The 56589-nt window shown below is 68.0% G+C and carries 48 protein-coding genes; 15 read left to right on the top strand and 33 right to left on the bottom strand.

What is annotated here, in order from left to right; all coding sequences use genetic code 11:
- Positions 1–66: 66 nt before the first annotated feature.
- The gene (locus tag JHD82_RS11215; RefSeq protein ID WP_012207743.1) at positions 67–867 is read right to left on the bottom strand and encodes an IclR family transcriptional regulator; all 801 of its coding nucleotides are present in this window, start codon (positions 865–867) and stop codon (positions 67–69) included.
- Between the two features lie 165 nt (positions 868–1032).
- On the opposite strand from JHD82_RS11215, the gene JHD82_RS11210 reads away from it, so the two are divergent.
- The 3 genes from JHD82_RS11210 to JHD82_RS11200 all read left to right on the top strand — a co-directional run bounded on the left by JHD82_RS11210 (position 1033) and on the right by JHD82_RS11200 (position 5105).
- Positions 1033–2685 (top strand): GMC family oxidoreductase, encoded by a 1653-nt coding sequence (locus JHD82_RS11210; RefSeq protein WP_199136505.1) that lies wholly within the window; start codon positions 1033–1035, stop codon positions 2683–2685.
- Positions 2686–2733: 48 nt separating this feature from the next.
- Positions 2734–4062 carry an MFS transporter gene (locus JHD82_RS11205; RefSeq protein ID WP_199136503.1) on the top strand — a complete coding sequence of 443 codons (1329 nt, stop codon included), beginning with the start codon at positions 2734–2736 and terminating at the stop codon, positions 4060–4062.
- Between the two features lie 182 nt (positions 4063–4244).
- The gene (locus tag JHD82_RS11200) at positions 4245–5105 is read left to right on the top strand and encodes a hypothetical protein (RefSeq protein WP_199136501.1); all 861 of its coding nucleotides are present in this window, start codon (positions 4245–4247) and stop codon (positions 5103–5105) included.
- Positions 5106–5127: 22 nt separating this feature from the next.
- Here JHD82_RS11200 and JHD82_RS11195 read toward each other — a convergent pair whose 3' ends face one another.
- Positions 5128–6093, bottom strand: coding sequence for a LysR family transcriptional regulator (locus JHD82_RS11195; RefSeq protein ID WP_199136499.1), 966 nt, complete (start codon positions 6091–6093; stop codon positions 5128–5130).
- Between the two features lie 129 nt (positions 6094–6222).
- On the opposite strand from JHD82_RS11195, the gene JHD82_RS11190 reads away from it, so the two are divergent.
- Positions 6223–7401 (top strand): MFS transporter, encoded by a 1179-nt coding sequence (locus JHD82_RS11190; RefSeq protein WP_012207748.1) that lies wholly within the window; start codon positions 6223–6225, stop codon positions 7399–7401.
- Between the two features lie 3 nt (positions 7402–7404).
- Here the strand turns inward: JHD82_RS11190 and uvrA are convergent, their stop codons facing one another.
- The 3 genes from uvrA to JHD82_RS11175 form a co-directional block, all read right to left on the bottom strand.
- The gene (gene uvrA / locus JHD82_RS11185; RefSeq protein ID WP_199136497.1) at positions 7405–13362 is read right to left on the bottom strand and encodes an excinuclease ABC subunit UvrA; all 5958 of its coding nucleotides are present in this window, start codon (positions 13360–13362) and stop codon (positions 7405–7407) included.
- A gap of 435 nt (positions 13363–13797) precedes the next feature.
- Positions 13798–14781, bottom strand: coding sequence for a porin (locus JHD82_RS11180; protein WP_012207751.1), 984 nt, complete (start codon positions 14779–14781; stop codon positions 13798–13800).
- A 405-nt stretch (positions 14782–15186) separates the two neighbouring features.
- Positions 15187–16869 (bottom strand): MFS transporter, encoded by a 1683-nt coding sequence (locus JHD82_RS11175; RefSeq protein WP_012207752.1) that lies wholly within the window; start codon positions 16867–16869, stop codon positions 15187–15189.
- Positions 16870–17172: 303 nt separating this feature from the next.
- On the opposite strand from JHD82_RS11175, the gene JHD82_RS11170 reads away from it, so the two are divergent.
- The 3 genes from JHD82_RS11170 (at position 17173) to JHD82_RS11160 (ending at position 20064) form a co-directional block, all read left to right on the top strand.
- Entirely contained in the window at positions 17173–17481 is a 309-nt protein-coding gene (locus JHD82_RS11170; RefSeq protein WP_012207753.1) for a DUF485 domain-containing protein, read from the top strand.
- On the top strand, positions 17478–19211 hold the full coding sequence (locus JHD82_RS11165; protein WP_012207754.1) for a cation acetate symporter: 1734 nt from the start codon (positions 17478–17480) through the stop codon (positions 19209–19211). Before JHD82_RS11170 ends, JHD82_RS11165 begins: the two co-directional genes overlap by 4 nt.
- A gap of 217 nt (positions 19212–19428) precedes the next feature.
- A complete protein-coding gene (locus JHD82_RS11160) occupies positions 19429–20064 on the top strand; it encodes a YbhB/YbcL family Raf kinase inhibitor-like protein (protein ID WP_012207755.1) in 636 nt (211 codons plus the stop codon).
- Positions 20065–20085: 21 nt separating this feature from the next.
- Here the strand turns inward: JHD82_RS11160 and JHD82_RS11155 are convergent, their stop codons facing one another.
- From JHD82_RS11155 to JHD82_RS11125, 7 genes are all read right to left on the bottom strand, one after another.
- Positions 20086–20739, bottom strand: a complete 654-nt coding sequence (locus JHD82_RS11155; RefSeq protein WP_192368230.1) for a 3'-5' exonuclease — start codon at positions 20737–20739, stop codon at positions 20086–20088.
- Positions 20736–22589 (bottom strand): DUF294 nucleotidyltransferase-like domain-containing protein, encoded by a 1854-nt coding sequence (locus tag JHD82_RS11150; RefSeq protein ID WP_199136495.1) that lies wholly within the window; start codon positions 22587–22589, stop codon positions 20736–20738. The genes JHD82_RS11155 and JHD82_RS11150 overlap by 4 nt, the downstream gene beginning before the upstream one ends.
- The gene (locus tag JHD82_RS11145; protein ID WP_199136493.1) at positions 22590–23225 is read right to left on the bottom strand and encodes a DsbA family protein; all 636 of its coding nucleotides are present in this window, start codon (positions 23223–23225) and stop codon (positions 22590–22592) included.
- A gap of 23 nt (positions 23226–23248) precedes the next feature.
- Positions 23249–23491, bottom strand: coding sequence for a DUF1289 domain-containing protein (locus tag JHD82_RS11140; RefSeq protein ID WP_049801477.1), 243 nt, complete (start codon positions 23489–23491; stop codon positions 23249–23251).
- A complete protein-coding gene (locus tag JHD82_RS11135) occupies positions 23491–23994 on the bottom strand; it encodes a YbaK/EbsC family protein (RefSeq protein ID WP_013800403.1) in 504 nt (167 codons plus the stop codon). Before JHD82_RS11135 ends, JHD82_RS11140 begins: the two co-directional genes overlap by 1 nt.
- A gap of 2 nt (positions 23995–23996) precedes the next feature.
- Complete coding sequence (locus tag JHD82_RS11130; protein WP_043820259.1) at positions 23997–24938, bottom strand: hydroxymethylglutaryl-CoA lyase; 942 nt, start codon at positions 24936–24938, stop codon at positions 23997–23999.
- Between the two features lie 109 nt (positions 24939–25047).
- Positions 25048–25956 (bottom strand): LysR family transcriptional regulator, encoded by a 909-nt coding sequence (locus JHD82_RS11125; RefSeq protein ID WP_012207762.1) that lies wholly within the window; start codon positions 25954–25956, stop codon positions 25048–25050.
- 91 nt (positions 25957–26047) lie between these two features.
- Here JHD82_RS11125 and JHD82_RS11120 point away from each other — a divergent pair, with 91 nt between their 5' ends.
- The 3 genes from JHD82_RS11120 (at position 26048) to JHD82_RS11110 (ending at position 29031) form a co-directional block, all read left to right on the top strand.
- Positions 26048–27010, top strand: coding sequence for a 3-hydroxyacyl-CoA dehydrogenase family protein (locus JHD82_RS11120; RefSeq protein ID WP_199136491.1), 963 nt, complete (start codon positions 26048–26050; stop codon positions 27008–27010).
- Positions 27007–27888 carry a 3-keto-5-aminohexanoate cleavage protein gene (locus tag JHD82_RS11115; RefSeq protein ID WP_199136489.1) on the top strand — a complete coding sequence of 294 codons (882 nt, stop codon included), beginning with the start codon at positions 27007–27009 and terminating at the stop codon, positions 27886–27888. Before JHD82_RS11120 ends, JHD82_RS11115 begins: the two co-directional genes overlap by 4 nt.
- Positions 27889–27996: 108 nt before the next feature.
- Positions 27997–29031: a tripartite tricarboxylate transporter substrate binding protein gene (locus JHD82_RS11110; protein WP_199136487.1), complete on the top strand. Its 1035-nt coding sequence runs from the start codon at positions 27997–27999 to the stop codon at positions 29029–29031.
- Between the two features lie 9 nt (positions 29032–29040).
- On the opposite strand, the gene JHD82_RS11105 is transcribed toward JHD82_RS11110, so the two are convergent.
- The 5 genes from JHD82_RS11105 to JHD82_RS11085 form a co-directional block, all read right to left on the bottom strand.
- Complete coding sequence (locus tag JHD82_RS11105) at positions 29041–29961, bottom strand: glyoxylate/hydroxypyruvate reductase A (RefSeq protein WP_199136486.1); 921 nt, start codon at positions 29959–29961, stop codon at positions 29041–29043.
- Positions 29962–30031: 70 nt separating this feature from the next.
- Positions 30032–32050 carry an acetyl/propionyl/methylcrotonyl-CoA carboxylase subunit alpha gene (locus JHD82_RS11100; protein ID WP_065346949.1) on the bottom strand — a complete coding sequence of 673 codons (2019 nt, stop codon included), beginning with the start codon at positions 32048–32050 and terminating at the stop codon, positions 30032–30034.
- Positions 32051–32101: 51 nt separating this feature from the next.
- A complete protein-coding gene (locus JHD82_RS11095) occupies positions 32102–32851 on the bottom strand; it encodes a DUF4126 domain-containing protein (RefSeq protein ID WP_043820273.1) in 750 nt (249 codons plus the stop codon).
- Between the two features lie 66 nt (positions 32852–32917).
- On the bottom strand, positions 32918–33703 hold the full coding sequence (locus tag JHD82_RS11090; protein ID WP_012207769.1) for an enoyl-CoA hydratase/isomerase family protein: 786 nt from the start codon (positions 33701–33703) through the stop codon (positions 32918–32920).
- A 34-nt stretch (positions 33704–33737) separates the two neighbouring features.
- Entirely contained in the window at positions 33738–35345 is a 1608-nt protein-coding gene (locus tag JHD82_RS11085; RefSeq protein ID WP_047327945.1) for a carboxyl transferase domain-containing protein, read from the bottom strand.
- 92 nt (positions 35346–35437) lie between these two features.
- Here JHD82_RS11085 and JHD82_RS11080 point away from each other — a divergent pair, with 92 nt between their 5' ends.
- The gene (locus tag JHD82_RS11080) at positions 35438–37171 is read left to right on the top strand and encodes a Na+/H+ antiporter (RefSeq protein WP_199136485.1); all 1734 of its coding nucleotides are present in this window, start codon (positions 35438–35440) and stop codon (positions 37169–37171) included.
- A 44-nt stretch (positions 37172–37215) separates the two neighbouring features.
- Here JHD82_RS11080 and JHD82_RS11075 read toward each other — a convergent pair whose 3' ends face one another.
- Positions 37216–38934 (bottom strand): AMP-binding protein, encoded by a 1719-nt coding sequence (locus tag JHD82_RS11075; protein WP_199136484.1) that lies wholly within the window; start codon positions 38932–38934, stop codon positions 37216–37218.
- A 136-nt stretch (positions 38935–39070) separates the two neighbouring features.
- Between JHD82_RS11075 and JHD82_RS11070 the strand changes: the two genes are divergently transcribed.
- Positions 39071–40147 carry an AraC family transcriptional regulator gene (locus tag JHD82_RS11070; protein WP_016450029.1) on the top strand — a complete coding sequence of 359 codons (1077 nt, stop codon included), beginning with the start codon at positions 39071–39073 and terminating at the stop codon, positions 40145–40147.
- Between the two features lie 75 nt (positions 40148–40222).
- The gene (locus JHD82_RS11065; RefSeq protein ID WP_199136483.1) at positions 40223–40888 is read left to right on the top strand and encodes a glutathione S-transferase family protein; all 666 of its coding nucleotides are present in this window, start codon (positions 40223–40225) and stop codon (positions 40886–40888) included.
- A 19-nt stretch (positions 40889–40907) separates the two neighbouring features.
- On the opposite strand, the gene JHD82_RS11060 is transcribed toward JHD82_RS11065, so the two are convergent.
- Both JHD82_RS11060 and JHD82_RS11055 read right to left on the bottom strand, forming a co-directional pair.
- Positions 40908–41600: an HAD family phosphatase gene (locus JHD82_RS11060; RefSeq protein WP_012207775.1), complete on the bottom strand. Its 693-nt coding sequence runs from the start codon at positions 41598–41600 to the stop codon at positions 40908–40910.
- A 99-nt stretch (positions 41601–41699) separates the two neighbouring features.
- Positions 41700–42752: a hypothetical protein gene (locus JHD82_RS11055; RefSeq protein ID WP_012207776.1), complete on the bottom strand. Its 1053-nt coding sequence runs from the start codon at positions 42750–42752 to the stop codon at positions 41700–41702.
- A 187-nt stretch (positions 42753–42939) separates the two neighbouring features.
- Between JHD82_RS11055 and JHD82_RS11050 the strand changes: the two genes are divergently transcribed.
- The gene (locus tag JHD82_RS11050; protein ID WP_199136482.1) at positions 42940–43671 is read left to right on the top strand and encodes a response regulator transcription factor; all 732 of its coding nucleotides are present in this window, start codon (positions 42940–42942) and stop codon (positions 43669–43671) included.
- On the opposite strand, the gene JHD82_RS11045 is transcribed toward JHD82_RS11050, so the two are convergent.
- Together JHD82_RS11045 and JHD82_RS11040 are read right to left on the bottom strand one after the other, a co-directional pair.
- Positions 43647–45506, bottom strand: coding sequence for a hybrid sensor histidine kinase/response regulator (locus JHD82_RS11045; RefSeq protein WP_199136481.1), 1860 nt, complete (start codon positions 45504–45506; stop codon positions 43647–43649). The two genes, JHD82_RS11050 and JHD82_RS11045, sit on opposite strands and share 25 nt — an antisense overlap.
- Entirely contained in the window at positions 45490–45903 is a 414-nt protein-coding gene (locus JHD82_RS11040; protein ID WP_199136480.1) for a YchJ family protein, read from the bottom strand. The genes JHD82_RS11045 and JHD82_RS11040 overlap by 17 nt, the downstream gene beginning before the upstream one ends.
- Before the next feature lie 184 nt (positions 45904–46087).
- Here JHD82_RS11040 and JHD82_RS11035 point away from each other — a divergent pair, with 184 nt between their 5' ends.
- Complete coding sequence (locus JHD82_RS11035) at positions 46088–46585, top strand: DUF421 domain-containing protein (RefSeq protein WP_012207780.1); 498 nt, start codon at positions 46088–46090, stop codon at positions 46583–46585.
- Between the two features lie 21 nt (positions 46586–46606).
- Here JHD82_RS11035 and JHD82_RS11030 read toward each other — a convergent pair whose 3' ends face one another.
- The 11 genes from JHD82_RS11030 to JHD82_RS10980 form a co-directional block, all read right to left on the bottom strand.
- A complete protein-coding gene (locus JHD82_RS11030; RefSeq protein ID WP_199136479.1) occupies positions 46607–47398 on the bottom strand; it encodes an alpha/beta fold hydrolase in 792 nt (263 codons plus the stop codon).
- A gap of 142 nt (positions 47399–47540) precedes the next feature.
- Positions 47541–48671 (bottom strand): acyl-CoA dehydrogenase family protein, encoded by a 1131-nt coding sequence (locus JHD82_RS11025; RefSeq protein ID WP_012207782.1) that lies wholly within the window; start codon positions 48669–48671, stop codon positions 47541–47543.
- Between the two features lie 66 nt (positions 48672–48737).
- The gene (locus JHD82_RS11020) at positions 48738–49400 is read right to left on the bottom strand and encodes an SDR family oxidoreductase (protein ID WP_199136477.1); all 663 of its coding nucleotides are present in this window, start codon (positions 49398–49400) and stop codon (positions 48738–48740) included.
- A gap of 28 nt (positions 49401–49428) precedes the next feature.
- On the bottom strand, positions 49429–50052 hold the full coding sequence (locus JHD82_RS11015) for a pyridoxamine 5'-phosphate oxidase family protein (protein ID WP_199136475.1): 624 nt from the start codon (positions 50050–50052) through the stop codon (positions 49429–49431).
- 180 nt (positions 50053–50232) lie between these two features.
- Positions 50233–51420 (bottom strand): acetyl-CoA C-acyltransferase, encoded by a 1188-nt coding sequence (locus JHD82_RS11010; protein ID WP_016450017.1) that lies wholly within the window; start codon positions 51418–51420, stop codon positions 50233–50235.
- Positions 51421–51466: 46 nt separating this feature from the next.
- On the bottom strand, positions 51467–53254 hold the full coding sequence (gene aceK / locus JHD82_RS11005) for a bifunctional isocitrate dehydrogenase kinase/phosphatase (RefSeq protein ID WP_013800382.1): 1788 nt from the start codon (positions 53252–53254) through the stop codon (positions 51467–51469).
- 33 nt (positions 53255–53287) lie between these two features.
- Positions 53288–53950 (bottom strand): carbonate dehydratase, encoded by a 663-nt coding sequence (can, locus tag JHD82_RS11000; protein WP_012207787.1) that lies wholly within the window; start codon positions 53948–53950, stop codon positions 53288–53290.
- A gap of 56 nt (positions 53951–54006) precedes the next feature.
- The gene (locus tag JHD82_RS10995) at positions 54007–55194 is read right to left on the bottom strand and encodes an isovaleryl-CoA dehydrogenase (protein WP_012207788.1); all 1188 of its coding nucleotides are present in this window, start codon (positions 55192–55194) and stop codon (positions 54007–54009) included.
- Between the two features lie 43 nt (positions 55195–55237).
- Positions 55238–55696, bottom strand: a complete 459-nt coding sequence (locus JHD82_RS10990; protein WP_013800380.1) for a PaaI family thioesterase — start codon at positions 55694–55696, stop codon at positions 55238–55240.
- Positions 55697–55732: 36 nt separating this feature from the next.
- Positions 55733–56134: a MerR family DNA-binding transcriptional regulator gene (locus JHD82_RS10985; protein WP_013800379.1), complete on the bottom strand. Its 402-nt coding sequence runs from the start codon at positions 56132–56134 to the stop codon at positions 55733–55735.
- A 199-nt stretch (positions 56135–56333) separates the two neighbouring features.
- Positions 56334–56589: hypothetical protein (locus JHD82_RS10980; RefSeq protein WP_199136474.1), on the bottom strand; the 256-nt coding region annotated here is incomplete at its 5' end.

Raw genomic sequence — 56589 nt, 5'->3', positions numbered from 1 at the left:
TGGGGGGCAGCGGACCTTGCGCAGCAAGGGTAGCGTGGGGGCCTTTTTTCCGGGGTGCCCAACGCCTCAGAAGAGCAGGCCGGCCATGCGCTGGGCCGTTTCCTTCAGGTGCGGCAGGCCCTCCAGCGCCTGCGCCAGCGGCATGCGCGCCTCGGGCGCATGCACGGCCAGCGTGGCGCGGCACTGGCCCTTGGCATCGCGCACGGGCACGGCCACGGCGATCATGCCGCGCATGAATTCCTCGCGGTCGCAGGAGTGGCCTTCACGCACGATGCGCGCGCACTCCTGCGCCAGCGCCTCGGGCGTGGTCAGCGTGTTGGCCGTGCAGGCGGTGAGTTCCACGCTGTCCAGGATGGCGGCGCGCCGGGCCGCAGGCATATGGGCCAGGAACAGCTTGCCGCTGGCCGTGGCGTGGATGGGCACCATCGATCCGGCCTCCAGCTGGATGCGCAGCGGCCAGTGGGTCTCGACACGGTCCAGGTAGCGCACGCGCGTGCCGTCCAGCACGGTGAGGTTGCAGGTCTCGCCCAGACGGGCCACCAGTTGGGACAGCAGCTCATGGCGCAGGGCCTGGCGCGGGTCGGCTTGCAGGGCGCGCACCGCCAGGCTCAGCAGCTTGGGGCCCGGGGAGAAGCTGCGGTCACCCTCATGGCGCAGCAGCCATTGCCGCGCCTCCAGGTGGGAGCACAGGCGCGAGGCCGTGGCCTTGGGCAGGTTGAGCGCGGCTGCGATGTCCATGAGGCCCGGCGGGGCCTCGGCCTGGGTCACGAAATCGAGCACGGCCAGGGAGCGATCGGAGACCGAGTTCGCTTCGTCCTGCCGTGCAGGGGTGGGGTCCGGGGCAGCGCTGGCAAGGGATGGCGGCATGGGGCGGTGTCGTGTCGTGTGGAAGGCCGGAAACGCTTTCGATCATGCCTGATCGCCAGGGGACGACAAGGGTTTGCGCGGGGTTGCAGTCCACGGCGGCAACGAATAAGTTTCACTCAAAGGAACAAAAAGTTCCTTCAAAAGAAACTCAAAAGGAGCCACCGCATGCCGGACCCCATCGACAGCTATGACTACGTGATCGTGGGAGCAGGCTCTGCCGGCTGCGTACTGGCCGCGCGCCTGTCCGAGGACCCGGCCACGCGGGTGCTGCTGCTGGAGGCCGGCCCGCCGGACCGCTCGCCCTGGATCCACCTGCCCATCGGCTACGGCAAGACCATGTGGAGCCCCGTCTACAACTGGAAGTTCGAGACCGACCCGGACCCCAACATGAACGGCAGGCGCATCTACTGGCCGCGCGGCCGCACGCTGGGCGGCAGCAGTTCGATCAACGGCCTGATCTACGTGCGCGGCCAGCGCGAGGACTACGACCACTGGGCGGCGCTGGGCAATGCGGGCTGGTCGTATGAGGAGGTGCTGCCCTACTTTGTGAAGTCCGAAGGCAATGCGCGCGGCGCCTTCCCGGGCCATGGCGCGGACGGGCCGCTCAAGGTCTCGGACATCGGCGCACAGCATCCGCTGATCGAGGCCTTCATTGCCGGGGCAGGCCAGGTCGGCGTGCCCCGCACCGAGGACTTCAACGGCCGCGACCAGGAGGGCGCAGGCTACTACCAGCTCACCACCCACAAGGGCCTGCGCTGCAGCACGGCCAAGGCCTATCTGGGCGAGGCCCGGCGCCGCCCCAATCTGCGCATTGAAACCGACGCCATGGCCACGCAGCTGGTGCTGTGCGGCCGGCGCGCCACCGGCATCCGCTACCGGCAAGGCGGGCAGGAGCGCCAGGCCCAGGCGCGGGCCGAGGTGATTCTGTCGGCAGGCGCCATCCAGTCGCCGCAGCTGCTGCAACTGTCGGGCATAGGCCCGGCCGCGCTGTCGCAGTCCCTGGGAATTCCCGTGGTGCACGATCTGCCGGGCGTGGGCGAGAACCTGCAGGACCATCTTCAGATCCGCCTGGGCTACGAATGCAGCCAGCCCATCACCACCAATGACCAGCTCAATTCCTGGGTGGGCAGGACAAAGCTGGGGCTGGAATGGCTGCTGTTCCGCTCGGGCGCGCTGGCCGTGGGCATCAACCAGGGCGGCTGCTTCATGCGTGCGCTCAGGGAAGAGCAGGGCCGGCCCGTGGCCGCCACACCCGACATCCAGTTCCACGTCTCCACGCTGTCGGCCGACATGGCGGGCGGCCAGGTCCATCCGTACTCGGGCTTCACCATGTCGGTCTGCCAGCTGCGACCCGAGTCACGCGGGCAGTTGCGCATCCGCTCGCGCGATGCCTTCGAGCCGCCCTCCATCCAGCCCAACTACCTGGCCACCGACCTGGACCGCCGCACCAATGTGGCGGCCGTGCGCGCGGCACGGGCCATTGCCGACACGCCGGCCATGCGCCCCTTCGTGAAGCGGGAGGTGAAGCCCGGCCCCGATGCACACAGCGATGCGGAGCTGCTGGAGTTCTGCCGCAACCACGGCGCCACCATCTTCCACCCCAGCGGCACCTGCCGCATGGGCGCCGATGCACTGGCCGTGGTCGATGCGCGGCTGCGCGTGCACGGCATGGCCGGCCTGCGCGTGGTCGATTGCTCGGTCATGCCCACCCTGGTCTCGGGCAACACCAACGCGCCCGTGGTGATGATGGCCGAGAAGGCCGCCGACATGGTTCGCGAAGACAGGCACGGAGAGACAGGGCAGCTCAAGGTCGCATGACTGCCCGTTCCTGCATCCCGGCAATGCGACAGACAACCAGGAGACAGCATGACGACGGCAACCGATCCCAGGGTCATCCGCAAGGTGGTGACCTCCGCGCTCATCGGCGCAACCATCGAGTGGTATGACTTCTTCCTGTACGGCGTGGTCGCCGGCATCGTGTTCAGCAAGCTGTACTTTCCCAGCGACGATCCGCTGATCTCCACCCTGCTGGCCTACACCACCTTTGCCGTGGGCTTCGTCACGCGGCCGCTGGGCGGGGTGATCTTCGGGCACTTCGGCGACCGCGTGGGGCGCAAGAGCATCCTGGTGGTCACGCTGATGATCATGGGCGTGTCCACCTTCCTGATCGGCCTGCTGCCCACGCATGCCCAGATCGGTGTGGCCGCCCCCGTGCTGCTGCTGCTGTTGCGCGTGGCCCAGGGCATAGGCCTGGGCGGCGAATGGGGCGGCGCCGTGCTCATGGCCTACGAATACGCGCCCAAGGAAAAGCGGGGCTTCTATGCCTCCCTGCCCCAGGTGGGCCTGGCCATCGGCCTGTTCATGGCCTCGGGCGTGGTGGCCCTGCTGTCCTGGCTGTGTACCGAAGAGCAATTCATGGCCTGGGGCTGGCGCGTCGCGTTCCTGATCTCGGGCCTGATGGTGGCGGTGGGCATGTACATCCGCCTGCATGTGAAGGAGACGCCCGAATTCGCGGCCGTCAAGGCACGCAATGCCGAGACCGCGATTCCCTTCATGGACATGATGCGGCGCTATCCGGGCAATGTGCTCAAGGGCATGGGCGCACGCTATATCGACGGCGTTTTCTTCAACGTCTTCGGCGTGTTCTCGATCAGCTACCTGACCTCCACCCTGCAGATCAGCCGCACCGATGCATTGATCGGCGTGATGGTCGCCGCCGTGGTGATGTGCTTCACGATTCCGCTGTTCGGCCGCCTGTCCGACCGCCTGGGCCGCAGCCGCGTGTATCTGTGGGGATCACTGATCACCGCAGTCTCTGCCTTCCCGGCCTTTTGGCTCATGGCCCACAGCGGCGGCAATGTGCTGCTGATATGGATCGCCATCGTCGTGCCCTTCGGCATTCTCTACGCGGCGGTCTACGGTCCCGAAGCCGCCCTCTTCTGCGACCTGTTCGACGCCAAGGTACGCTACACCGGCATTTCCTTCGTCTACCAGTTCTCGGGGATCTTCGCGTCCGGCATCACGCCCATCATTGCGACGGCGCTGGTCAAGACGGCCGGTGGCAGTCCATGGCTGGTGTGCCTGTATGTGGTGTTTGCGGGCGCGGTATCGGCCTGGTGTGCCTGGGCGATTGGTCGGGATGGACAGGGAGCCCGCGCCTTTCGGCCCGTGGGCAATGCCAGGGCAGGTCTGTGAATGGATGGAATCCGGGCGCTTTCAAGAAAGTTGAATACGCACGCCGGAAAACACACATTGCCGGCGTACGAACCCATTTCAGGGACTCCAGCAAAAACCACTCAAAACCATCGCACTGTTTCTCTTTGTAAAGACGATGGCTAGAATGCCCATGCATTTTCTTAATCAGACAGAGAGGGACCATGTTCAAGAAAACATTGGCAGCAGCCATCTTGCTGGGCTGCGGCCTGGCGCATGCATTCATGCCCAGCAATGGCACCTGGGTTGTGACTTCTGAACTCAACGGCAAGCCGGGTCGCGGGCTGGCCCTTGATGCGCAGAACGGTACCCTGGTCATGCAGATGTATGCCTACGAGCCCAGCGGGCAGCCGAGCTTCTACATGACGTCGGGCGCCTTGACCAACAACCGTTTTTCAGCGCCACTGATGCGCTATACGGGTGGCCGCTATCTGGGCAGCGGCCCTCTGTCGGGCACAGAAGACCGGAATATGGGCCAGGTCAGCATGCGATTCACAAGTGGCGTTTCGGGATTCATCACGCTGCCCGGAGAGCGTGAAGTGGCGATTTCGCGTTTCAACTTCGGTTACCCCGCCGTGGCATCCAGTCTGCGGGGCATCTGGACCATGACTTCAATCGGTTCCGAGGGGCTTCAGACCCTGGGCGTGGAATTGACACGCCAGACCAGCGCCACTTCCAACGGCAACGGCCTCATGACCAGCGGAGATAGCCTGTTCGGCTGCGAGCACCAGGTCCGCGGCGCACTGGCAGGTGAAACGCTGTGTGTGTGGATCAACAGCTCTGGCCAGATCCTGCGCAGCTACCGCTTCATTTACAGCGTCAACGATGGTGAGGGCACGTCCAGCACCAATGGCAACCGCCCCAACCAGCGCTTGGTCATCAAGCGGCTGACCACGCCCCAAGATGTGGGCACGGGCATCGTCTACGAGAATTCGGCGCCTGCGGAGCCTGTGTATACCGCGCTGCACGAGCACATCGAGAACCTGTCCTTCAACGCCGCACCTCTGCCAGCCGAGCAGGAGTGACGCCCCCGCTGCCGGCTCCCCCTCAGCGCAGTGCCGGCAGCTGCTCCGCATGCCGCAGGTCCACATGCTGCTGCAGGAAGTCGAGCACGGCACGCGTGCGCGGGGGCAGGCGGTCGGGCTTGCCCAGGTAGACGGCGTGGATGGGTTCCAGGTCGCCCGTGTTGAATTCCTCCAGCACGGGCACCAGCCGGCCGGCGAGCACGTCGGCCCAGGCGTGGTACAGCGACAGGCGGGCCAGGCCCGTGCCGTGCAGCGCCAGCTCGCGCATCACGTCGCCGTCGTTGACGCGCACCACCTCCCCGATATCGACGGCCACGCGCTGGCCGTCCACCAGAAATGGCCAGTGCGGTATGGCGCGCTGGTAGCTCCAGCCCAGGCGCACATGGTGGCCCAGCTCGTCTGGATGCAGGGGTCTGCCCATGCGGGCCAGGTACTGCGGCGAGGCCAGGATGACCTGCCGCGTGTGGCCCAGCAGCCGCGCGACCATGTCCGAGGGCGGAAGCTGACCCCAGCGCACGGCGATGTCCGTACCGGCCTCGACCAGGTCCACGATCTGGTCCGTGAAGCTCAGTTCCAGGCTCAGCCCGGGATGGCGCTGCAGCAATTGCGGCACCAGGGGCACGAGCAGCATTTTTCCGGTCGATGAGCTGGTGTTGATGCGCACCAGACCGCGTGGTTCGCTGCGCACGGCCACGCAGGCCTCCAGTTCCTCCAGGTCGGCGAGCACGCGCTTGCCGCGCTCGAACAGCTGGCAGCCTTCGGGCGTGAGATGCAGGCGCCGCGTGCTGCGCTGGAGCAGCTGCACGCCCAGGCGCGCCTCCAGCCGCGACATGCTCTTGCTGACGGCCGAGGGCGAGATGCCCAGGTGGCGCGCAGCGGCCGAGAGGCTGCCGCGCTCGGCCACCAGGATCAGCATTTCCAGCTCGGCAAAGCGGTTGGCATCGGCGTTGCCTGTGTCGGTGGCCGTGGGTGGGGCAAGTGCGGGCATGGCGTCTCCTGAAAAGAGGTCATCTATTCCACACAGGAACAGATCCGTTTCCATTATTCCATCTACACAAAGATATGTTGCAGTGCGACATTAATGGACATCACACCAAGGATCACAAGGAATCCGTCCATGCCTCTTTCCCTACTCGCCCTGGCGGCCGGTGCCTTTGGCATCGGCACCACGGAATTCATCATCATGGGCCTGCTGACACAGGTCAGCCAGGATCTTCACATCAGCATTCCCACGGCGGGCTCGCTGATTTCGGGCTACGCCATCGGCGTGGCCGTGGGCGCGCCCGTGCTCACGCTGCTGACGCGCCAATGGCCGCGCAAGCGCCTGCTGCTGGCGCTGATGCTGATCTTCATCGCCGGCAACCTGGCCGCCGCGTTCGCGCCCAGCTATGAATGGCTGATGTCGGCGCGCGTGCTGACCTCGCTGACCCACGGCACCTTCTTCGGCGTGGGCGCCGTGGTGGCCACGGGACTGGTGCCGGTGGACAAGAAGGCGTCGGCGATTGCGCTGATGTTCTCGGGCCTGACCCTGGCCACCCTGCTCGGCGTGCCTGCCGGCGCCTGGATCGGCCAGATGTTCGGCTGGCGCAGCGCCTTCCTGGCCGTGGCCGCGATCGGCGTGCTGGCCTTTGCCATCCTGGCCGCCTTCGTCCCGCGCGACCAGGGCCGCCCCGAGGTCACGCCGCTGGCGCAGGAGCTGGCCGTGCTGGCCAACGGCCAGGTCTGGCTGGGCCTGGGCATCACGGCCTTCGGCTTTGCGGGTGTGTTTGCGCTCTACACCTATGTGGAGCCGCTGCTGACCCAGGTGACCCGCATGGGCGACAGCCTGGTGGCGCTGACCCTGCTGCTGTTCGGCGCGGGCCTGGCCGCAGGCAATCTGCTGGGCGGCAAGCTGGCCGACCGGGGCGTGATGCGCGCCCTGGTGTGGAGCATTGCGGCGCTGATGGTGGTGCTGGCGGCAGGCCGCTGGGCCTTCGGGAACCAAGCCGTGGCCATGGCCTATGTGATCGTGCTGGGCGTCGTGGCCTTCGCCACGGTGGCCCCCATGCAGATGCGCGTGCTGGACCAGGCCGGCCCCCAGGGCGCCAACCTGGTCTCCAGCTTGAACATTGCGGCCTTCAACCTGGGCAACGCCCTGGGTGCCTGGGTTGGCGGCCTGGCCCTGGCCGGTGGCCTGGGCCTGGTCAACCTGGGCTGGGCCGCCGCCGCGCTGACGGCCGTGGGCCTGGTGCTGGTCTTCTGGAGCAGCCGCCTGCCCGCAGGCTCCGCACGCAGCGCAGGCGTGGCCTGCGCCTGAGGCTCAACGGGCCAGCACGGGCTTGAGCGCCTTGCCCGTGTGCGTGCCCGCAGCCACCAGATCCTCGGGCGTGCCGGCCGCGATGATGCGGCCGCCGTCCTTGCCACCTTCGGGGCCGAGGTCGATGATCCAGTCGGCCTCGGCGATCACGTCCAGGTCATGCTCGATGACGACCACGCTGTGGCCCGCATCCACCAGGCGGTGCAGCACACGGATGAGCTTGTCCACATCGGCCATGTGCAGGCCCACCGTGGGTTCGTCCAGCACATAGAGCGTGTGCGGCGCCTTGTTGCCGCGCCGGGTCACGTCGTCGCGCACCTTGGTCAGCTCGGTGACGAGCTTGATGCGCTGGGCCTCGCCGCCCGACAGCGTGGGCGAGGGCTGGCCCAGCGTGAGATAGCCCAGGCCCACGTCCTTGAGCAGTTGCAGCGGGTGGGCGATGCTGGGCATGCTGGCGAAGAACTCGACGGCCTCGTCCACCTCCATCTGCAGCACGTCGCCAATGCTCTTGCCGCGCCAGGAGACGGCCAGGGTCTCGGGGTTGAAGCGCGCGCCGTGGCAGACCTCGCACGGCACCTTCACGTCGGGCAGGAAGCTCATCTCGATGGTGCGCATGCCCTGGCCCTCGCAGGCCGGGCAGCGGCCTTCGCCGGTGTTGAACGAGAAGCGGCCGGCCGCGTAGCCGCGCGCCTTGGCCTCCAGCGTTTCGGCGTAGAGCTTGCGGATGGTGTCCCAGAAGCCGATGTAGGTGGCCGGGCAGCTGCGCGGAGTCTTGCCGATGGGGGTCTGGTCCACTTCCAGCACGCGGTCTATGCCCTCGAAGCCCTGCAAGCCCTTGCAGCCGGACAGCGGCGGCGCCTTGCCGGCGTCCATGGCATCGCGCCCGGCCTTGGTGGCACGCTGGCCCACCCAGGCGGCCACATTGGCCAGCATCACGTCGCGCGCCAGCGTGGACTTGCCCGAGCCGCTGACGCCGGTGACGGCCACCAGGCGCTTGAGCGGCACGCGCGCATCCACGTTCTGCAGGTTGTGCAAATGGGCGCCGCGCACGGTGAGCCAGCCCAGTGCGTCGGAGACGGGTTCGGCGTCGACAACGATAGGCGCGGCCTTCTTTTTGGATTTGGATACCTTGACAGGCGCGGGTTCCGGCACCGGTTCGGCCACGGCGGCAAGCTCGGCGGCCGCCTGCGGCGGCTGGCCTTCGCCCACCCAGCGGCGCGGCTGGAACGGGTGGCGCATGGCGTGCAGCAGGTAGCGGCCCGTGATGGAGTCCTCGGCCGCCATGATGTCGGCCGCCGTGCCCTGGGCCACGAGGCGGCCGCCGCGTATGCCGGCGCTGGGGCCGATGTCGATGATGTGGTCGGCGCGGCGGATGGTGTCTTCGTCATGCTCGACCACGACCAGGGTGTTGCCCTTGTCGCCCAGCTTGTGCAGGGCGTTGAGCAGGATCTGGTTGTCGCGCGCATGCAGGCCGATGGTGGGTTCGTCCAGCACATAGCACACGCCCTGCAGGTTGCTGCCCAGTTGCGCGGCCAGGCGGATGCGCTGGGCCTCGCCGCCCGAAAGCGTGGGCGCGCCACGGTCCAGCGTCAGGTAGCCCAGGCCCACTTCCTCGAGGAATTCGAGCCGGCTCTGGATCTCGGGGATGAGGTCGCGGGCAATATCGGCCTCGCGGCCCGACATCGCCAGCGCCTGCACCCATTTGCGCACGTCGTTGACCGACAGCTGGGCGATCTCGGCAATGCCCACGCCATGGAAGCGCACGGCGCGCGCCGTGGCGTTCAGGCGTGTGCCCTGGCAGGTGGGGCAGGTCACTTCGGCCAGGTCTTCGATTTCCTGGCCTTCGAACTTGACCTCGCGGCCCCGGTTGTCCTCGACCAGCAGGGTGTCGTCATAGACCTTGCGCTGGTCCTTGGTGAGCTTGACGCCCGTGCCCACGCAGTCGGGGCACCAGCCGTGCTTGCTGTTGTAGGAAAACAGGCGCGGGTCCAGCTCGGCATAGCTGGTGGCGCAGACCGGGCAGGCGCGCTGGGTGGAGAACACCTGCAGGCTGCCGATGCCGGCCGTGCTCCGGCCGCCGGCCATGGCATCGGCCAGGTTGTCCAGGCCGGACAGCACATGCAGCACGCCCTTGCCTGTTTCCAGCGCCTGCGCCAGGTGGCCGCGCAGTTCGCGCTCGTTGGCCGCCGTGACGGTGACGCTGGCCACGGGCAGTTCGATGGTGTGCTCCTTGAAGCGGTCGATGCGCGGGAATCCCGTGGTGGGCAGGAATTCGCCGTCCACGCGCAGATGGGTGTAGCCGCGCGGGCGCGCCCAGTCGGCCAGCTCGGTGTAGACGCCCTTGCGGTTGACCACCAGCGGCGCCAGCAGGCCGATGGTCTGGCCCCGGAACTGCGTGAGCAATTGGGCCGCGATGCTTTCCGCCGTCTGCGGCTGCACGGCGGCGCCGTCGTGGATGCAGTGCTGCGTGCCCAGCTTGACGTAGAGCAGGCGCAGGAAGTGCCAGACCTCGGTGGTCGTGCCCACGGTGGACTTGCGCCCGCCGCGCGACAGGCGCTGCTCGATGGCCACGGTGGGAGGAATGCCGTAGACCGCATCCACCTCGGGCCGGCCCGCAGGCTGGACGATGGAGCGCGCATAGGCGTTGAGCGACTCCAGGTAGCGGCGCTGGCCTTCGTTGAACAGGATGTCGAAGGCCAGCGTGGACTTGCCCGAGCCCGAGACGCCCGTCACCACGTTGAACTTGCCGCGCGGGATCTCCACCGACAGCTGCTTGAGGTTGTGCTCCTTGGCGTTGACGATCTCGATGGCATTCCTGGCCGCGGCGCCCGACATGGCATGCGCCTTGCGCTGGCTCTTGTAGAGCATGGGAGCGACCTCGCGCACGGCCTCGCCGCCCACGCCCATGGCCAGGTCGTACTCGCGCAGCGCCTGGGCCGTGTGCGAGCCGGGAATCTGGCGCACTTCCTCGGGCGTGCCCTGGGCCACGATGGCGCCGCCGCCGTCGCCGCCTTCGGGGCCGAGGTCGATCAGCCAGTCGCTGGCGCGGATCACGTCGAGGTTGTGCTCGATGACGATCAGCGAATGCCCGGCCTCCAGCAGCTTGCGCAGCGCGCGCATGAGCTTGGCGATGTCGTCGAAGTGCAGGCCCGTGGTGGGCTCGTCGAACAGGAACAATGTGCCCTTCTTGGCCAGCGCCTGCTTCGACTTGGCCTGGGACTTGGCAGCCTCGGCCAGGAAGCCCGCGAGCTTGAGGCGCTGGGCCTCGCCGCCCGACAGCGTGGGCACGGGCTGGCCCAGCTTCACGTATTCAAGGCCCACATCGACGATGGGCTGCAGGGCGCGGATGACCTCGCGGTCCTGGGCGAACAGCAGGGCCGCCTCGGCCACGGTGAGCTCCAGCACATCGGCCACGTTGAGCTTGCGCGGCTGCAGCTCGCCGGCCGCGTGGCGCTCGATCGTGACTTCCAGGATCTCGGGGCGGTAGCGCGTGCCGTTGCAGTCGGGGCAGCGCAGGTAGACGTCGGAGAGGAACTGCATCTCCACATGCTCGAAGCCCGAGCCGCCGCAGGTGGGGCAACGGCCGTCGCCGCTGTTGAAGCTGAACTTGGCGGCCGTGTAGCCGCGCTGGCGCGACAGCGGCGCAATGGCGAACAGCTCGCGGATGGAGTCCCAGGCGCCCACGTAGCTGGCCGGATTGGAGCGCGCCGTCTTGCCGATGGGCGACTGGTCCACGAACATCACGTCGCTCAGGTGGTCGGCGCCCAGCAGGCGCTCGAAGGCGCCGGCCGCATCCGTGGGCTTGCCGAAGTGGCGCATCAGCGCGGGCACCAGCACATCCTGGATCAGCGTGGACTTGCCCGAGCCGCTGACGCCGGTGATGGTGACCAGGCGCTGCAGCGGAAAGTCCACGTCGATGCCGCGCAGGTTGTGCTCGCGCGCGCCTTCGAGGATGAGGCGTGGCGTGGACTCGGTCACCATGCGCTTGAGGCCGAAGCCCACCTGCTTGCGGCCACCCAGGTAGGCGCCGGTCAGCGTGTCGGCATGGCGCAGGTCCTCGGGCGTGCCGTCGAACACGATCTGGCCGCCGCGCGCGCCGGGGCCGGGGCCCATGTCGATCATGCGGTCGGCGGCGAACATCACGGCCGGGTCGTGCTCGACCACGACCAGGGTGTTGCCCGCATCGCGCAGGCGCTGCATGGCCTCGGTGATGCGTTCCATGTCGCGCGGGTGCAGGCCGATGCTGGGCTCGTCGAGCACGAACAGGGTGTTGACCAGCGAGGTCCCCAGGGCCGTGGTCAGGTTGATGCGCTGCACCTCGCCGCCCGACAGCGTGCGGCTCTGGCGGTCCAGCGTGAGGTAGCCGATGCCCACGTCGCACAGGTACTGCACGCGCGCCATGATTTCGGCGTGCAGCATCTTGAGGGCCTGGGCCTCGCCGTCATGCAATGGGGCGTCGACTGCCGGCGCCAGCTGCTGGAAGAAGTCACGCAGCCGCACCAGGGGCAGCTGCATCAGGTCGTGCAGGCACAGGCCCGGCAGCGCGTCCAGCTGCTCGCGGCTCCATGCCACGCCCTTCGGCATGAAGCGGCGGTAGCGGCCTTCGTCGCCGGGCGGCAGCACGGCATCGGCGGCCTGCTTGCCGCCCAGGCGCCACAGCAGGCTTTCGGTCTTCAGGCGCGCGCCGCCGCAGGTGGGGCATTCGGTATAGCTGCGGTACTTGGACAGCAGCACCCGAATGTGCATCTTGTAGGCCTTGCTCTCCAGGTATTCGAAGAAGCGCTTGATGCCGTACCAGGTCTGGGTCCACTTGCCGTTCCAGTTGGGCGAGCCGTCCAGCACCCAGCTTTTCTGCGCATCGGTGAGCTTGGCCCAGGCCGTGTCGCGCGGAATGCCTTCGGCCTCGGCATGGCGCATCAGGTCGTCCTGGATCTCCTTCCAGGCCGGTGTCTGCACGGGCTTGATGGCGCCCGTGCGCAGGGTGAGCTTGTCGTTGGGGATGACCAGCCCCCAGTCCACGCCGATCACGCGGCCAAAGCCACGGCAGGCCTCGCAGGCGCCCACGGCGGAGTTGAAGGAGAACAGCGAGGGAATCGGCTCCTGGTAGCTCAGGCCGCTTTCGGGGCAGTGCAGGCCCAGCGAGAACTTCCACAGCTGGGGTTCGGTGGGCTGAGCACCTGCGGCTTCCACGGCGGATTCAGGCAGCACATAGACCGTCATGTGGCCGCTGCCGCGCTTGAGTGCCACCTCGATGGCCTCGTAGACACGGGCACGCTCCACATTGCCCAGGCGGAAGCGGTCGGCCACCACGTCCAGCATCTTGACCTTGAGCGGCGGCGCCGCCTTGGCCTTCTTGCCCTTGGCGTCGGCGGCAGGCTCCACCGCGCCGGCCTTCTCGGCCTCGCGCTCGGCCTGGACCTTGGTGAAGCCGCTGGCCGACAGCCATTGCTCCACCTCGGCAGCCGTGGTGTTGGCGGGCAGCTCGACGGGGAAGGTGATGGCGATGCGCGGATCACCGGCCTGCCGGCAACGCTCGGCCAGCTCCTCCAGCACGCTGTCGGGCGTGTCGTGGCGCACGGGCACGGCGGTGTCGCGGTCGAACAGCTGGGCTGCGCGCGCGAACAGCAGCTTCAGGTGATCGTTGAGCTCGGTCATCGTGCCCACGGTGGAGCGCGAGTTGCGGACGGGGTTGGTCTGGTCGATGGCGATGGCCGGCGGCACCCCTTCCACACGGTCCACGGCCGGCTTGTCCATGCGGTCCAGGAACTGGCGCGCGTAGGCCGAGAAGGTCTCGACATAGCGGCGCTGGCCTTCGGCATACAGGGTATCGAACACCAGGCTGGACTTGCCCGAGCCGCTGGGCCCCGTGACCACGGTCAGCTCGCCGGTACGGATGTCGAGATCCAGGTTCTGGAGATTGTGCTGGCGTGCGCCGCGAATTCGAATCAGACCGTGCGTCATGGGTGTTCTGTGGTCAGTGGGAGCCAAACATTCTAGGCAGTCCATGCGTCAGGCATCAGACGCTTCTCAATACCTGTATTTTTATACAGGTTAAACAAAAAGATACCCCCTCGACGCATCCGCGCGACCATAAAAAAACCCCGGAACCAGTCCGGGGCTCGTGCCTCTTGCCGAGGGCTTACTTGGCCATCTGCACGGAGGCAGGCATGGCCTGCTCACCCGGCGCACCCTTCACCTGGGTGACGGCCAGCAGCGAGACGACGACAAAGGCCAGGCAACCGGCCGCGATGATCCTCATGGTTTTTTCCTTGATCAGGCTTTGAAAAGACGAGCCCAGACAAAAAGGCCCCGTACCTTTCGGTACGAGGCCTGATGTGGCAGGCAGGTGCTGATTGGAACAGACCTGCTTTGCTCGCGGCTTACGCCGCGCGGCGATCAGAATGCGTGACGCACGCCCAGCGCGAAGGAGGAGAAGTCCGCGCCCTTCACACCGGTCATGTAGTTGGCGCCGGCCTTGTTGTCCACCTTGGTGTAGTAGCCGTAGACCTTGGTGCGCTTGCTCAGGTTGTAGTTGTAGCCCAGGGTCCACTGGTTGGCGCCGGAGTCGGCAATGTTGCTCCACTTGTTGGCGTGGCCCAGGTTCACGTGGAACTCGGAAGCGCCCAGGGTGTACATGCCCGACAGACGGAAGTTGTTGCGCGTGCCGCGGATCTGCTCGTCGTTGCGCTGGTAGTAGCCACCGACCACGAACTGGCCGAAGGTGTAGGCAGCGCGGAAGGCGGCCTGCTTGTCTTCGTCCACCTGGCTGTAGCCGGCGCCCAGGGCCAGAGGGCCCACGTCGTAGTTGACGGCCAGGTCATAGCCGTTCTTGCGGGCGGGCGTGGCCTTCTCGTGCATGGAGACCGAGCCTTCGACCGTCAGGCCACCGATGTTGGGGGTGGTGTAGGAGATCTTGTTGGCGGTGCCCAGGCCGCTGGCGAACCAGACGGGATCGAAGTACAGCGCGTCGGACGAGGTACCCGTGTCATGGTTGTGCATGCTCACGTAGTCGGCCGTGGCGAAGTACGAACCGGGGAAGAAGTTGCCCATGCGGATCTTGCCGAAGCTGCCCGACAGGTTCACTTCGCTCTGGCGGCCGAAGGTCAGCGCGCCCGTGGAGGAGGAACCCATGCCGGTGTCGGAAGCGAAACCGCTTTCCAGCACGAAGCCGGCCTTCAGGCCGCCGCCCAGATCTTCGACACCGCGCATGCCCCAACGCGAGGAGTTGTTCTCCATCTTGTTGACGGTCTGGTCACCGATCTTTTCGCGTTCGACGGTCGTGTTGATACGGCCATAAATCGTCACGCTGCTTTGCGCCATCACGGTGGTGGAACCCAGCACGGCCAGCACGGCCAGGGCTACGCGGTTCATCTTGATCATCTCGGCATCTCCTTGGGATTGTTGAGTGGGTATTCTTGAAATCTCAGGGCCGACTCCGGCTCTAGATCAGTGCCATTTGCGGCTGCTGCGGATTCTAGGTGCGGGCATGTCAAAAAATGTATGCCCGCCTCTGAAAATGCGCCATCTGATGCTTTGCTGCCACAGGCATGACATGGAAAACCATTAGAAGCACCCAAAGAAAAAGCCCACGGCAAACCGCCATGGGCTTTCATCAATGCAGAGCAAAAAACTCCGGCCGATAACACGCACATCGCATGAACCCGGCGCGGCCCAAAGCCAGGGACACCAAGCAAGGGCCGCCCCGCCGCGAGGGTGTCGTCCCCCTCCCTTGCGAAGCAAGCAGAGAGGGGGAAGCGGCGTAAGCCGCTCAGGGGGTGCCTTCACTCAATCATTAGCGTAGATATCCACATCCTTGGTCTCGCGCAGGAACAGCGTGCCGATGATGGCCGTGGCGCCTGCAATGACGATGGGGTACCAGAGGCCGCTGTACATGTTGCCGGTCTGGGCCACGATGGCGAAGGACATGGTGGGCAGCAGGCCGCCGAACCATCCATTGCCGATGTGATACGGCAGGCTCATGGAGGTATAGCGGATGCGCGTGGGGAACAGTTCCACCAGCATGGCGGCGATAGGCCCGTAGACCATGGTCACGAGGATGACCAGGTAGGTCAGGATGGCGACCATCATGACCTTGTTCATCTTCGCGGGGTCGGCCTTGGTGGGGTAGCCGTCCTCGGCCAGCACCTTGGCCACGGTCTTCTTGAACTCGGCGTCCTTGGCCTTGGCTTCCTCGGGGCTCAGGCCCTTGATGGAGAACGAGGGGATCTCGGTGCTGCCGATGCGGATGAAGGCCGTCTTGCCGGGCGCTGCGTCCTCGGAGTCATAGCTGACCGAGCCTGCGGCCAGCAACTGCTTGGCCACGTCGCAGGAGCTGGTGAACTTGGAGGTGCCCGTGGGATTGAACTGGAACGAGCATTCCTTGGGATCGGCGACGATGACCACCTTGTTCTTGGCCTGTGCCGCAGCCAGGTCGGGGTTGGCCGCTTCGGTCAGCGCCTTGAACACGGGGAAGTAGGTCACCACGGCCAGCACGCAGCCCAGCATGATGATGGGCTTGCGGCCTATCTTGTCGGACAGCGAGCCGAAGATCACGAAGAACGGCGTGCCGATGATCAGGGCCGCCGCGATCATGAGGTTGGCCGTCACCGCATCGACCTTGAGCTGCTGCGTCAGGAAGAACAGCGCATAGAACTGCCCCGTGTACCAGACCACGGCCTGGCCGGCGGTCAGGCCGATCAGCGCCAGGATCACGATCTTGAGGTTGCGCCATTGGCCGAAGGACTCGGTCAGCGGGGACTTGGAGACCTTGCCCTCGGCCTTCATCTTCTGGAAGGCCGGCGACTCGGACAGCGTCATGCGGATCCACACCGAGATGCCCAGCAGCACGATGGACAGCAGGAAGGGGATGCGCCAGCCCCAGTCCGCAAAGGCCTGCTCGCCGATGGAGGTGCGCACGCCCAGGATCACCAGCAGCGACAGGAACAGGCCCAGCGTTGCCGTGGTCTGTATCCATGAGGTGTAGGCGCCGCGCTTGCCGTGCGGCGCATGCTCGGCCACGTAGGTGGCCGCACCGCCGTACTCGCCGCCCAGGGCCAGGCCCTGCAGCATGCGCAGGCCGATGAGGATCACCGGCGCCGCCACGCCGATGCTGGCGTAGGTGGGCAGGATGCCGACGATGAAGGTCGACAGGCCCATGATCAGGATGGTCACGAGGAAGGTGTACTTGCGCCCGATCATGTCGCCCAGCCGCCCGAACACCAGCGCGCCGAAGGGCCGCACGATGAAGCCGGCCGCGAAGGCCAGCAGCGCGAAGATGAAGGCCGATCCCGCATCGAGCCCGCTGAAGAATTGCTTGGCGATGATGGCCGCCAGCGATCCGTAGAGATAGAAGTCGTACCACTCGAAAACCGTGCCTAGCGACGAGGCAAAGATCACCTTGCGTTCTTCCGGAGTCATGGGCCGCGGGGTCGCCTTGACCCCCGCGCCTTGCGATGCGTTGATAGCCATGTCTGTCTCCTTGATTTATTGAATATTTAGCGGGCTTGCCATAGGCCCGCCGATTCACTATCCGCCTGCCTGCTGACGCGAATCTGACTCACCTCTTACAGAAATTGACGGCGAACTGAACGATTTCTTACTAACTCAGCAGCAACCCTGATGCCGTCTTTTTCCATGTGAAAAGCACCGTAAAAACCCTGCCAAACCATGCTGCACTGCGTAAGCACTCGGTCAGAAGCGCTTTCCAGAATGCGCCGCAAGGCTGCAGATCCATGGGGCTGCCGCCGCGATTCCAACTTCAGGAGACAAACCATGACCGATCCGGTGGTAGACAAAATACAGCGCCATCCCAAATACCAGGAGTTGCGATCCAGACGCAATCGCCTGGGCCTTTTTCTGACGCTGCTGATGCTGGTCGTTTATTACGGCTATATCGCGCTGATTGCCTTCGACAAATCCTTTCTGGCCCAGCCCATTGGCGCGGGCGTGACCTCGCTGGGCATCCCGATCGCCATGGGCGTGATCGTGTTCTCGGTGATCGTCACCGGCCTCTACGTGCGCCGCGCCAATGGCGAGTACGACAAGCTCACCCAGGACATCCTGAAGGACGCCACGAAATGAAGAATTCCGCACAACGCATGCTGCTGGCGCCCGCCGTGGCGCTGGCCCTGACGGGGCCCGTGCTGGCCGCCGGCGGAGATGTCGGCGTGGCCGCCAAGCAGGCCACCAACTGGACCGCCATCATTCTCTTCACGGCCTTCGTCGTGGCCACGCTGTGGATCACCAAGTGGGCCGCGGGCCGCACCAAGTCGGCTGCCGACTTCTATACGGCCGGTGGCGGCATCACGGGCTTTCAGAACGGCCTGGCGATTGCGGGCGACTACATGTCGGCCGCCTCCTTCCTGGGCATCTCGGCCTCGGTCATGGCCAGCGGCTATGACGGCCTGATCTACTCCATCGGCTTCCTGGTGGGCTGGCCCATCCTGACCTTCCTGCTGGCCGAGCGCCTGCGCAACCTGGGCAAGTTCACCTTCGCCGACGTGGCAGGCTACCGCTTCTCCCAGACACCGTTCCGCGCCTTCGCGGCCAGCGGCACGCTGGTGGTGGTGGCCTTCTACCTGATCGCGCAGATGGTGGGCGCGGGCCAGCTGATCAAGCTGCTGTTCGGCCTGGACTACTGGATCGCCGTGGTGCTGGTGGGCGGCCTGATGATGATCTATGTGCTGTTCGGCGGCATGACGGCCACGACCTGGGTGCAGATCATCAAGGCCTGCATGCTGCTGGCCGGCGTGACCTTCATGGGCTTCATGGTGCTGGCCAAGTACGGCTTCAGCCCCGAGGCGCTGTTCGCCGAAGGCGTGCGCGTGCGCTCCGAGATCGCTGCCAACAACGGCGCCGACCCCTCGGCCGCGGCCAAGGCGGGCCTGGCCATCATGGGCCCGGGCGGCTTCATCAAGGACCCGATCTCGGCCATCAGCTTCGGCATGGCGCTGATGTTCGGCACGCTGGGCCTGCCCCACATCCTGATGCGCTTCTTCACGGTGCCCGACGCCAAGGAAGCGCGCAAGAGCGTGTTCTGGGCCACGACCTGGATCGGCTACTTCTACGTGCTGATCTTCATCATCGGCTTCGGCGCCATCACCCTGGTGCTGACCAACCCCGAGATGGCCGATACGGTCAAGGGCGTGATCCACGGCGGCGCGGGCACGGCCAACATGGCGGCCGTGCTGGTGGCCAAGAGCGTGGGCGGCGACGTGTTCTACGGCTTCATCTCGGCCGTGGCCTTCGCCACCATCCTGGCCGTGGTCGCGGGCCTGACGCTGTCGGGCGCCTCGGCCGTGTCGCATGACCTGTACGCCACCGTGATCAAGAAGGGCAAGGCCGACAGCGCCGCCGAGCTGCGCGTCTCGCGCATCACCACGCTGACGCTGGGCGCCATCGCCGTGCTGCTGGGCATCGTGTTCGAGAAGCAGAACATCGCCTTCATGGTGTCGCTGGCCTTCGCGGTCGCGGCCTCGGCCAACTTCCCCCCGCTGCTGCTGTCGGTGCTGTGGAAGGACTGCACCACCAAGGGCGCGGTGATCGGCGGCTTCATGGGCCTGATCTCCTCCGTGGGCCTGACCGTGGTCTCGCCCCCGGTGTGGGAGGCCACGCTGGGCAACCCCGCAGGCTCGGCCTGGTTCCCCTACGCCTCGCCCGCGCTGTTCTCCATGACCATCGGCTTCGTGGGCGTGTGGCTGTTCTCGGTGCTCGACAAGAGCGCCCAGGCCGCCAAGGAACGCGCCATCTTCCCCGCGCAGCAGGTGCGCTCGGAAACAGGCCTTGGCGCCTCGGGAGCTTCGGGCCACTGAGCCACCGAGCCTCTCAGGCACCCACCATGAAAAGCCGGGCCCAGCGCCCGGCTTTTTCGTTGGCGTGGCAGCAGCCGCCCTCAGATTGATCGGCTGGAGAAGGCGCGCGATCGGATCTGCGATGGCCGGCGCCGTCCAGGCCTCTAGACTTGCGGGGTCTGCGCAGCTTCGCCTGTGCAGCACCGCTTCCCTCTTCAACGCACAGGACAGATCCGACATGCAACTCATCAGCCAAAGCTTCCAGGACGGCCAGGCGATTCCCGGCGAATTCGCGTTCGCGGTGCCCGATGCGGCCTCGCACGTGGCGCTGTCGTCCAACCGCAACCCGCACCTGGCCTGGAGCGGCGCGCCCGCAGGCACGCAGTCCTTCGTCGTGGTCTGCCATGATCCCGACGTGCCCAGCCGCGGCGACGATGTGAACCAGGAAGGCCGCGAAGTGCCGGCCAGCCTGCCGCGCGTGGACTTCTTCCACTGGCTGCTGCTGGACATTCCGGCCGCCACCACCGAGATCGCGGCAGGCGCCCAGTCCGACGGCGTCACGCCGCGCGGCAAGAGCGGCCCGGCAGCCCCCGGCGGCCTGCGCCACGGCATCAACGACTACACGGGCTGGTTCGCGGGCGACGAGCAGATGAAGGGCGACTACTTCGGCTACGACGGCCCCTGCCCTCCGTGGAACGACAGCATCGTCCACCACTACGTCTTCACCGTCTATGCGCTGGCCACGCCCACGCTGGCCGTCTCCGGCGAGCTGACCGGCGCCAATGTGCGCGCGGCGCTGCAAGCCGGCCAGGTGCTGGGCAAGGCCAGCATCACCGGCCTGTACAGCCTGAACCCTGCGGTCTCCGCCGCCTGAGCGAACGCCTTTCCGGGCGCCCTACGTCGCGCCGGCCAGCCTGCGCAGCTTGATGAAGGCCAGCGCCGCCATCACGGCGTCGTTGAGCGCGTCGTGGGCCTCGCGCTGCGGCAGGCCCAGGTCGGCCATCAGCGTGGCAAAGCGCAGGTCGATTTCGGGCGCCTGCTGCTGCCAGGGCAGCAGCTGCCGGAAGCGGTGGTCGTAGTACAGGGCCGAGACCTCGATGCGCTCGTTGGGCAGGCCCGTGCCCAGCCACGGGCGCAGCACGCGCTCGATCATGGCCACGTCGAATTCCAGGTAGTAGCCGACCAGCGGGCGGCTGCCGATGAAGCGCAGCAGCTGCGCCAGCGCGTCCTCGATGGCCAGGCCCCGGGCCAGGTCCCGCTCGCGCAGGCGGTGGATGCGCACGCTGTCGCCGGGCACGCTGCGCGAGGGGCGCACCAGCAGTTCCAGGCGTTCGCTGGACAGGATGCGCTCGCCCACGATGCGCACGGCGCCGATGGAGATGATCTCGTCGCAGCGCACATCCAGGCCCGTGGTCTCGCAGTCCAGCGCCACCCATTCGCCGGGCGGCGGCGCGTCGAAGAGAAAGGCATAGGCGGGGTCCGCCAGCCTGCGCCGCTGCCAGTTGCGCCGCAGGCCCGCCACCAATTTCGACAGGGGTGCCGCGCTCATACCGCGTCCAGCCGCAGGCGCTGGCGCAGCAGTTCGCGGAAGCGCCGCACCACGGCCAGCGTGTCCTTGAGCAGGTCGCGCTCCAGGCTGCTCAGGCGAGCCGGGTCCACATGGCCGGTGACGGGGCGGCCCAGGTCGATCTCGGCCAGTCCCGCCTGCAGGCGCAGGCCCATGAGGAAATGCAGGCCCTGGAGCAGCTCCTGCCCCTGGGCGCCGTCGAGCACGCCCTTGTCCACAAGGGCCGCGATGCGCTCGGCCGTGCCGGTGGCGGCGATGCGCTGGGACAGCGCCAGGCTGCGCACGCCATGAACGATGGGGAAGATGCCGGCCTTCTTGAGGTGCACGGGCGCGCCCTCGCCGCCGCGCCCCAGCAGCCGCTCCCACCAGCTGCCCGGCTCGTGCGCGAAGGCGTCGACGGCCCAGGCGAAGCGCGCCACCTGGGCATCGCTGTCCAGGGCCAGCGCCATCAGGTCGCGCCGCACCGTGGCCAGCAGCGCGGCATCGCCCGCCACGGCATGGGCGTCCAGGAAGATCGCCAGGTGCATGAGGCCCTCAGGGCCGGGCAGGATCAGCCATTCGCGCACCTGCCTGCCGAAGCTGGCCACCGTGCCGCGCCACTGCGGGTTGCTGAGCATGATGCCGCCCGGGCATTCGGGGTAGCCGAAGCGCTGCAGCTGCGCGGAAAAGCGCGCGCAGATGGCATCGAGGTCCTGGGGCGGCGCATAGCCGTCGCGCAGCAGCAGGCCGTTGTCCTGGTCGGTCTTGAGCAACTGCTCGCCGCGCCCCTCGCTGCCCATGACGAAGAGGCAGCTGTGGGCCACCAGGTCCGGCGGCGCCAGCATCTGCCAGGCACGCTCGAACAGGCGCGCATTGAGCTGCTGCACCAGCCGCGCCATCAGGGCCACCCGCGTGCCGCCCCGGTGCAGAGCGGCCACCAGGCGCGTGATCTGGGCGGCCGCCTGCTCCAGCGCCCGCAGGTCGGCGGCCTGCTCGATCTGCACGGTGATCAGGTGGGAGTGGTTGGCCAGGAAGCTGAACAGGTCCAGCGCCTCCAGGATGCCCAGCACCTGGCCCTGTGCATCGAGCACGGCCAGCCGGTGCACGCGCGCACGCAGCAGCACGACCAGGGCATCGCCCAGCTGGTCGTCGGCGCGCACGGTGAACACGGGCTGGCTGGCGAACTCGCCCACGGCCAGCCGGTCCAGCGGGCGGCCGTCAAGGATGGCGCGCTGCAGCGTGGTGCCCGTGAAGATGCCCAGGCCGCCCTGCGGCAGTCCCGAGACCAGCACGCAGGTCGTGCGCTCGGCATGGAACAGGCGCACCACGGAGACGATGTCGGTGGCCGCATCCACCACATGGGCGGCACGCAGATAGGCCTGGTCCACGCGCGCCAGCGTCAGCGACTGCAATTCGTGCCGGTCGGCGCGCTGGGCCAATGTGCCCAGCTTGTGGCCCAGGTCGGAGAACAGCAGGGCGCCAAAGGCCGTGTTGCGCGCGATCAGCTCGCCCACGGTTTCGCGCGCAAGCTGGTAGGCGATGAGCTCCTCGGCCACGGTGAATCGGCTGCCCGTGCGGCCGGCCACCAGGGCGCGGCCGTCGAAGCTGTCGTCGGGGCCGTAGCTGGCCAGCACCTCGTCGCCCTCGGTCTGCACCACATGGCCCTTGATGATGACGAACAGGTGGGTGGGCGCCGAGCCCGCGTCCAGCACCACGGCGCCCTCGGGGAAGTAGGCGATGTCCACGCCATCGCGCACCAGCGCCTGTTCGTCGGGCGTGAGGCAGTCGAAGGGAGAGGCGGCGAAGTTGAAGGCGTTGGGCATGGGGCGGGGCCGTTGTTCCAGCCCCGCCATTCAAACCTTCAGGCCTTGCTCCACGCTTGCAGCCGCGTCCCAGCCGCTGTCGAACCAGCTGTCGCCTTCCAGGTAGGCGCGCAGCATGGGCAGGCTGTCCAGGCCCCAGAAGAGGCGGCCATCGACCTCCCAGGCCGGCACGCCGAACAGGCCCCGGGCGGCGGCGGCCTCGGTGTTCTCGCGCAGCAGGCGCTTGGCGTTGTCCGCCGCATCCGTGCGCAGCTGCGGCGCCAGCGTGGCGCGCAGTGCGTCGAGCCGCGCGGGGTCCAGCGCGTCGGCGCCGCCCAGCCAGACATGGCGCAGCACGGCGTCCGCCACAAAGCGGTTGATGGTGCCGTCATCGCTGCACTCCAGCGCCAGGCGCAGCAGCGGCAGCGGGTTGAACGGGTGGCGGGCCGGCATGTCCAGCCCCACGCCCGTGGCATGGCCCAGCCAGCTCACATGGCGGTAGGTCCATTCGCGCTTGCCCGCGATGCCGGCCGGTCCCGGGTTGGCGTGGCGCTGCAGCAGCGCGCCCAGCAGCACGGGGCGGTACTGCATGTGGTGGCTGATGCCCTGCAGCGCCTGCGGCAGTTGCGCGAACGCCAGCCAGGCATAGGGCGAGATGAAGTCGAGATGGAAGGTGATCTGCTTCATGGCGGGTGCGTCGTGATGGGGATCTAGGGTGCGGTGGCCGCGATGCCTGCGCGCTCCAGCAGCGCGTTCCAGATCGCCAGGCGCTGCGGCGCATCGGACTTGGACCAGGCGCGGATCTCGTCGATGGTGCGAAAGCACCCTTCGCAATGGCTGCGGTCGGGCGTCATGCGGCAGACCGAGATGCAGGGCGAGAGCACGGGCTCCTCTTCGGCACGCGGAGCGTATGCGGCGCGGGCCTTCTGGGCCAGCATTTCCTTGGGGCCCATCATGCCGCCACCTCCTGCACCACGTCGGCCCAGGGCGCACCGGCCAGCAGTTGCAGCGCGGCCGGCGTGGCCGCGAACACCGCATGCGGATGGCCTGCTGCCGCCCAGACGGTGTCGAAACGCTGCAGCTCCCGGTCCACCAGGGTCACGGGCGTGTTGGCATGGGCCACGGGGCTGACGCCGCCGATGGAAAAGCCCGTCTGCGCCTTGACGAAGTCGGCATCGGCACGGCCCACGGGGCCGACCAGGGCCGCGACCTTCTTCTCGTCCACGCGGCGGTCGCCCGAGGCCACGACCAGCACGGCCACGCCGTCGCTGCGGCGGCGGAAGATGATGCTCTTGGCCACCTGGCCCACGAGGATGCCCAGCTGGTCGGCCGCTTCCTGGGCCGTGCGCGCGGCGCCGTCCAGCATGCGCGGGCCATCGCCGTGGCCGGCCTGCTGCAGGAAGGCCGCCACGCGCTGCACGCCTTCGGGAAGATGGTGGAGTTCAGATCCGCACATGCTCACACCGCCTCGCATGCAGCCGCGCTGGCGCGCTTGGTGAGCAGTGCCTTGGCCACGCGCGACTGCGTGGGGCGGCCCAGGTGGTCGCTGATGAACTGGCCGGCATCAATCAGCTTGTCCAGGTCGATGCCGGTCTCGATGCCCATGCCCTGCAGCATGTAGACCACGTCCTCCGTGGCCACATTGCCCGTGGCGCCCTTGGCGTAGGGACAGCCGCCCAGGCCTGCCACCGAGGTGTCGAACTGCCACACACCCAGCGACAGCGCGGCCAGCGTGTTGGACACGGCCTGGCCGTAGGTGTCGTGGAAGTGGCCCGAGACATCGTCGATGGCGAAGTGCTGCAGCGTGGCCTCGATGGCCTTGCGCACCTTGACGGGCGTGCCCACGCCGATGGTGTCGGCCACGCCCACATGCTGCACGCCGATGCCCTTCATGAGGCCGGCCAGGTAGGCCACGCGCTCGGGGGCGATCTCGCCTTCGTAGGGGCAGCCCACGGTGCAGCTCATGGCGCCGCGCACGTAGATGCCCTGGGCGCGGGCGGCCTCGGCCACGGGGGCGAAGCGCTCGATGCTTTCGGCAATGGAGCAGTTGATGTTCTTCTGGCTGAAGGCCTCGCTGGCTGCGCCGAAGACCACGATCTCGTCAGGCCACAGTTCGCGCGGCGCCGACAGCGCGGCCTCCAGGCCCTTCATGTTGGGCGTGAGCACGCTGTAGCGCACGCCGGGGCGGCGGACGATGCCGGCCATGACTTCGGCGTTGTCGGCCATCTGCGGCACCCATTTGGGGCTGACGTAGCTGGTGACCTCGATTTCCTTGAGGCCGGCTTCCTGCAGGCGGTGCACCAGCTCGATCTTGACGGCGGCGGGCACGGGCTGTTTTTCATTCTGCAGGCCGTCGCGGGGGCCTACATCGACGAGTTTGACGCGGGAAGGAATGCTCATGGGGTGTTCTCACCGGGATGACGGGTACGGCCCCTATTGTCCAGGCTTGCAGGCCCGGGCACCACCCCATATCCTGCCGGGCCATGCACAACGGCTGCCAGCGCCCCCTTCAGCCCGGCAGGGCCGCCATTTCCTCGCGCAGCATCTCCACCATGCGCGCGGCAGCCGGCGACAGGCGGCGGCCGCTCAGGCGCACCAGGCCGATGGGGCGGCGCAGCACCGGCCGTGCCAGCGGGCGCGCCACCACCTCCGGCCGCTGCACCACCTGCGCGGCCAGCAGCGGCAGCGCGCTCACGCCCAGATCGGCAGCCACCATGGCCGCGATGGTGGCCAGGTGCTCCACGGCGTACTGGGGGGCAAAGCGTATGCCGTGGGTCAGCAGGGCCTCGTCGGCGTACTGGCGCACGCTGGTGCCGGCCGGCATGGAGATGTGGGGCAGATGGGCCACGTCGGCCCAGCCCAGGTCACCGCGCCCGCGCGCCAGCGCATGGCCGCGGCCCAGCAGCAGCACGAAGCGGTCGGAGGCCAGGGGCAGGTAGTCCAGGTCGGCATAGGCGGGGTTGGCCGCCGTGAGCGCAAAGTCCACGCGGCCTGCGCGCACCATGTCGAAGGCCGGCCCGGCCAGGCTGTCGAACAGCTCCAGGTGCACGCCCGGATGCTCGGCCGCGAAGCGCGCCAGCACGCGGGGCAGCAGGCCCGCGGCCAGCGAAGGCAGGGCCGCCAGCGCCAGCCGGCCCACCTGCACCTGGGCCACCTCCTGCACGCGGCGCACGGTCTCGTCCATCTGGTGGCGCAGGATGCGCGCCTGCTCGGCGAAGACCTCGCCGGCCTGTGTCAGTTCCACGGCGCGCGTGGTGCGCTCGAACAGGCGCGCGCCCAGCATCTCTTCCAGCCGCGCCAGCGTGCCCGAGACGGCCGACTGCGACAGGTGCATCTGCAGCGCCGTGCGCCTAAAGCTCAGCGAATCTGCCAGCGCCAGAAAGACATCGACCTCGCGGGCCGACCAATTGATCTTCATGGCCGATCAGTTTATCGAAAAATGCGTCTTTACCGTTCAATGACGGCTGCCTAGACTGCGCCTCAAATCCATGAAATCAGCAGGAGACAGCATGCACAGCAGTTCGCCGCGCAACGCGCGCACGGTGGTCGTCGGGGGAGGCACCATGGGTGCCGATGTGGCCGTGGTCCTGGCCCGGGGCGGCGCCCTGGTGACCGTGGTCGACCCCGGCGCGGCACGGCGCGAGCTGCTGCTGCAGCACATTGCCATCGAGCTGGCCACGGCCGGCTTTGCCCGGTGCGCGTCCCAGGTCTCGGTCTGCGCGGCGCTGGAGGATGTGGCCTGGGATGGCGTGGCCCTGGTGGTGGAATGCATCACCGAGCGGCTGGATGCCAAGCAGGCGCTGTTCGCCGAACTTGAGGCACATGCGCCGGCCGACGCCGTGCTGGCCAGCAACAGCTCGGGCTTTCCCATCAGCACCATCGCCAGCGGCCTGCCCACGGCGCAGCGCATGCTGGGCCTGCACTTCTTCATGCCCGCCCATTTGGTGCCACTGGTGGAAGTGGTGCTGGGAGAGCGCAGCGACCCGGCCCTGGGCCAGTGGCTGCACGGCTTCATGCGCGGCTGCGGCAGCGTGCCGGTGCTGGTGAAGAAGGACAAGCCCGGCTTTCTGGCCAACCGCATGCAGCACGCGCTGTCGCGCGAGGCCTTCGCCCTCATCGACGAGGGCATTGCCTCGCCCGAGGATGTGGATGCCGCCGTGCGCTTCGGCTTCGGCTTCCGCTTCCTGGCGGCCGGCCCCGTGCTGCAGCGCGACCATGCGGGCATCGAGGTGCATTGCGCAGCCGCCGCCACCATGTACCCCACGCTGTCCAACACCGATGTGCCGGCCCAGGCCCTGCGCGATCGCGTGGCGCGCGGCGATCTGGGCATGAAGACCGGTAAGGGCTTCTTCGACTGGCCCGAGGACCGCCGCCTGGCCGAGCGTGCACGCTACGACGCGCTGCTGCGCCAGGGCCTGGCCCTGCTGGCCAGCGAGCTGCCGGTGCCGGAGCAGGCACAGGACACGCCATGAGCACGCCGGTCCCCACGTCAACCGCGTCGCCCACATCGCCCACGTCACCCACCTCGCAGTGGAGCGACCCGCTGATCATCACCGTGGCCCCCAATGGCGCCTACAAGCAGCCGGCCGACCACCGAGCCCTACCGATCACACCGCAGGCGCTGGCCGCCACGGCACGCGCCTGCCTGGATGCCGGCGCGGCCATGATCCACATGCACATCCGCGACGCCCAGGGGCGCCACAGCCTGGATGTGGACGGCTACCGCGAAGCCTGGCGCGTGGTGCGCGAGGCCGTGGGCACGGACATGGTGGTGCAGATCACCAGCGAGGCCGCCGGCGTCTACCGCGCGCCCGAGCAGATCGCCATGGTGCAGGCGCTGCGGCCCGAGGCCGTCTCCATCGGCCTGCGCGAGATCGACCAGCCCGAGATCGGCGATGCGGGACTGGCGCACTTTTTCACGGGCCTGGTGCGCGACCAGGTCATGGTGCAGGTCATCCTCTACGACGTGGCCGACCTGCGCCGCTGGCAGGCGCTGCGCGCCCAGGGCGTGGTGCCCGAGGCGCCCTGGTTCCTGCTCTTCGTGCTGGGCCGCTACAGCGCGGGCCAGACCTCGCGGCCCCAGGACCTGCTGCCCTTTCTTGCGGCGCATGACGGCGGCGAGCCCTGGGCCGTGTGCGCCTTCGGCGCCACGGAAAACACCTGCATCGCGGCAGCCGCCGCGTTTGGCGGCCATGCGCGCGTGGGCTTCGAGAACAACCTGCTGGCCAAGGACGGCCACACCGCGCCCGACTACGCCGCCCTGGTCCGCCAGGCCGTGGTGTCCGCACAGGCGCTGGGCCGCCCCCTGGCCACGGCCGACGACATACGCCAGCGCTTCACACCGGGCTGAGCACCAGGCGCCTTACAGGCCGATAAGCCGATAAGCCCATAAGCCGATAGGCCCATGAGCCCGCACAAGACGGGCCTTCCATTCCAACCACAGGCAGGAGACACAACCATGCAACAGCCCACCCACGGCACGCGGCGTGACGCCATCGCCAAAATCAAGGCAGCCACCGCATTCACGGCGATTCCCCTGGCCTTCATGGCCCTGGGCCTGGCGGGCCAGGCCTCGGCCCAGACCCCGTCGCCGGCGTTCCCCAGCAAGACCATCCGCTTCGTCGTGCCCTATCCGCCCGGCGGCCCCACCGATCTGATGGCACGCATGCTGCAGCCCGAGCTGCAGCAGCGCCTGGGCGTGACCGTCATCGTGGAGAACAAGAGCGGCGCGGGCGGCAACCTGGGCAGCGCCGAGGTGGCCCGCCAGGCGCCGGCCGACGGCCACACCCTGCTGCTTGCCGCCAGCGGCCCCATGGCCGTGAATTCCTCGCTGTACAAGAGCATGCCCTTCAACCCGCTCAAGGATCTGGAGCCCGTGGTGCAGCTGTCGGCCTTCCCGCTGGTGCTGGAGGCCCACCCCTCGCTGGGCGTCAAGACCGTGGCCGAGCTGCTGGCCCTGGCCAAAACGGGCAAGACACTGAGCTTTGCCTCGGCCGGCAACGGCACGCCCCAGCACCTGGCGGGCGAGCTGTTCAACTCCATGGAGCAGGTCAAGCTGGGCCATGTGCCCTACCGGGGTGCGGGACCGGCACTCAACGACCTGATCGGCGGCCAGGTGGGCGTGATGTTCGACATCGTGGGCAGCTCGCTGCAGCACATCCAGGGCGGGCGCCTGATCCCGCTGGCCGTCACCTCGGCCGAGCGCAGCAAGGTGCTGCCCGATGTGCCCACCATGGCCCAGGCCGGCGTGCCCGGCTACCAGATCACGGGCTGGCATGGCATTGCCGTGCGCGCGGGCACGCCGCCCGCCGCCATCGACAAACTCAATGCCACGGTCAACGCCATCTTCAAGGACCCGGCCTTTCGCACGCGCTGGGAGGCCATCGGCACGCCGGCCGTGGGCGGCACGGCGGCCGAATTCGGCGCCTTGATCAGGAGCGACTCCCAGCGCCTGGGCGCGCTGGTGCGCAGCACCGGCGTGACGCTGGACTGAGCGCGCCCGTCAGTAGCCGCGCCGCAGGTCCACGCGGCCGCTCACGGCCTCGCCCCGGCTCAGCGCCGCGACCTTGCCCACGATCTGCTCCACGCTGTCGCGCGCCAGGGTGCGGGCCGAGGTGTGGGGCGTGAGCGTGATGCGCGGATGCCGCCAGAAGGCATGGCCGTCGGGCAGCGGCTCGGAGCGGAACACATCGAGCAACGCGCCGGACACATGGCCCCCGTCGATGGCGGCGATGAGGTCCTCGTCCGCCACATGGCCGCCGCGTCCCACGTTGATGACATAGGCGCCCGGCTGCAGCAGGGCCAGGCTGCGCGCGTCGATGATGCTGTCGGTCTCGGGCGTCAGCGGCAGCAGGTTGACGAGGATGCGGGTGGCACGCAGAAAGGCGTCGAAGTCCTGCGGGCCGCAGAAGCCACGCACGCCGTCGATGGCATGCGGCGTACGGCTCCAGCCGTTGACGGGGAAATCGAACACCGTCAGCGCGCGCGCCACGCGCTCGCCCATGCGGCCCAGCCCCATGACGCCCACGGGGTAGTCGGCACGCCGGGGATTGGGCCGGTGCTGCCACAGGCCGGCGGCCATGTCGGCCTCGTAGCCGTCCAGGCCGCGGAAGAAGCGGATCACGGCCTGGCTGACGTATTCGGCCATCTGCACGGCCATGCCGGCGTCCTCCAGGCGGTAGACGGGAAGGTCGGCCGGCAGGCGCAGCGGCAGCAGCGCATCGACACCCGCGCCGATGTTGAACACGGCCTTGAGGCCCGGCTGCTCGTCGATGAAGCGCTGGGGTGGCGCCCAGACCAGGGCGTAGTCGGCCTGCGGCGCGCCCGGCGACCAGATGTCCACCTCGGCGCCCGGCAGGGCCGCGCGCAGTCCTTGCAGCCAGGCGTCGGGCCTGGTGTCTTCGCAGCAGAAAGTCACTCGCATAGGGGGCCAAGCCTAACGGCCTGGCGACGCCCGCGCGCGACTTTTGCGCAAAACTGTCTTGCCTGAGGCCTCAGCTTTCCAGGCGCAGCAGCTCGGAGCCTTCGGTCACCTGGTCGCCGGGCGCGTACAGCAGCTCGGCCACCACGCCGTCGCCGGGCGCGGCGATGGTGTGCTCCATCTTCATGGCCTCCATCACGGCCAGCGGCTGGCCCTTGCTGACCTTGTCTCCGGCCTTGACGGCAAAGGAGACCACCTTGCCCGGCATGGGCGCCGTCAGGCGGCCGCCTTCGGACTGCACCTCGCCCGCATGGGCCAGCGGATCGGCCAGGCCCAGCACGGCCGCGCCCTGGGGGGCGAACACATGGCATTGCTCGCCCAGCACATGGACCTGGGCGCGCAGGCGCTGGCCCGCGAACTGCACGTCGAAGGCGCCGTCCCCGGCCTGTTGCCAGGACAGCAGGCCCTCGGCGAGGGACTCGCCCTCGCCCACGGCCAGCTGCAGCGCGCCGTCATGCAGGTAGCGCAGGCGCGCGGGCACGGCGGCCTCGCCCTGGCGGAAGTCCCAGCGCCGCTCGGCCACGCCGTGCGAGCGCCAGCCGTCGCGGCGGCTGAAGGGGTCGGCGGTTTCCTGGGCACGCTCTGCCTGCAGCACCTGGGCCACGGCGGCGGCCACGGCCTGGGCCTGCGGCAGGCGCTGCTGGTGGAACAGATGCTGCTTCTCTCGCTCGATCAGCGCCGTGTCCAATTTGGCGGTTGCAAAGGCATCGCTGGCGATGACCAGGCGCAGGAACTGCACATTGGTGGCCAGGCCCACGATGCGTGTCTCGGCCAGGGCGGCATCGAGCCGCGCCAGCGCCTGTTCGCGCGTGTCGCCATGCACGATGAGCTTGGCGATCATGGAGTCGTAGAAGGGGCTGATGGCATCGCCTTCGCGCACGCCGTCATCCACGCGCACGTCGCCGACACGGAAGCTGGCGCAGTCGGGCTTGCGGTAGACATGCAGGGTGCCGGTGGCGGGCAGGAAGCCGTTGTCGGGGTTCTCTGCGCAGATGCGCGCCTCGATGGCGTGGCCGGTGATGCGCAGCTCGTCCTGGCGCTTGGGCAGGGGCAGGCCGCTGGCTACGCGCAGCTGCCAGTCCACCAGGTCCTCGCCCGTGATGGCCTCGGTCACCGGGTGCTCGACCTGCAGGCGGGTGTTCATTTCCATGAAGTAGAACTTCATGGCCTCGGGCTGGTCGTAGCCGCCGGGCTGCTCGACGATGAATTCCACCGTGCCCGCGCCCACGTAGTTCACGGCCTGGGCGGCGGCCACGGCGGCCTCGCCCATCTTCTGGCGCAGCGCAGGCGTCATGCCCGGCGCGGGGGACTCCTCCAGCACCTTCTGGTGGCGGCGCTGCACCGAGCAGTCGCGCTCGAACAGGTAGACGCAGTTGCCCTGGGTGTCGCCAAAGACCTGGATTTCGATGTGGCGCGGGCGCAGCACGTATTTCTCGACCAGCACGGCATCGTCGCCGAAGCTGTTGATGGCCTCGCGCTGGCAGCTGGCCAGGGCGGCGGCGAAGTCCTCGCTGCGCTCGACCAGGCGCATGCCCTTGCCGCCGCCGCCGGCGCTGGCCTTGATCAGCACCGGGTAGCCGATGCGGTCGGCCTCGCGCTGCAGCAGCTGCGGGTCCTGGTCGGCCCCGTGGTAGCCGGGCACCAGGGGCACGCCGGCCTTTTCCATGAGCTGCTTGGAGGCTGCCTTCAGGCCCATGGCGCGAATGGCCGAGGGCGGCGGGCCGATGAAGACCAGGCCGGCATCGGCGCAGGCCTGGGCGAATTCCTCGTTCTCGCTGAGAAAGCCGTAGCCGGGGTGGATGGCCTGGGCGCCCGTGGCCTTGGCGGCCTCCAGGATGCGTTCCCAGCGCAGATAGCTGTCCTTGGGGGCGCTGCCGCCGATGTGCACGGCCTCGTCGCAGGCCTGCACATGCTTGGCGCGGGCATCGGCGTCCGAGTACACGGCCACGGTGCGCACGCCCATGCGGCGGGCGGAAGCCGCGACGCGGCAGGCGATTTCACCGCGGTTGGCGATCAGGATCTTCTTGAACATGCGTTATCTCCAGTGTTTTCTCTGCAGCCCCGGTCATTCGGCGACCGGTGGCTATGGTTTTTGATTCATCGCGGGAGACCCGCCGAGCAGCGAGCGCAGGCGCTGCACCACGGCCTTGAGAAAGCGCCACAGCGCCCAGGTCAGCAGCCACAGGGCGATGACCACGACCAGCAGCACGGCGGCGAAGGCCAGCGGATGCGTGAGCGCCAGCCAGATCGCGCCCACCGAGGCACCGTCCTCCACCAGGCTCGCGCCCACGTTGGAAAACGGCTCGGGCGAAGTGTTGATGGCCGCGCGCGCCGTGCTCTTGGCCACCTGGCTGGACAGGGCCAGCGAGCCGCCCATCAGGGCCGCCATGGTGGCCATGGTCGCGCTGTCGGCGCCGAAGACGCCGGCCGCCAGCGCCGCGCCCGCAGGGATGCGGATCACGCTTTGCAGCAGGTCCCAGACCGAGTCCACGCCGGGGATCTTGTCGGCGAAGAACTCCACGAACAGCAGCGCGCCGCTGGCGAACAGCAGGGCTGGATGCTCCAGCACATGCAGCCCGCCCGGCAGCGCCACCCAGCCCAGCGCCCCCAGCAGCCCGGTCACGAAGACCACGGCGTAGAGCCTAAAGCCGCTGGCCCAGCCCAGTGCGGCGGCCAGCGCCAGCAGGCCGGCCATGTCCATGCCGCTGGTGGCCTGGCCCACGCGCTCGGCCACTTCGCCAGCCGCCTCGCTGACCGTGTGGTGCACGGCCGGACCCGGGTACAGGCCCACGGACTGCAGCCACTGGACGAGGGAGTCGGTCAGGGTGCTCATGGTGTTGGCTCGGCGTTGGCTCGGCGTTGCTCGGTGGTCGCGCGATGAATGGGCAGCCCGCGCGTGTCAGGCCAGCCAGGCCGGCTTGCGCTTTTGCAGGAAGGCCTGCACGCCCTCCTTGCCCTCGGCGCTGGCGCGGATGTCGGCGATGCCTTCGACGGTGGCGGCGATCAGCTGCTCGTTGATCTCGCGCTCGGCCACGTCGATCACAAGGCGCTTGCAGGCGCGGGCGGCGGCGGGACCGGCGCTGACCAGGTGCTTGAGCAGGCCGTCCACGGCGTTGTCCAGCTCGTCTGCCGCCACCACGCGGTGCACGAAGCCGATGCGCAGCGCCTCGGCCGCGTCGAAGCGTTCACCGGTCAGGAAGTAGCGGTGGGCGGCGCGCGCGCCCATGGCGCGGATCACGTAGGGGCTGATGGTGGCGGGGATGAGGCCGATCTTCACCTCGGACAGGCAAAAGCCCGCGCCCTCGGCGGCCACGGCCATGTCGCAGGCAGCGACCAGGCCCATGCCGCCCGCATAGACATCGCCCTGCACGCGCGCGATGGTGGGCTGCGGGCATTCGTAGATCACGCGCAGCATTTCGGCCAGCAGGCCGGCGTCCTCGCGGTTCTCGTCGCGCGAGTAGTCGGCCATGCGGCGCATCCAGTTGAGGTTGGCGCCTGCGCAGAAGGCCGGCCCCTCGGCGGCCAGCACCACGGCGCGCACGTCGCTGCGCTTGCCCACGGAGTGGAAGGCCTGGGTGATGTCGGCAATGACCTCGTCGCTGAAGGCATTGCGCACTTCGGGCTGGGTCAGCGTGATGGTGGCCAGGGGGCCCTGGAATTCGAGGGTCAGTGCGGTGGTTTTCATGAAGTACCTCGCTGCAAGGAAAGAGGGGCCGCCGTCACATGCGGAACACGCCGAAGCGCGTGTCCTCTATGGGCGCGTTGCGCGTGGCCGCCAGGCCCAGCGCCAGCACGCGGCGCGTGTCGGCGGGGTCGATGACGCCATCGTCCCACAGGCGCGCCGTCGCGTAATAGGGGTGGCCCTGATCCTCGTACTGCTGGCGGATGGGGGCCTTGAAGGCCTCTTCCTCCTCGGCCGTCCACTGGCCGCCCTTGGCCTCGATGCCGTCGCGCTTGACGGTGGCCAGCACGCTGGCCGCCTGCTCGCCGCCCATGACCGAGATGCGGGCGTTGGGCCACATCCACAGGAAGCGCGGCGAGTAGGCGCGGCCGCACATGCCGTAGTTGCCCGCGCCGAAGGAGCCGCCGATGATGATGGTGAACTTCGGCACGGCCGCCGTGGCCACGGCCGTGACCAGCTTGGCGCCGTGGCGGGCAATGCCTTCGTTCTCGTACTTGCGGCCCACCATGAAGCCCGTGATGTTCTGCAGGAAGACCAGCGGGATCTTGCGCTGGCAGCACAGCTCGATGAAGTGCGCGCCCTTGACCGCCGATTCGCTGAACAGGATGCCGTTGTTGGCGATGATGCCCACCTGCATGCCCTCGATGCGCGCAAAGCCGCAGACCAGGGTGGCGCCGAAGCGGGCCTTGAACTCGTCGAAGCGGCTGCCGTCCACCACGCGGGCGATGATCTCGCGCACATCGAAGGGCTTGCGCGTGTCCACGGGGATCACGCCGTACAGCTCGCCCCCGTCGAACAGCGGCGCCTCGGGGGGCAGGTCGCCAGCCGAAGGCTGCTTGGCATGGTTGAGGTTGGCCACGGCCTGGCGCGCCAGCGCCAGCGCGTGGGTGTCGTTGTGGGCAAGGTGGTCGGCCACGCCCGACAGGCGCGTGTGCACGTCGCCGCCGCCCAGGTCCTCGGCGCTGACCACCTCGCCCGTGGCGGCCTTCACCAGCGGCGGGCCGCCCAGGAAGATGGTGCCCTGGTTCTTGACGATGATGGACTCGTCGCTCATGGCCGGCACATAGGCGCCGCCGGCCGTGCACGAGCCCATGACCACGGCGATCTGGGCAATGCCCTCGGCGCTCATGTTGGCCTGGTTGAAGAAGATGCGGCCGAAGTGCTCGCGGTCGGGAAACACATCGTCCTGGTTGGGCAGGTTGGCGCCGCCCGAGTCCACCAGGTAGATGCAGGGCAGGCGGTTCTGCGCGGCGATCTCCTGGGCGCGCAGGTGCTTCTTCACCGTCATCGGGTAGTAGGTGCCGCCCTTCACCGTGGCGTCGTTGCACACGATCATGCAGTCCACGCCGCTGACGCGGCCGATGCCGGCGATCAGGCCCGCGCCGGGTGCATCGTTGCGGTACATGTTGAGCGCGGCCAGCGGGGCGATCTCCAGGAAGGGCGTGCCCGGGTCCAGCAGCATGGCCACGCGGTCGCGCGGCAGCAGCTTGCCGCGCGCCACGTGCTTGGCGCGCGCGGCCTCGCCGCCGCCCTCGGCGACCTTGGCCACCTGGGCCTGCAGGTCCTCGACCACGGCGCGCATGGCCGCCGCATTGGCCAGGAAGTCCGCCGAACGCGGATTGAGTTGGGTGCCCAGAATGCTCATGTGTGGCCTCTTCTTGTGTTTGCCCGATGCGGGCGCTTGGTTTTTTCGAATGTGCGGCAAAGAACGGCGGCCCGGGCTGGGGAAAATGCCGTATGCACACCGTTGAAATCGTCTTGCTCGTTTTGCTGCTGGGGGCACTGACCGGCATTGCCGCGCGCTATGTGCGCGCCATCCCGCTGCCGCTGATACAGATCGCCCTGGGAGCGCTGATCGCCTGGCCGCAAAAGGGCCTGCACATCGCCTTCGATCCCGAGCTGTTCCTGCTGCTGTTCATCCCGCCGCTGCTGTTCGCCGACGGCTGGCGCATCCCCAAGCGCGAGTTCTTCTCGCTGTACCGCCCCATCCTGCGCCTGGCGCTGGGCCTGGTGCTGTTCACGGTGGTGGGGCTGGGCTGGCTGATCCACTGGCTGGTGCCCGGCATGCCGCTGACCGTGGCCTTTGCGCTGGCCGCCGTGGTATCGCCCACCGATGCCGTGGCCGTCTCGGCCATCACGCGCAACCTGGGCATGCCCGAGAAGACCATGCACATCCTCGAAGGCGAGTCCCTGCTCAACGATGCCTCGGGCCTGGTGGCGCTGAAGTTCGCCATTGCCGCCACGCTGACCGGCCTGTTCTCGTGGACCGAGGTGGCCAAGGAATTCATGTGGATGGCCCTGGGCGGCCTGGGTGTGGGCACGCTGATCGGCTGGGGCTTTTCCTATGCGCGCAGCACCATCACGCGCCGCCTGGGCGACGTGGCGGCCACGCAGATGGTGCTGCTGCTGATCCTGCTGCCCTTCGCCGCCTACATCGTGGGCGAAAAGATCGGCGTGTCGGGCATCCTGTCGGCCGTGGCCGCGGGCATTGCCACCAACTTCGCCGACCTGGAGCGCAGCAGCTACATCAGCGAGCGGCTGCAGACCGAGGGCACCTGGAGCATGGTGGAAGCCTCGTTCAACGGCGCCATCTTCCTGCTGCTGGGCCTGCAGCTGCCCTCCATCATCGGCGTGACGCTGCACGATGCGGGCAGCGAATGGTGGGTGCTGGTGGGCTATGTGGTGATCATCTCCAGCGCGCTGCTGCTGATGCGCTGGATCTGGCTGACCCTGGGCGTGCAGCGCAGCCTGGCTCGCGCCCACTTCCAGGGAAAGATGGCAGAGCGCCCCTCCCACCTGCTGAACCTGGCCACCACCATGGCCGGCATACGCGGCGCCGTGACGCTGGCCGGCGCGCTGTCCGTGCCCATGCTGCTGAACAACGGCCAGCCCTTTCCGGGCCGCGAGATGCTGATCTTCCTGGCCACGGGCACCATCTTGTTCACGCTGGTGCTGGGCAGCATCGCGCTGCCGCTGATCCTGCGCCGCATGCCCCAGCCCGGCGAATCGCCCACGGTGCGCGAGGAGCGCCTGGCGCGCGTGGCCGCCTGCCAGTCCGCCATTGGCGGGCTGACGCTGAGCGAGCAAGAGATCCAGGGCCACACGCCCGAATGGGTGGCCATGCACCAGGAGGTCATGGGCCACCTGACGCAGGAGTACCGCAACCGCGTCCAGCTGCTGGACGACGGCAGCGGCACGGCCTCCAGCATCGAGATCCAGCGCGAGGCGCCCGAAGTCGTGCGCCAGCGCAAGCTGCGCTACCTGCTGGAGATCGAGCTGCGCCTGCGCTGCATCCACCAGGAGCGCGACGCGCTCTACGCCGAGCGCCAGGCCCACCGCATCAACGACGAGTCGCTGCGCCGCCTGGTCAGCGAGCTGGACATGCAGGAGGTCTCGCTGCGCAAGCGCCTGGTCGTGGCGCGCCGCGCTGCCGCCTCGGCCGTGAGCGCGCCCGAGGGCGGCACGCACTAGGCGGCACGCAGTGGACAGCTGGCGGCAGTGCATGAAAGCAGCCCTCAGGCGGTCCTGGCCGGGCGCAGATCCAGCATGGCGATCATCTCGTCGCGGATCTTGAACTTCTGGATCTTGCCGGTCACAGTCATCGGGAAGGCCTCGACGAAGCGGATGTAGCGCGGCACCTTGTAGTGGGCGATCTGGCCCTTGCAGAAGTCGCGCACGCCGTCTTCGGTCAGCGCCTGGCCGGGCTTGACGATGATCCAGGCGCACAGCTCCTCGCCGTAGCGCACATCGGGCACGCCGACCACCTGCACGTCCTGCACCTGGGGATGGCGGTAGAGGAATTCCTCGATCTCGCGCGGGTAGATGTTCTCGCCGCCGCGGATCACCATGTCCTTGATGCGGCCGACGATGTTCACATAGCCCTGCTCATCCATGGTGGCCAGGTCGCCCGTGTGCATCCAGGCATCGTCGTCGATGGCCTCGCGCGTGCGGGCCTCGTCCCCCCAGTAGCCGTGCATGACCGAGTAGCCGCGCGTGCACAGCTCGCCCGAGACGCCGGGCGCCACGACCTCGCCCGTGGCCGGGTCGACGATCTTGACCTCCAGGTGCGGCTGCACCTTGCCCACGGTGGACACGCGGCGCTCCAGCGGCGTGTCGGCATCGCTCTGGCAGCTGACGGGGCTGGTCTCGGTCATGCCGTAGGCGATGGTGATCTCGGACAGGTGCATGTCGCTGACCACGCGCTTCATCACCTCGATGGGGCAGGGCGAGCCGGCCATGATGCCGGTGCGCAGCGTGCTCAGGTCGAACTCCTTGAAGCGCGGGTGGTCCAGCTCGGCGATGAACATGGTGGGCACGCCGTGCAGGCCCGTGCAGCGCTCGGCCTGCACGGTCTCCAGCACCAGCAGCGGATCGAATCCGTCATTCGGGTAGACGATGGCCGATCCATGCGTGAAGCAGGCCAGGTTGCCCAGCACCATGCCGAAGCAGTGGTACAGCGGCACGGGAATGCACAGCCGGTCCTCGGGCGTCAGCCGCATGCACTCGCCGATGAAAAAGCCGTTGTTCAGGATGTTGCGGTGGGTCAGCGTGGCGCCCTTGGGAAAGCCCGTCGTGCCGCTGGTGAACTGGATGTTGATGGGGTCGGTGTTCTTGAGCGTGGCGGCCACGGCGTCGATGCGCGCATCCTGCGCATCACCGCGCGCCAGCAGGCTGGAAAAGCGCAGCATGCCGGGCTGCTCTTCGCCCTGCCCTGCCACGTCGATCCAGACCACGCTGCGCAGCTGGGGCAGGCGCGCGCAATGCAGGCGGCCGGGCTCGGCCGTGGCCAGCTCGGGGGCCAGTTCACGCAGCATGCCCAGGTAGTCGCTGGTCTTGAACTGCGCCATGGTCACCAGGGCCTTGCAGCCGACCTTGTTGAGCGCGTACTCGACCTCGGAGGTGCGGTAGGCCGGGTTGATGTTGACCAGCACCAGGCCGACCTGGGCCGTGGCCAGCTGCATCAGCACCCATTCGGCGTTGTTGTGCGACCAGATGCCGACGCGGTCGCCCTTGTCCAGCCCCAGGCCCAGCAGCGCGCTGGCCAGGCGGCGCGCCTCGCTGTGCAGGCCGGCATAGCTGTAGCGCAGGCCCTGGTGGCGGCTGACCAGGGCCTCGCGATCGGGCTGGCGGGCCGCCATGTCGGCAAAGAAATCGCCGATGGTCTGCTCGATCAGCGGCACATCGGTGCGGCCTTGGGCATGGCTGGAAGCGAGCGGGGCGTTCTGGGCGGGCATGCGTTGTCTCCTGTGTCGTCGGCGTCGCCTGGGACGGGCAAATGCAGTGGCCTGCCCCGTCACGGCAGCTATTGCGTGGCAGCATAAGGGCCAACCCCGAGCAGAACAGGCCACGAAGGTTGCAATAATTGCCAGCATGTTCACCCCCTCGCTGGTCAAGACCCCCCTGCCCCAGGCGGCCGCCACCATGGCCTCCGCACACCCTGCAGTCACGCCCATGGCCTTTGTGCAGGCCATTATGCTGGCCTACGAACGCCGGGGCATCAGCGCCCTGTCCGCCCTGGAGAAGGCACAAATTGCGCCAGACTCCGTCAAAGAGCGCAACGAGTGCATCACGGCGCTGCAGATGGAGGCACTGTCCGATGCCGCCATGCGCGAACTCGACGACGAGGCCCTGGGCTGGTTCTCCCGGCGCCTGCCCTGGGGCAGCTACGGCATGCTGGCACGCGCCAGCATGGGCAGCGAGCAGCTGGGCCTGGCGCTGGCGCGCTGGTGCCGCCACCATGGCCTGCTGGCCGACGACATCCGCCTCACGCTGACGCAGGAAGACGGCTTGGCCACGCTGGCCATCGAGGAGCTGTCCACGCTGGGCGCCATGCGCGAGTTCTGCCTGCTGTCGGTGCTGCGCAATATCCACGGCCTGGCCAGCTGGTTCATCGATGAGCCGCTGCCGCTGCGGCGCGCCTGCTTTCCCTTCGATCCCCCGCCGCATGCGGGCGTGTATGCGCTGCTGTTCCCGCCGGGCGAGGTGGAGTTTGGCGCGGCCCGGGCCTGCCTCCAGTTCGACGCGCGTTTTCTGGATATGCCGCTGACGCGCGACGAGCCTGCGCTGCAGCGCATGCTGCAGCGCGCCCTGCCGCTGCAGGTGCGCCCCTACCGGCGCGAGCGCCAGCTGGTGCAGCGCGTGCGCCAGCTGCTGGCGGCCGACGCCGAATGCCTGCAGACGGCCGACACGCTGGCGCGCCAGCTGCACCTGTCCCAGCGCAGCCTGCATCGCCAGCTCAAGGAAGAAGGCGCCTCGCTGCAGGCGCTCAAGGACGAGGTGCGGCGCGAACGTGCCGTGGCCCTGCTGCTGCGCACCAGCCGACCCATCAAGCGCATCGCGCAGTCCTGCGGCTTTCTCAACGACAAGAGCTTCATCCGCGCCTTCCGGCTGTGGACGGGGCTGTCGCCTTCCGAATTCCGCAAGAGCGCGCGAGCCCGGCCCGAGTGAGGGCCGCGCGCATCCTGGCGCGATTTGCATCCTGCGCGACAGCCGCCGTCCGCGCATCTGGCCTAGGCTTTGCGCATGCACCATCTCCACCACTGCGTCAGCGCGCGCTCCTTCCGCGCGCTGTGGATGCTCGAAGAACTGCAGCTTCCCTACACGCTGCACATGCTGCCGTTTCCGCCGCGCGCGCTGCAGCGCAGCTACCTGGAGCTCAACCCGCTGGGCACGGTGCCGCTGCTGCGCCACGGCGAGGCCAGGCTGACCGAGTCAGCCGCCATCTGCGAATACCTGGCCGCCCTGCACCCCGGGGCGGGCCTGTCCGTGCAGCCGCAGGAGGCGGGCTTCGCGGCCTACCTCAACTGGCTGCACATGAGCGATGCCACGCTGACCTTCCCGCAGACCCTGGTGCTGCGCTATGCGCACTTCGAGCCAGCCGAACGGCGCCAGCCCCAGGTGGCCCAGGACTACCAGCGCTGGTTCCTTGCGCGGCTGCGCGCCGTGGAGCAGGCCGTGGAGCAGCGCGACTGGCTCACGGCAGACCGCTTCACCGCTGCCGACGTGGCCGTGGGCTATGCGCTGATGCTGTCGGCGCACCTGGAGATGGAATCGCAATGGGGGCCTGCCACCCAGGCCTACTGGCAGCGCCTGCAGCAGCGGCCCGCCTTCCAGCGGGCGCTGCAGGCCGAGCAGCAGGCCGCGCGTGCGCAGGCCGTGGACGAGACGCCTTCGCCGCGGCTGCGCTAGGGCCGGCTCAAGCCCAAGCTCAGGCGCTGGCGCTGGCCTGCCCGATGGCGCGCAGCATGGCAGGCAGCTCGCCCATGTCGCCGAACACGCAGCTGGCGCCGGCTTCGAGCAGTTGCTCGGCCGAGGCATGGCCCTGGTCGGCCGGGAAGTAGCCCCAGACCGTGGCGCCTGCGGCCACGCCGGCGGTGACGCCGGTCACCGTGTCCTCGATGACCAGGCAGCGCGCCGGCTCCACGCCCAGGGCGGCGGCGGCGGCCAGGTACACATCGGGAAAGGGCTTGCTGCGCGGCAGCTCATGGCCGCTGAAGACGCGGCCCTCGAAATAAGGGGCCATGCCGACCTGGGCCAGCTGCATCTCCACCTTGGCGCGGTCCGCGCCCGAGGCGCAGGCGATGCGGCCAGCGCACAGCGCATGGGACTCGCTGACGGCGGACAGCGCGCCGTCAATGGCCACCAGCTCGGCGCGCAGAGCGGCGTTGCGGCGCTCGTAGAAGGCGGCCATCCATGCGTCGGTCAGCGGCTTGCCGGTGCGCGCCTCGATCAGCGCGGCCTGGCTGCGCACGGTCTTGCCGATGAATTCGCGCAGGCATTCCTCGGTGCTGATGGGCCAGCCCGATTCATTGAGCATGGTGCACAGCACGCGGTTGGTGATGGATTCACTGTCGACGAGCACGCCGTCACAGTCGAAGAGCACGGCCTCGAAAGCAGTCATGGATGGATTCTCGAAACAAACTGAGCAAGGGCGCCCTGGGGCGCCCTTGCTGCGGAAAATGGCCGGATTATGCGCCGGCCGCGCATGCCTGTGCCCTGCTCAGGGGAAGGAGGCACCGGCCAGCGGATGCACCATGCGCTTGACGTTGCGCACCGAGATGGAATGGAACTGGCCATCGTCGGTGACCACATCGCCGAAGGCGAAAAAGCCTTCGGCCGCGTTGCGGTTGAACTGCTCCAGGCGCTGCGCGAGGCTGGCGTTGTTGGACACGGATTCGAGGCGGTACTCGATGGCGCCCTGCTGGTCGCCGCTCTTTTCGTACAGCTGCACGCCTTCGGTATTGCCGCGCAGCACCAGGGCGCCACGCAGCAGGTGGCCCTTGGCACCCATCTCGTCCAGGCGCTGCTTCAGCGCCGTGCCGTTGGCCATGCCGAAGGGCGCGGCCAGGGCGAACACCGCGTACTCGAAGGCCGGCGCCTTGGAGTCCTTGACGTAGAGGTTGAACATCTCGTCGCCCGAGATCAGCGGGCCCGTGTAGCGGAAACCCCGGCCGCTCATCTCGGCCAGTTGCTGCGTGAAGCCGGACGTGTCCAGCGCACCCACGGCGGGGCGCGTCTCGTAGCTGTAGGTGGCGGCGGCGCTGCTGCTGCGCACATAGAGGTTGCGCAGGTCCTGCGTGCTGCTGGGGAACGCCATGCCCGACTTGTACAGGTAGCCCTGCGCACCCTGCGCATTGAGCTGGGCCACCAGGGCCGAGACGCCCGCCACGTCGGCCACCATGCGGTAGTCCAGGCGCGTGCCGGTGTGGGCCGTGTCGGTGACGTAGAAGTCACCGATGGGAACGGGGAAGGTCGTGCCGCCCGAGGCCAGGCTGTAGGTGAAGGCATAGCCTTGCGCCCCCAGCGTGTTCATGGCGGACAGGGCCGCGTCGAAGTTTTCGGCAGCCGTCTCCATGCGGTACTGGCCGGTCACCGGCGTCGTCGTGCCGCCGCCGGGGTTGCCGGGCGTGCCGGGGTTGCCAGGATTTCCGCCATTGCCGGGATCTCCGCCGCCCGGTTCTCCCAATCCACCACCACCGCCACCGCCACAGGCGGCCAGGGTTCCCAGAAGCATCAATGCCGCACTGCGGCGCGTGAGCTGTACCATCTTCATGACTATCTCCCCTTCTCGTTGAATACGTGCCCGTTCCATGCGGAATCTCAGGGCATCGGCGGCGATTTTGGGGAGTTGGCCGACATCCGGTCACCCCCCGGCCGGGGGGTAATCGTTACGATGTGCGCAAGGTGTATCCGGGCGCGCCCTGGCGCTCCAGCCCTTTCGACATGCTTTCGCGCGGACCATGCACAGCCATCCCCTCCTGACCGATTCCTCCTGCCTCCAATCGGGGCGCTATGCCCTGGTGATCGACGACCACCCGCTGACGGCCATGGGCGTGTCCGAGTTCCTGAAACAATTCGGCCTGTCCGAAGTCCATGCCGTGGCCGATGCGGGCGAAGGCCTGCAGTGCATGGCCGGCAGGGGATCGCCGCATCTGGCCATCGTGGATTTCTGGCTGGGTGCCAGCGCAGGCACGGACGTGGTGCGCGAAATCCGCACGCTGGCGCCCGCCTGCCGCGTGCTCATGACCAGCGGCGACACGCATGGCGCGATTGCCCTGAAGGCACGCGCGGCCGGGGCCCATGGCTTTGTGCTCAAGTCGCAGCCGCCGCAGGTGCTGCAGCAGGCCCTGGCGGCCCTGCTGCGCGGCGAGACCTGGTTCCCCGCCGCCCCGCTGGCGCCGCAGTCGCCCGGCGGCGCCCATGCCATCCGCATGACGGCGGCCGAGCTGGGCCTCACCCCGCGCCAGGCCCAGGTGCTGGACCTGGTGCTGCGCGGCCTGCCCAATCCCAGCATTGCGCAGTTGCTGCACCTGTCGCCGCACACGGTCAAGGAGCATGTGGCAGGCGCCCTGCAGCGCCTGGGCGTGCACAGCCGCATCGACGCAATCACGCGCATGCAGGGCATTGCGCTGGAGCTGCCGCCCTCCGTACCGCCGACCGATACGGTTCAGGCGCCGGCCAGCCTGCGCTGAAGCAGGGCCAGCAGCGCCAGCGGGTCCACGGGCTTGCGCAGCAGCAGATAGCCCAGTTCCTGCGCCTCCTGCTCCAGCGCCGGTGACGGCTCGCCGCTGAGCAGGGCGCCCGCCGCCTGCGGCGCTTGCGCCAGCACGTTCTGCAGCAGCGCAAAGCCGTTCTCGCCCTGGGCCAGATGGTGGTCGCACAGCACGAAATCGGGATGCTGCCCCGCCGCCAGCCAGTCGGCCACCTCGCGGCCCGTGGCGGCCACATCCACCTGCAGCCCCCAATCGCGCAGCAGGCCGGCCAGGGCCCGCGCCACCTGCGCATCGTCATCGACCACCCAGCACCGGCCCTGGAGCAGGGGCGGCCGGGCCTGCGCCTGCGCCTGCGCCTGCGGTCCATCGGACGATCCCTCGGACTGCGGCAAGGCCGCCTGCACATTCAGGCTGGACGGCAATTGCAGCCAGAAGCACGAACCCCGCCCCGGCGTGGACAGCAGGCCGTGCTCCACGCCCATGCGCCGCGCGGCTGCGGCCACGACGGCCAGGCCCAGGCCCTGGCTGCTCACGCCGGGCAGGTGGTCGGCCGCAGGCTGGGCCGCGCGCCGGGCCGCCTGGCCTGAACGCGCGCGAAAGTGCGGTGCGAAGACATGGGGCCGGTCTTCGGCCGCAATGCCCAGGCCCGTGTCCCAGACCTCGATGCGCCAGCCCCCGCCGTGCACGCGGGCGGCCAGCAGCACCCCGCCGCGCTGGGTGTAGCGCAGGGCGTTGTGCAGCAGGTTGAACACCATCTGGCGCAGCAGGGCCTCATCGGCACGCACCAGGCTGTCCATGCCGCGCGCCACGCGCCAGCGCAGCACCAGCCCGCGCTGGCGCGCCTCGGCCGCGAACAGGCGCGTGGCATCGCCCAGCAGAATGCGCAGGTCCATCACCTGGGCGCGCAGCTCCCAGGTGCCGTTCTCCAGGCGCGACAGGTCCAGCAGGTCGTTGCACATGGTGCCCAGCGACTGGGCACAGGCCTGGGCATCGTCAAGCACGCCTGCCAGCGCGCCGTCGGCATTGCGCTGGCGGGCGGTTTCCACCAGCAGGCCCAGGGCATGCAGGGGCTGGCGCAGGTCATGGCTGGCGGCCGACAGGAAGCGGCTCTTGGCCTCCAGCGCCTGTTCGGCCTGCTCCTTGGCGGCCAGGTAGCGTTCGGCCAGCAGCTGGCGGTCACGCTCCTGCGCCCATTGCTGCAGCATGAGCTGGCGCGCCCCCCAGGCATGGCGCGCGATGGTGGCGCCATACAGCATGAGCAGCGGCAGCAGGTACAGGCCCCTGTTCGGGAAGTACCAGACCACGGCCAGCAGCATGGCGCCGTACAGCACGCCGAAGAAGCGCTTGAATACGGCAGCCGCCGGCGCCAGGAAGGTGGCGGCCGAGGCCACGACGCCGCACAGCACCAGGTAGATGAAAAGCCGGAATTCATGGCCGCTGCCATGGGTCAGCGGTATCGCCAGCGCCCAGGAACCGGCGTTGAGCAGGGCCATGCGGCCCATCACGCGCTCCCAGCGCTGCAGCCGCGCTGGCAACTCGGCCGATGGCACGGCAGCACCCAGGTCCCGGCGCAACTGGCGTCGCAACCCGACAAAGACGCAGGCCATGAACGCCATGCCCAGCCACCACAGCAGCAGCGGCACCTGGAAGGCGCCCGTTTCGTGCCGCTGCAGCCAGACCACGATGCCGGGGATGATGAGGGCCGCCGCCTCGGACGAGCCCCGCGATGCGATGGACAGCAGCAGCCGCTGGCGCTGCTGCAGTTTCCACAGCGGCTCCGCAGGGCCGCTGTCGTGTTCAGAACTGGTCGCCATCCACGTAGAGCCAGCGCCCGGCTTCGCGCACGAAACGGCTGCGCTCATGCAGGCGCACGGCGCGGCCGCCCACGCGGTAGCGCGCGACGAATTCCACCTCGGCGCTGTCCTCGCCGGTGCTTCGGAAGTCCTTGACCGCCAGCCCCAGCCAGCGTGCTGAAGGCTCGAAGTCCAGCGTGGCGGGCCGCTGGCTGGCGTGCCAGGTGGCCAGCAGATAGGCGGCGTCCTCGCGCACGAAGGCGCTGTAGCGCGAGCGCATCAAGGCCTGGGCATCGGGCGCAGGGCAGTCGTCGAAATGGTCCAGGTAGCGGCCGCAGCAGGCATCGAAGGCCAGGGGACGGCCCTTGGCATCGTGCTGGCCGCAGGGACAGGCCGGGGAGGTGGCGGCAGCGCTCATAGCGGCTGGCCCTGCGGAACTTGCGGAACTTGCGGAATTTGCGGAATTTGCGGAATTTGGGAGAGGACGGCGCGGGAGCAGGAATGCATGTCAGTCACGGCCGCCTTGCTGCGACCGGGTTCTTGATGGAGGACAGGCGGGCCATGATACTGACCGCGGGCCCTCGGGCCTGTAAGGAGAGCCCATGTTTTCAATGTCGGTCCCGTGGTGGGAGTTCGTGGTGCGCGGCGTGGCCGTCTACCTGTTTTTGCTGGTGTTCCTTCGGCTGACCGGGCGGCGCCAGACGGGGCAATACGCGCCGTTCGACCTGGTGCTGCTGCTCATCCTGTCGAATGCGGTGCAGAACTCCATGAATGCCGGGGACAACTCGCTGATCGGCGGCATGGTCTCGGCCTCCACGCTGATCCTGTGCCATCTGCTGCTGTCCTGGCTGACCTTTCGCTTTCCCGCGCTGGAGCGGCTCATCGACGGCAAGGCCAAGGCCCTGATCAGGGACGGACACCTGAACAAGGACCTGATGCGCGAGGAACGCATCACGCGCGACGATATCGAGGCCGCGCTGCGTGCGGGCGGCTGCCTGCACCTGCGCGAGGTGGAGCGCGCCACGCTGGAGACCGACGGCAGCATCACCGTCGTCCTGCGCCGCCGCGACAGCGAGAACGACGGCGATCCGCCGGTCTGACCCCCTGCCCGGCAGGCCCTGTCAGTCGAGCTGCTCCAGGAAGCGCTCGATGGCCAGGTTCACGGGCTGCGGATGCGTGAGGTTGGCCGCATGGCCGGCACCCGGCACCTCCACCCACTGCGCCCTGGGCAAGGCCTTGGCCATGGCGCGTGCACGGTCGGGCGCGATGGCTGTGTCGTCCGTTCCATGGATGACCAGGGCCGGCACATGGATGTCGGGCAGGCGCGGGCTGATGTCATCGCGCTGGGCCAGCGCCAGAAAGCTCTGCCCCAGGTTGATGGGCGTGGCCTTCTTCCATTTGGCACGCCAGGCGGCCGCGCCGCTCCAGCCCTGGCCCAGGATGGTGCGCTCCACCGTGGTCGCCATGTCGTCGCTGAGGCCATGCTCCATCCAGGCGCGCAGCAAGGCTTCGTGGTGGGGCATCTGCTCGGGGTCTTCCAGCATGGCCTGGGTGTCGATCAGCACCAGCGCGCGCACGATCTCGGGGTGGATGAGCGCGCAGCGCAGCGACAGGTAGCCGCCCTGCGACATGCCGACCAGCACCGCGCGCTCCACGCCCAGGTGCTCGAGCAGGGCGGCCAGGTCGTCGGCCGAGTCGTAGTAGTCGAAGGGTGCGCAATGCGCGGGGTCTGCCGTCTGGCCATGGCCGCGCTCGTCCCAGCTGATGCAGCGAAAGCGCCCCTGCAGTGCCTGGACCTGGGGGGCGAACATGGTGTGGTCCATGAGCAGCCCGTGCGAAAACACCAGGGCCGGGCCTCTCCCTCCCGTGTCCTCGTAGTACAGGTTCTGGCCGTTGACGGAAGCGATGGGCATGTCGGGATCTCCTGCGAAGGTGGTCACAAACCTGCCGGAAACGGCTGCCCGCCTCTCTCGGGCGCCGTGCCGGCGATGCTCCATGCTAAGCCCTGCGGGTGTCAGGGCCATCCGGCCCGACCCGCAGCGTGGGGGATTGGCCTCAGGCCAGGGCGCGCTGGATGAGAATTTTCTGCACGTCGCTCGTGCCTTCGTAGATCTGGCAGACGCGCACGTCGCGGTAGATGCGTTCCACGGGGAAGTCGCTGACCACGCCATAGCCGCCCAGGGTCTGGATGGCGGCGCTGCACACGCGCTCGGCCATTTCGCTGGCGAACAGCTTGGCCATGGCCGCTTCCTTGAGGCAGGGCAGGCCGGCATCGCGCAGGCTGGCCGCATGCCAGATCAGCTGGCGCGCGGCCTCGATCTGCGTGGCGCAGTCGGCCAGGCGAAAGCCCACGGCCTGGTGGTTGAAGATGGGCTGGCCGAAGCTCTCGCGCTCCTTGGAGTACTGCAGCGCGCAATCGAAGGCCGCACGCGCCATGCCCACGCTTTGCGCGGCAATGCCGATGCGCCCTCCTTCCAGCGCCGACAGCGCAATCCTGTAGCCCTCGCCCTCGGCGCCGATGAGGTTGGCGGCGGGGATGCGGCAGCCCTCGAACTGGATCTGGGCCGTGTCCGAACTGTGCTGGCCCAGCTTGTCCTCCAGCCGCAGCACCTGGTAGCCGGGTGCGGAGGTCGGAACGATGAAGGCGCTCATGCCGCGCTTGCCAGCAGCCTTGTCGGTGACGGCGATGACGATGGCCACGTCGCCGTTCTTGCCGCTGGTGATGAATTGCTTGACGCCGTTGATCACGTAGTCGCTGCCGTCGCGCGTGGCCGTGGTGCGCAGCGCCGAGGCGTCCGAGCCCACATGCGGCTCGGTCAGGCAGAAGGCGCCCAGCATCTCGCCGCGCGCCAGCGGCGCCAGCCATTGCTGCTTTTGCGCCTCGCTGCCGTAGCGCATGAGGATGGCGTTGACGGGGCAGTTGGTGACGCTGATCACCGTGCTGGTGCCGCCGTCGCCGGCTGCGATTTCCTCCAGCACCAGGGCAAGGCTCAGGTAGTCGAGGCCGGCGCCGCCGTATTCCTCGGGCACGCAGATGCCGTAGGCGCCCAGCGCCGCCAGGCCCTGGTGCACGTTCTTGGGAAAGTGGTGTTCCTTGTCCCAGCGTGCGGCATGGGGCGTGATTTCGGTGCGCACGAAGTCGCGCACCGCGTCACGGATCATTTCCTGGTCTGCGTTGAGCAGCATGTCTTGTCTCCTGATTCTTGTTTCGTTGTTCGTTGTCCGTTGCGCTGGCCGGATCTGCCGTCGGATCTACCAGGCGATGCGCTGCCCGTCGTGGCGCAGCATGCGGCCCCGGTCGGCCGGCGTGACGCCGGCCAGCGTGCGCACCAGGCCCTGCACGCTTTGCTCCACGGTGAAGGTGGCAGCCGCGCCACCCATGTCGGTCTGCACCCAGCCCGGGTCCAGCGCGACCACGGTGGCGCCCGGCCATTGCGGCTGTGCGCTGGCCACGACCATGTTGAGCGCAGCCTTGCTGACGCGGTAGAGCCAGGCGTCGGATTCGGCGTCGGCCAGCAGCGACATCTGGCTGGAGAACAGGCCGAACACGCCACCCGCCGCCTCGACCAGCGGCGCCACCTGGGGCAGCACCTGCATGGCGCCCAGCACATTGGTGTGCATGACGCGGTCGAACTGCTCGCGCGTGGGCGGCGTGGCCGAGCTGTGGGCATCCCACACTCCGGCCACATACAGCGCCAGCTCGATCTTCTCGCCGTCGAGCTGCCAGGCCAGGCCGCTGACGCTGGCCGGCTCGGCCACATCCACCAGCAGCACCTTGGCGCCCGTGGCCTCGACGCGCTCGCGGTCGGCCTCGCTGCGCACCGTGGCGACCACGCTGCGGCCCTGGGCCGCATAGGCCTGCACCAAGGCAAAACCAAGCCCGCGCGAGGCTCCCAACACCAGAGTGACTGCCATGTCTTTCGACCTTTCAAATGGAATGCGGTCAGCGGCCCTGCTCGCCCGCGATCTGCTTTTCGTAGCGCTCGACCATGGCCTCCTGCGTCTCGGTGGGCGCAGGCAGACCGATCTGCTGGTGGACCATCTGGTTCACCGAGGGCATGACGTTGCGCGACACCTGGGACTCTGGCTTCCAGAGCCGGGCGCGCATCAGGGCCTTGGCACAGTGCAGATAGGCCTCCTGCACCTGGATCTCCAGAACGATCTTGGGCCGGAAGCCTTCGCTGGCGAACAGCGCCGTGTAGTGGGCCTCGTCGCGCAGCTTGGCCACGCCGTTGACGCGCAAGGTCTCGTCGAAACCCGGCACCATGAACAGCAGGCCGATGCGCGGATCGGCGATCAGGTTGCTGAAGCTGTCCAGGCGGTTGTTGCCGCCCGAATCGGGAATCAGCAGCGTCTGGTTGTCAGGCGCCTTGATGAAGCCCGGCTTGCCGCCGCGCGGCGAGGCATCCATCATCGCGCCCGCCCCGCCCCCCGTGGCCACGATGCACAGCGGCGACAGCGCGATGAAGCGCAGGCAGTGCCGGTCCAGGTCCACCTGCTGCTTGAGCAAGGCCCTTTCGGCCGGCATGGCATACAGGCTGCGCAACTGTTCTTCGCTGGTAATCATGGTCGAGAGGTTAAGGTAATAGCGGATCGGCCGATCCAAGTCTAGCTCTCTGGACGTCTGTGGCGCTGCCCATAAAACTGGCGCAATGCAAATCAGAGACACCGAGGAAGGGCCTACGCCGGCCGCGCCGCCCCGCACCGAGGGTGTCGTCCCCCTTTCAGGGGGAGGGCGCGCAGCGCCTCAGGGGGTGACCATTTCTATCGCCATGGCTGTTCCCTCGCCGCCGCCTATGCACAGCGTGGCCAGGCCGCGCTTGCCGCCGCGCGCCTGCAGGGCGTGCAGCAGCGTGACCAGGATGCGCGCACCGCTGGCGCCAATGGGGTGGCCCAGCGCACAGGCGCCGCCGTTGACGTTGACCTTGTCGCGCGGCACGCCCAGCTCGGCCATCAGGGCCATGGGCACGACGGCAAAGGCTTCGTTGACTTCCCACAGGTCCACGTCCGCCGCCGTCCAGCCGGCCTTCTTGAGGGCCTTCTGCGTGGCGCCCACGGGGGCCGTGGTGAACCATTCGGGCTCCTGGGCATGCGTGGCATGGGCGACGATGCGCGCCAGCGGCTTGCAGCCCAGCTCCTTGGCCGTGGACTCGCGCATCAGCACCAGGGCGGCGGCGCCGTCGTTGATGCTGGAGCTCGATGCGGCCGTGATCGTGCCGTCCTTCTTGAAGGCGGGCTTGAGACTGGCGATCTTGTCCAGCTTGGCCTTGGCCGGGCCTTCGTCGATGCTGACCGTGACGTCGCCCTTGCGCGTGGAGACGGTCACGGGCGTGATCTCGGCGGCGAAGGCGCCGCTTTCAGTGGCGGCCTGGGCGCGCTTGACGCTTTCGATGGCGTAGGCGTCCTGCTGCTCGCGCGTGAAGTGGTATTTGGCGGCGCAGTCCTCGCCAAAAGTGCCCATGGAGCGGCCGGGCTCGTAGGCGTCCTCCAGGCCGTCGAGCATCATGTGGTCATAGACCTTGTCGTGGCCCATGCGGTAGCCGCCACGGCCCTTCTTGAGCAGGTAGGGCGCATTGGTCATGCTTTCCATGCCGCCGGAGACCACGACATCGCGGCTGCCTGCGACCAGCTGGTCGTGCGCCAGGATGGTGGCCTCCATGCCGGCGCCGCACATCTTGGACAGGGTCACGGCGCCCGTGCTGCGCGGCAGGCCGCCCTTGAAGCCGGCCTGGCGGGCGGGCGCCTGGCCCTGGCCCGCCATCAGGCAGTTGCCGAACAGCACTTCGTCCACTTTCTCGGGCGCCACGCCCGCGCGCTGCACGGCCGCCTTGATGGCGGCGCCGCCCAGATCATGGGCCGCGAGGTCGGCGAAGTCGCCCTGGAAGGCGCCCATGGGGGTGCGGGCTGCGCCGACGATGACGATGGGGTCTTGCATGCTTGTCTCCTGGGGTGTCGTGATGGTGAAAGAAAGGGAAAACGGGTCAGGCCAGCCAGCGGCTGCGCTCGTAGGGGAAGACATCGTGGACATGGCCTTCACGGATGCGCTGCTGGTGCGCCTGCCAGAAGGCGGGGTCGAGCAGGTCGGCATGGTGGCGCATGAAGACTTCGCGCACAGCCGGGTTGCCCAGCAGAAAGGGCGCGAAGGTTTCCGGGAACACATCGCGCGGGCCCACGGGGTACCAGACCTCGCCGCTGAGCTCGTCCTCCTCGTTGCGCGGCGCGGGCACCTGGCGGAAGTGGCAGTCGGTCAGGTATTCGATCTCGTCGTAGTCGTAGAACACCACCTTGCCGCCGCGCGTGATGCCGAAGTTCTTCCACAGCATGTCGCCCGGGAAGATGTTGGCCGCGACCAGGTCCTTGATGGCATTGCCGTACTCGATCACGGCGCTCTCCAGGCGCTGCCGCGGTGCCGGCAGGTCCAGCCCGTCATCGAAGCACTCCTGCAGCAGCATGTTCAGCGGCACCATGCGCCGCTCTATGTAGAGGTGGGAGATGATGACCTCTTGCCGGCCATCGCCGTCGCGGTCGCTGATCTCGACCTGGCTGGGCGCATGCTCCAGGATCTCGGCGATCAGCGCATCCGAAAAGCGCTCGCGCGGGAAGGCGACCAGGCTGTACTCCAGCGTGTCGGCCATGCGCCCCACGCGGTCGTGCTGCTTGACCAGGCGGTACTTGGCCTTGACCTGTTCGCGCGTGATCTCCTTGGGCGCGGCGAAGCGGTCCTTGATGAGCTTGAACACATAGGGAAAGCTGGGCAGGTCGAACACCAGCATGACCATGCCCTTGATGCCGGGCGCGATGCGGAACTGGTCGCGCGAATGGCGCAGGTGGTGCAGGAAGTCGCGGTAGAACAGCGTCTTGCCCTGCTTGGCCAGGCCCAGGGCGTTGTACAGCTCGGCGCGCGGCTTGCGCGGCATGAGGCTGCGCAGGAACTGCACGTAGGCGCTGGGCACGTCGGTATCGACCATGAAGTAGGCGCGCGCAAAGCTGAACAGGCCGTGGAAGTCCTTCTCGCCGAAAAGGGCCGCATGCAGCACCAGCCGGCCGTTGTCGCCGTGCAGGATGGGCACGGCCCAGGACAGCTCGGCAAAGCCGTTGATGATCTTGCCGACGATGTAGGCGCCCTTGTTGCGGAAAAACAGGCTGGACAGCACCTGGATCTGGAAGTTGGCGTACAGGCGCATGGCCTGCAGCTGCGGCTCCAGGCGCTCGGCCAGGCGGGCGATGTCGCGCTCCAGGTCCTCGAAGGGGCGCTGCAGCGCGAACTGCTCCACGACTTCGCGCAGCGTCTGCGGCAGCGTCTCGCGCGTGGGGTAGAAGGCCAGGTAGGCCGGGCGCGCAGCCGGCTCCTGGTTCTCTATGTATTCCGTGCTGACGGCGGGCCGCACGAAGATGAAGTCGTTGTGGAAATGCGTGCGGTGCAGGATCTTGGTGGTGACCGAGTTGAAGAAGGTCTCGGCCAGCTCCGGCTGCAGGTGGTTGACCATGAGCCCGATGTAGTGGCGCTTGATCTGCTGCCAGACCGGCATGGGCTGGGCGCCGGCCGCAAATTCCTTTTCAAGCCGGCGCACGCATTCGCGCACGCGCAGGTCGTAGAACTCGATGCGCTCGCGCTGGGCACGCTGCTGGCCCAGCCAGTCGGCGGTTTCGAAGCGGTGCTTGGCGCGGGCGGATTCGGCGCGGAACAGGCGGTAATGGCGATTGAAGCCATCCATCATCGCCCGCGCGATGTCATGGGCAAGCAGGGTGTCCTGGGCAGGCATCGGCATGAAGTCTCCCGGGGTCCTGCCTGCCATGGCCGCTCAGTCGCGCTGGCGGCTGGCGACCAGCTCGACAGCCTCGGCATGGATGTTGGCGATGCCGCCGACACCGGGCACGGTCATCTGCAGATTGGTGATCAGGCCGTCCTTGAGGCCATAGCACCAGCCGTGCAGCGTGACCTTCTGGCCGCGCGCCCAGGCATCCTGCATCACCGTGCTCTGCGCCACATTGATGACCTGCTCGATGGCATTGAGTTCGCACAGCGCATCGTGGCGCCATTGCGGGGACAGGCTGGCCAGCAGCGCCTGGTGCTTGTCGCGCACATCCTTCACATGGCGGATCCAGTTGTCGGCCAGGCCCACGCGCACATCTTCCAGTGCCGCCAGCACGCCGCCGCAGCCATAGTGGCCCACGACCATCAGGTGCTCGACCTTGAGCTGGTCCACCGCGTACTGGATGGTGGACAGGCAGTTCAGGTCGCTGGGCACGACCACGTTGGCCACGTTGCGGTGCACGAACACCTCGCCGGGCTCCAGGCCCGTGATCTGGTTCGCAGGGACGCGGCTGTCGGAACAGCCGATCCACATGTAGCGGGGTTTTTGCTGCGACAACAGCCCGGTGAAGAAACCGGGCCGGTCACGCTCCATCTGCTGGGCCCATTCGCGGTTGTGGACAAACAGTTCTTCGATGGAGGTTGTGCTCATAAGCAATCCTTTTTGTTGGGTCAAACTCAAGAACGGCGCGGCAGGCGGGTGCGGGATCAGCAGGTCTCTGCGAACAGCTCGCGGCCGATCAGCATGCGACGGATCTCGCTGGTGCCGGCGCCGATCTCATAGAGTTTCGCATCCCGCCAGAGGCGACCCAGTGGGTATTCGTTGATATACCCATTACCTCCATAGATTTGAACGCCTTCGCCGGCCATCCATGTCGCCTTCTCGGCACACCACAGGATGACGCTGGCGCAGTCCTTGCGGACTTGGCGAACATGCTCCGTTCCCAGCAGATCGAGGTTTTTGGCGACCGTATAGGCAAATGAGCGGCCCGCTTGCAGCACGGTGTACATGTCGGCCACCTTGCCCTGGATGAGCTGGAACTCGCCAATGCTCTGGCCGAACTGCTTGCGGTCATGGATGTAGGGCACGACGTTGTCCATCACCGACTGCATGATGCCCAGCGGCCCGCCGGTCAGCACGGCACGCTCGTAGTCCAGGCCGCTCATCAGCACCTTGGCGCCGTTGTTCAGCCCGCCCAGCACGTTCTCGGCCGGCACCTCGACGTTCTCGAACACCAGCTCGCCCGTGTGGCTGCCACGCATGCCCAGCTTGTCCAGCTTCTGGGCAATGGAAAAGCCCTTCATGCCCTTCTCGATCAGGAAGGCAGTCACGCCGCGGGCGTTCAGCTCGGGCTCGGTCTTGGCGTAGACCACCAGGGTGTCGGCATCGGGACCATTGGTGATCCACATCTTGGTGCCGTTGAGCAGGAAGTAGCCGCCCTTGTCCTCGGCCTTGAGCTTCATGCTGATCACGTCCGAGCCGGCGCCGGGCTCGCTCATGGCCAGCGCGCCCACGTGCTCGCCGCTGATCAGCTTGGGCAGGTACTTGGCCTTTTGCGACTCGTTGCCGTTGCGGTTGATCTGGTTCACGCAAAGATTGCTGTGCGCGCCGTAGGACAGGCCCACCGAGGCACTGGCGCGCGAGATTTCCTCCATCGCCACCATGTGGGCCAGGTAGCCCATGTTGGCGCCGCCGTACTGCTCGGACACGGTGATGCCCAGCACGCCCAGATCGCCAAACTTGCGCCACAGGTCCATGGGGAACTGGTCGTCGCGGTCGATCTCGCCGGCGCGCGGTGCAATCTCGGCCTGTGCGAACTCGCGCACGGCATCGCGCAGCGCGTCGATGTCCTCGCCCAGTTGAAAGTTCAGGCCCGGCAGGTTGGAAAGGCTCATCTCGTGTCTCCTGTGGAAATTTGGTGAAAGAACGCCGCCCGGCTCAGTCGGCCAGATCGCGGCCCTGCACGCACATCAGCGTGCAGCCCATGGTGGCAATCAGTTTTTCGCGGCCTTCGTCGATGGCATAGGCGCGCCCCTCGGTCACGATGATCGTGCGGCCCGGCTTGATCACCCGGCCTTCCATGCGAAAGCGCTGGCCCTTGGCGGGGGCCAGCAGATTGATCTTGAATTCGATGGTGAGCACGGCAGCATCGGCCGGCATCAGGGTCAGCCCTGCATAGCCGCAGGCGGAATCCAGCGCCGTGGAAACCATGCCGGCATGCAAAAACCCATGCTGCTGCGTCAGCCCGGGAGCCCAGGCCAGGCAGACATCGACGGCGCCGGGCTCCAGCAGGGACAACTCGGCGCCCAGGGTGTGCATCGCGCCCTGGCGTGCAAAACTGTCTCGCACACGGCGGGCAAAGTCGCTGTTTGCAGGTTCCAGGCGGGGCACGGTCAAGGCAAGCCTCACAAATTACGTTTACGTAAACGTCAATTATGAAGCATTTTTCCCATCCAGGTGTTTCAACAGAGTGCGGGCCTCGGATTCCTGCTCTCGCACCTCGGCCAGGTTGGCCTGCAGATCGGCCAGGCGGTCCTCGAGCTGGCGGCGATGCACAGCCAGCACTTCCAGGAATTTGCGCAGTTGCACGCCCGTATCGCGGGGGCTGTCGTAGAGATCGATGATCTCCTTGGCTTCGTTCAGAGACAGTCCCAGCCGCTTGGCCCGCAAGGTCAGGCGAAGACGTGTGCGATCACGCGCGCTGTAGACGCGATTGCGCCCGCCAGGCCCGGCGCGCTCGGGCTCAAGCAAGCCCATGTCTTCATAGAAGCGGATGGCCCGGGTCGTGAGATCGAACTCCTTGGCAAGATCGCTGATGGTGTAGGTGGTCGACATGGCTGGAGAGTCCGCCGGCATCCACAGCCGGCGGCCATGGGAATGCGACGTTGACGTTAACGTCAATGCTAGCGGAATTGTCCGCAGGAAACTGCGCCGGATGTTGCATCCGGGTGCGGCGAAGAAGCCCGGCAGGAATAAAAAGAGAGCGCGTCAGCGCTCTCTTTTTCTGGGATGTCCGTTTTGGATATTCGTTTGGCTATCCGTTTTGGCTGTTCAGCCTGTTTCCCGTTTCCTGCAGCCCAATGCAAAAACTGTCTCTTATACACATCTGACGCTGCCGACGAAATGCGAACAGTGTAGATGGCGGTGGTCGGCGGATGAGTAGAATGGGGGGGGGGGGGGGGGGGGGGGGGGGGGGGGGGGGGGGGGGGGGGGGGGGGGGGGGGGGGGGGGGGGGGGGGGGGGGGGGGGGGGGGGGGGGGGGGGGGGGGGGGGGGGGGGGGGGGGGGGGG

The sequence above is a fragment of the Delftia sp. ASV31 genome, from assembly GCF_016428765.1.
GTDB classification, from domain to species: Bacteria; Pseudomonadota; Gammaproteobacteria; order Burkholderiales; family Burkholderiaceae_C; genus Comamonas; species Comamonas acidovorans.
Note: the sequence above shows the minus strand (reverse complement) of the source record. Positions and strands in the feature narration are given on the sequence as shown.

Bases quoted from the DNA above. Each gene is read 5' to 3' on its own strand.
- JHD82_RS11215 (WP_012207743.1), bottom strand. From the start codon at position 867: ATGCCGCCATCCCTTGCCAGCGCTGCCCCGGACCCCACCCCTGCACGG.
- JHD82_RS11210 (WP_199136505.1), top strand. From the start codon at position 1,033: ATGCCGGACCCCATCGACAGCTATGACTACGTGATCGTGGGAGCAGGC.
- JHD82_RS11205 (WP_199136503.1), top strand. From the start codon at position 2,734: ATGACGACGGCAACCGATCCCAGGGTCATCCGCAAGGTGGTGACCTCC.
- JHD82_RS11200 (WP_199136501.1), top strand. From the start codon at position 4,245: ATGTTCAAGAAAACATTGGCAGCAGCCATCTTGCTGGGCTGCGGCCTG.
- JHD82_RS11195 (WP_199136499.1), bottom strand. From the start codon at position 6,093: ATGCCCGCACTTGCCCCACCCACGGCCACCGACACAGGCAACGCCGAT.
- JHD82_RS11190 (WP_012207748.1), top strand. From the start codon at position 6,223: ATGCCTCTTTCCCTACTCGCCCTGGCGGCCGGTGCCTTTGGCATCGGC.
- uvrA (WP_199136497.1), bottom strand. From the start codon at position 13,362: ATGACGCACGGTCTGATTCGAATTCGCGGCGCACGCCAGCACAATCTC.
- JHD82_RS11180 (WP_012207751.1), bottom strand. From the start codon at position 14,781: ATGATCAAGATGAACCGCGTAGCCCTGGCCGTGCTGGCCGTGCTGGGT.
- JHD82_RS11175 (WP_012207752.1), bottom strand. From the start codon at position 16,869: ATGGCTATCAACGCATCGCAAGGCGCGGGGGTCAAGGCGACCCCGCGG.
- JHD82_RS11170 (WP_012207753.1), top strand. From the start codon at position 17,173: ATGACCGATCCGGTGGTAGACAAAATACAGCGCCATCCCAAATACCAG.
- JHD82_RS11165 (WP_012207754.1), top strand. From the start codon at position 17,478: ATGAAGAATTCCGCACAACGCATGCTGCTGGCGCCCGCCGTGGCGCTG.
- JHD82_RS11160 (WP_012207755.1), top strand. From the start codon at position 19,429: ATGCAACTCATCAGCCAAAGCTTCCAGGACGGCCAGGCGATTCCCGGC.
- JHD82_RS11155 (WP_192368230.1), bottom strand. From the start codon at position 20,739: ATGAGCGCGGCACCCCTGTCGAAATTGGTGGCGGGCCTGCGGCGCAAC.
- JHD82_RS11150 (WP_199136495.1), bottom strand. From the start codon at position 22,589: ATGGCGGGGCTGGAACAACGGCCCCGCCCCATGCCCAACGCCTTCAAC.
- JHD82_RS11145 (WP_199136493.1), bottom strand. From the start codon at position 23,225: ATGAAGCAGATCACCTTCCATCTCGACTTCATCTCGCCCTATGCCTGG.
- JHD82_RS11140 (WP_049801477.1), bottom strand. From the start codon at position 23,491: ATGGGCCCCAAGGAAATGCTGGCCCAGAAGGCCCGCGCCGCATACGCT.
- JHD82_RS11135 (WP_013800403.1), bottom strand. From the start codon at position 23,994: ATGTGCGGATCTGAACTCCACCATCTTCCCGAAGGCGTGCAGCGCGTG.
- JHD82_RS11130 (WP_043820259.1), bottom strand. From the start codon at position 24,938: ATGAGCATTCCTTCCCGCGTCAAACTCGTCGATGTAGGCCCCCGCGAC.
- JHD82_RS11125 (WP_012207762.1), bottom strand. From the start codon at position 25,956: ATGAAGATCAATTGGTCGGCCCGCGAGGTCGATGTCTTTCTGGCGCTG.
- JHD82_RS11120 (WP_199136491.1), top strand. From the start codon at position 26,048: ATGCACAGCAGTTCGCCGCGCAACGCGCGCACGGTGGTCGTCGGGGGA.
- JHD82_RS11115 (WP_199136489.1), top strand. From the start codon at position 27,007: ATGAGCACGCCGGTCCCCACGTCAACCGCGTCGCCCACATCGCCCACG.
- JHD82_RS11110 (WP_199136487.1), top strand. From the start codon at position 27,997: ATGCAACAGCCCACCCACGGCACGCGGCGTGACGCCATCGCCAAAATC.
- JHD82_RS11105 (WP_199136486.1), bottom strand. From the start codon at position 29,961: ATGCGAGTGACTTTCTGCTGCGAAGACACCAGGCCCGACGCCTGGCTG.
- JHD82_RS11100 (WP_065346949.1), bottom strand. From the start codon at position 32,050: ATGTTCAAGAAGATCCTGATCGCCAACCGCGGTGAAATCGCCTGCCGC.
- JHD82_RS11095 (WP_043820273.1), bottom strand. From the start codon at position 32,851: ATGAGCACCCTGACCGACTCCCTCGTCCAGTGGCTGCAGTCCGTGGGC.
- JHD82_RS11090 (WP_012207769.1), bottom strand. From the start codon at position 33,703: ATGAAAACCACCGCACTGACCCTCGAATTCCAGGGCCCCCTGGCCACC.
- JHD82_RS11085 (WP_047327945.1), bottom strand. From the start codon at position 35,345: ATGAGCATTCTGGGCACCCAACTCAATCCGCGTTCGGCGGACTTCCTG.
- JHD82_RS11080 (WP_199136485.1), top strand. From the start codon at position 35,438: ATGCACACCGTTGAAATCGTCTTGCTCGTTTTGCTGCTGGGGGCACTG.
- JHD82_RS11075 (WP_199136484.1), bottom strand. From the start codon at position 38,934: ATGCCCGCCCAGAACGCCCCGCTCGCTTCCAGCCATGCCCAAGGCCGC.
- JHD82_RS11070 (WP_016450029.1), top strand. From the start codon at position 39,071: ATGTTCACCCCCTCGCTGGTCAAGACCCCCCTGCCCCAGGCGGCCGCC.
- JHD82_RS11065 (WP_199136483.1), top strand. From the start codon at position 40,223: ATGCACCATCTCCACCACTGCGTCAGCGCGCGCTCCTTCCGCGCGCTG.
- JHD82_RS11060 (WP_012207775.1), bottom strand. From the start codon at position 41,600: ATGACTGCTTTCGAGGCCGTGCTCTTCGACTGTGACGGCGTGCTCGTC.
- JHD82_RS11055 (WP_012207776.1), bottom strand. From the start codon at position 42,752: ATGAAGATGGTACAGCTCACGCGCCGCAGTGCGGCATTGATGCTTCTG.
- JHD82_RS11050 (WP_199136482.1), top strand. From the start codon at position 42,940: ATGCACAGCCATCCCCTCCTGACCGATTCCTCCTGCCTCCAATCGGGG.
- JHD82_RS11045 (WP_199136481.1), bottom strand. From the start codon at position 45,506: ATGGCGACCAGTTCTGAACACGACAGCGGCCCTGCGGAGCCGCTGTGG.
- JHD82_RS11040 (WP_199136480.1), bottom strand. From the start codon at position 45,903: ATGAGCGCTGCCGCCACCTCCCCGGCCTGTCCCTGCGGCCAGCACGAT.
- JHD82_RS11035 (WP_012207780.1), top strand. From the start codon at position 46,088: ATGTTTTCAATGTCGGTCCCGTGGTGGGAGTTCGTGGTGCGCGGCGTG.
- JHD82_RS11030 (WP_199136479.1), bottom strand. From the start codon at position 47,398: ATGCCCATCGCTTCCGTCAACGGCCAGAACCTGTACTACGAGGACACG.
- JHD82_RS11025 (WP_012207782.1), bottom strand. From the start codon at position 48,671: ATGCTGCTCAACGCAGACCAGGAAATGATCCGTGACGCGGTGCGCGAC.
- JHD82_RS11020 (WP_199136477.1), bottom strand. From the start codon at position 49,400: ATGGCAGTCACTCTGGTGTTGGGAGCCTCGCGCGGGCTTGGTTTTGCC.
- JHD82_RS11015 (WP_199136475.1), bottom strand. From the start codon at position 50,052: ATGATTACCAGCGAAGAACAGTTGCGCAGCCTGTATGCCATGCCGGCC.
- JHD82_RS11010 (WP_016450017.1), bottom strand. From the start codon at position 51,420: ATGCAAGACCCCATCGTCATCGTCGGCGCAGCCCGCACCCCCATGGGC.
- aceK (WP_013800382.1), bottom strand. From the start codon at position 53,254: ATGCCGATGCCTGCCCAGGACACCCTGCTTGCCCATGACATCGCGCGG.
- can (WP_012207787.1), bottom strand. From the start codon at position 53,950: ATGAGCACAACCTCCATCGAAGAACTGTTTGTCCACAACCGCGAATGG.
- JHD82_RS10995 (WP_012207788.1), bottom strand. From the start codon at position 55,194: ATGAGCCTTTCCAACCTGCCGGGCCTGAACTTTCAACTGGGCGAGGAC.
- JHD82_RS10985 (WP_013800379.1), bottom strand. From the start codon at position 56,134: ATGTCGACCACCTACACCATCAGCGATCTTGCCAAGGAGTTCGATCTC.